The 57,070-nt window shown below is 73.4% G+C and carries 56 protein-coding genes (1 of these 56 cut by a window edge); 49 read left to right on the top strand and 7 right to left on the bottom strand.

Features of this window, described 5'->3' with window-relative positions; genetic code table 11:
• A protein-coding gene (locus BLW47_RS20625) for a multidrug effflux MFS transporter (RefSeq protein ID WP_091560635.1) crosses the window boundary here: on the bottom strand, positions 1-1,141 show its 5' portion. Its footprint begins 80 nt before the window's first position; only the first 1,141 of its 1,221 coding nucleotides appear in the window; the start codon lies at positions 1,139-1,141; the stop codon falls past the left edge of the window.
• A 210-nt stretch (positions 1,142-1,351) separates the two neighbouring features.
• On the opposite strand from BLW47_RS20625, the gene aroC reads away from it, so the two are divergent.
• From aroC to nusB, 7 genes are all read left to right on the top strand, one after another.
• A complete protein-coding gene (gene aroC, locus BLW47_RS20620; RefSeq protein WP_091560631.1) occupies positions 1,352-2,530 on the top strand; it encodes a chorismate synthase in 1,179 nt (392 codons plus the stop codon).
• A complete protein-coding gene (locus BLW47_RS20615; RefSeq protein WP_091560627.1) occupies positions 2,527-3,042 on the top strand; it encodes a shikimate kinase in 516 nt (171 codons plus the stop codon). Before aroC ends, BLW47_RS20615 begins: the two co-directional genes overlap by 4 nt.
• A gap of 143 nt (positions 3,043-3,185) precedes the next feature.
• A complete protein-coding gene (locus tag BLW47_RS20610) occupies positions 3,186-4,199 on the top strand; it encodes a helix-turn-helix transcriptional regulator (RefSeq protein ID WP_091560624.1) in 1,014 nt (337 codons plus the stop codon).
• Between the two features lie 11 nt (positions 4,200-4,210).
• Positions 4,211-5,290 (top strand): 3-dehydroquinate synthase, encoded by a 1,080-nt coding sequence (gene aroB / locus BLW47_RS20605; protein ID WP_091560620.1) that lies wholly within the window; start codon positions 4,211-4,213, stop codon positions 5,288-5,290.
• Entirely contained in the window at positions 5,287-5,727 is a 441-nt protein-coding gene (aroQ, locus tag BLW47_RS20600; RefSeq protein WP_091560616.1) for a type II 3-dehydroquinate dehydratase, read from the top strand. Before aroB ends, aroQ begins: the two co-directional genes overlap by 4 nt.
• 78 nt (positions 5,728-5,805) lie before the next feature.
• Entirely contained in the window at positions 5,806-6,363 is a 558-nt protein-coding gene (gene efp, locus BLW47_RS20595; RefSeq protein WP_091560613.1) for an elongation factor P, read from the top strand.
• 23 nt (positions 6,364-6,386) lie between these two features.
• Positions 6,387-6,797, top strand: coding sequence for a transcription antitermination factor NusB (gene nusB / locus BLW47_RS20590; protein ID WP_175543735.1), 411 nt, complete (start codon positions 6,387-6,389; stop codon positions 6,795-6,797).
• A gap of 56 nt (positions 6,798-6,853) precedes the next feature.
• Here nusB and bldD read toward each other — a convergent pair whose 3' ends face one another.
• Entirely contained in the window at positions 6,854-7,342 is a 489-nt protein-coding gene (bldD, locus tag BLW47_RS20585) for a transcriptional regulator BldD (protein WP_091560606.1), read from the bottom strand.
• Between the two features lie 291 nt (positions 7,343-7,633).
• On the opposite strand from bldD, the gene pyrR reads away from it, so the two are divergent.
• From pyrR to BLW47_RS20500, 17 genes are all read left to right on the top strand, one after another.
• Positions 7,634-8,218: a bifunctional pyr operon transcriptional regulator/uracil phosphoribosyltransferase PyrR gene (gene pyrR, locus BLW47_RS20580; RefSeq protein WP_091560604.1), complete on the top strand. Its 585-nt coding sequence runs from the start codon at positions 7,634-7,636 to the stop codon at positions 8,216-8,218.
• Complete coding sequence (locus tag BLW47_RS20575) at positions 8,215-9,153, top strand: aspartate carbamoyltransferase catalytic subunit (protein WP_091560601.1); 939 nt, start codon at positions 8,215-8,217, stop codon at positions 9,151-9,153. Before pyrR ends, BLW47_RS20575 begins: the two co-directional genes overlap by 4 nt.
• A 20-nt stretch (positions 9,154-9,173) precedes the next feature.
• A complete protein-coding gene (locus tag BLW47_RS20570; RefSeq protein WP_091560598.1) occupies positions 9,174-10,469 on the top strand; it encodes a dihydroorotase in 1,296 nt (431 codons plus the stop codon).
• Positions 10,466-11,584: a glutamine-hydrolyzing carbamoyl-phosphate synthase small subunit gene (gene carA, locus BLW47_RS20565; RefSeq protein ID WP_091560595.1), complete on the top strand. Its 1,119-nt coding sequence runs from the start codon at positions 10,466-10,468 to the stop codon at positions 11,582-11,584. The genes BLW47_RS20570 and carA overlap by 4 nt, the downstream gene beginning before the upstream one ends.
• The gene (gene carB / locus BLW47_RS20560; protein ID WP_091560591.1) at positions 11,584-14,907 is read left to right on the top strand and encodes a carbamoyl-phosphate synthase large subunit; all 3,324 of its coding nucleotides are present in this window, start codon (positions 11,584-11,586) and stop codon (positions 14,905-14,907) included. Before carA ends, carB begins: the two co-directional genes overlap by 1 nt.
• 82 nt (positions 14,908-14,989) lie before the next feature.
• Positions 14,990-16,027, top strand: a complete 1,038-nt coding sequence (locus BLW47_RS20555; RefSeq protein ID WP_091560914.1) for a quinone-dependent dihydroorotate dehydrogenase — start codon at positions 14,990-14,992, stop codon at positions 16,025-16,027.
• A 100-nt stretch (positions 16,028-16,127) separates the two neighbouring features.
• On the top strand, positions 16,128-17,456 hold the full coding sequence (locus BLW47_RS20550; RefSeq protein WP_175543734.1) for an adenosylmethionine--8-amino-7-oxononanoate transaminase: 1,329 nt from the start codon (positions 16,128-16,130) through the stop codon (positions 17,454-17,456).
• An 18-nt stretch (positions 17,457-17,474) separates the two neighbouring features.
• A complete protein-coding gene (pyrF, locus tag BLW47_RS20545) occupies positions 17,475-18,317 on the top strand; it encodes an orotidine-5'-phosphate decarboxylase (protein ID WP_091560584.1) in 843 nt (280 codons plus the stop codon).
• Positions 18,318-18,488: 171 nt separating this feature from the next.
• On the top strand, positions 18,489-18,806 hold the full coding sequence (gene mihF, locus BLW47_RS20540; protein ID WP_091560581.1) for an integration host factor, actinobacterial type: 318 nt from the start codon (positions 18,489-18,491) through the stop codon (positions 18,804-18,806).
• 26 nt (positions 18,807-18,832) lie between these two features.
• Positions 18,833-19,441 carry a guanylate kinase gene (gene gmk / locus BLW47_RS20535; protein ID WP_425435423.1) on the top strand — a complete coding sequence of 203 codons (609 nt, stop codon included), beginning with the start codon at positions 18,833-18,835 and terminating at the stop codon, positions 19,439-19,441.
• 39 nt (positions 19,442-19,480) lie between these two features.
• Positions 19,481-19,744, top strand: a complete 264-nt coding sequence (gene rpoZ / locus BLW47_RS20530) for a DNA-directed RNA polymerase subunit omega (RefSeq protein ID WP_091560573.1) — start codon at positions 19,481-19,483, stop codon at positions 19,742-19,744.
• The gene (gene coaBC / locus BLW47_RS20525) at positions 19,731-20,972 is read left to right on the top strand and encodes a bifunctional phosphopantothenoylcysteine decarboxylase/phosphopantothenate--cysteine ligase CoaBC (RefSeq protein WP_091560570.1); all 1,242 of its coding nucleotides are present in this window, start codon (positions 19,731-19,733) and stop codon (positions 20,970-20,972) included. Before rpoZ ends, coaBC begins: the two co-directional genes overlap by 14 nt.
• A gap of 90 nt (positions 20,973-21,062) precedes the next feature.
• Positions 21,063-22,256 (top strand): methionine adenosyltransferase, encoded by a 1,194-nt coding sequence (metK, locus tag BLW47_RS20520; protein ID WP_091560567.1) that lies wholly within the window; start codon positions 21,063-21,065, stop codon positions 22,254-22,256.
• A 230-nt stretch (positions 22,257-22,486) separates the two neighbouring features.
• Positions 22,487-24,514: a primosomal protein N' gene (locus BLW47_RS20515; RefSeq protein WP_245736863.1), complete on the top strand. Its 2,028-nt coding sequence runs from the start codon at positions 22,487-22,489 to the stop codon at positions 24,512-24,514.
• Between the two features lie 119 nt (positions 24,515-24,633).
• Entirely contained in the window at positions 24,634-25,194 is a 561-nt protein-coding gene (gene def / locus BLW47_RS20510; protein ID WP_091560559.1) for a peptide deformylase, read from the top strand.
• Positions 25,195-25,198: 4 nt separating this feature from the next.
• Entirely contained in the window at positions 25,199-26,125 is a 927-nt protein-coding gene (gene fmt, locus BLW47_RS20505; protein ID WP_091560908.1) for a methionyl-tRNA formyltransferase, read from the top strand.
• A complete protein-coding gene (locus BLW47_RS20500; RefSeq protein WP_091560910.1) occupies positions 26,080-27,573 on the top strand; it encodes an RsmB/NOP family class I SAM-dependent RNA methyltransferase in 1,494 nt (497 codons plus the stop codon). Before fmt ends, BLW47_RS20500 begins: the two co-directional genes overlap by 46 nt.
• Positions 27,574-27,612: 39 nt before the next feature.
• Here BLW47_RS20500 and BLW47_RS20495 read toward each other — a convergent pair whose 3' ends face one another.
• Positions 27,613-28,503 (bottom strand): septum formation family protein, encoded by an 891-nt coding sequence (locus tag BLW47_RS20495; RefSeq protein WP_091560556.1) that lies wholly within the window; start codon positions 28,501-28,503, stop codon positions 27,613-27,615.
• A 195-nt stretch (positions 28,504-28,698) separates the two neighbouring features.
• Here BLW47_RS20495 and rpe point away from each other — a divergent pair, with 195 nt between their 5' ends.
• The 6 genes from rpe to ribH all read left to right on the top strand — a co-directional run bounded on the left by rpe (position 28,699) and on the right by ribH (position 34,186).
• A complete protein-coding gene (rpe, locus tag BLW47_RS20490) occupies positions 28,699-29,376 on the top strand; it encodes a ribulose-phosphate 3-epimerase (RefSeq protein ID WP_091560551.1) in 678 nt (225 codons plus the stop codon).
• Positions 29,376-30,338: a GGDEF domain-containing response regulator gene (locus BLW47_RS20485; RefSeq protein ID WP_091560547.1), complete on the top strand. Its 963-nt coding sequence runs from the start codon at positions 29,376-29,378 to the stop codon at positions 30,336-30,338. Before rpe ends, BLW47_RS20485 begins: the two co-directional genes overlap by 1 nt.
• A 432-nt stretch (positions 30,339-30,770) precedes the next feature.
• Positions 30,771-31,832 (top strand): bifunctional diaminohydroxyphosphoribosylaminopyrimidine deaminase/5-amino-6-(5-phosphoribosylamino)uracil reductase RibD, encoded by a 1,062-nt coding sequence (ribD, locus tag BLW47_RS20480; protein ID WP_091560543.1) that lies wholly within the window; start codon positions 30,771-30,773, stop codon positions 31,830-31,832.
• A 4-nt stretch (positions 31,833-31,836) separates the two neighbouring features.
• The gene (locus BLW47_RS20475; protein ID WP_091560540.1) at positions 31,837-32,442 is read left to right on the top strand and encodes a riboflavin synthase; all 606 of its coding nucleotides are present in this window, start codon (positions 31,837-31,839) and stop codon (positions 32,440-32,442) included.
• Entirely contained in the window at positions 32,439-33,710 is a 1,272-nt protein-coding gene (locus tag BLW47_RS20470) for a bifunctional 3,4-dihydroxy-2-butanone-4-phosphate synthase/GTP cyclohydrolase II (protein ID WP_091560536.1), read from the top strand. Before BLW47_RS20475 ends, BLW47_RS20470 begins: the two co-directional genes overlap by 4 nt.
• Complete coding sequence (ribH, locus tag BLW47_RS20465; protein ID WP_091560533.1) at positions 33,710-34,186, top strand: 6,7-dimethyl-8-ribityllumazine synthase; 477 nt, start codon at positions 33,710-33,712, stop codon at positions 34,184-34,186. Before BLW47_RS20470 ends, ribH begins: the two co-directional genes overlap by 1 nt.
• An 83-nt stretch (positions 34,187-34,269) precedes the next feature.
• Here the strand turns inward: ribH and BLW47_RS20460 are convergent, their stop codons facing one another.
• Genes BLW47_RS20460 through BLW47_RS20450 form a run of 3 tightly spaced genes read right to left on the bottom strand, consistent with a single transcriptional unit; the run spans position 34,270 to position 36,719 of the window.
• On the bottom strand, positions 34,270-35,013 hold the full coding sequence (locus BLW47_RS20460) for an amino acid ABC transporter ATP-binding protein (RefSeq protein ID WP_091560529.1): 744 nt from the start codon (positions 35,011-35,013) through the stop codon (positions 34,270-34,272).
• A complete protein-coding gene (locus tag BLW47_RS20455) occupies positions 35,014-35,859 on the bottom strand; it encodes an amino acid ABC transporter permease (RefSeq protein ID WP_245736818.1) in 846 nt (281 codons plus the stop codon). It lies immediately after the preceding gene.
• Positions 35,856-36,719, bottom strand: a complete 864-nt coding sequence (locus BLW47_RS20450; RefSeq protein ID WP_091560905.1) for an ABC transporter substrate-binding protein — start codon at positions 36,717-36,719, stop codon at positions 35,856-35,858. The genes BLW47_RS20455 and BLW47_RS20450 overlap by 4 nt, the downstream gene beginning before the upstream one ends.
• Positions 36,720-36,899: 180 nt before the next feature.
• Between BLW47_RS20450 and BLW47_RS20445 the strand changes: the two genes are divergently transcribed.
• The 18 genes from BLW47_RS20445 (at position 36,900) to argH (ending at position 54,421) form a co-directional block, all read left to right on the top strand.
• A complete protein-coding gene (locus BLW47_RS20445) occupies positions 36,900-37,163 on the top strand; it encodes a phosphoribosyl-ATP diphosphatase (RefSeq protein WP_091560522.1) in 264 nt (87 codons plus the stop codon).
• Between the two features lie 44 nt (positions 37,164-37,207).
• A complete protein-coding gene (hisG, locus tag BLW47_RS20440; protein ID WP_091560517.1) occupies positions 37,208-38,056 on the top strand; it encodes an ATP phosphoribosyltransferase in 849 nt (282 codons plus the stop codon).
• 34 nt (positions 38,057-38,090) lie between these two features.
• Positions 38,091-39,020, top strand: a complete 930-nt coding sequence (locus BLW47_RS20435) for a DMT family transporter (protein WP_091560514.1) — start codon at positions 38,091-38,093, stop codon at positions 39,018-39,020.
• A 37-nt stretch (positions 39,021-39,057) separates the two neighbouring features.
• A complete protein-coding gene (locus BLW47_RS20430; protein WP_091560510.1) occupies positions 39,058-39,519 on the top strand; it encodes a PH domain-containing protein in 462 nt (153 codons plus the stop codon).
• Positions 39,520-39,867: 348 nt separating this feature from the next.
• The gene (gene infC / locus BLW47_RS20425; protein ID WP_091560507.1) at positions 39,868-40,473 is read left to right on the top strand and encodes a translation initiation factor IF-3; all 606 of its coding nucleotides are present in this window, start codon (positions 39,868-39,870) and stop codon (positions 40,471-40,473) included.
• Between the two features lie 19 nt (positions 40,474-40,492).
• Positions 40,493-40,687: a 50S ribosomal protein L35 gene (rpmI, locus tag BLW47_RS20420; RefSeq protein WP_091560503.1), complete on the top strand. Its 195-nt coding sequence runs from the start codon at positions 40,493-40,495 to the stop codon at positions 40,685-40,687.
• A 32-nt stretch (positions 40,688-40,719) separates the two neighbouring features.
• Complete coding sequence (gene rplT, locus BLW47_RS20415) at positions 40,720-41,112, top strand: 50S ribosomal protein L20 (RefSeq protein WP_091560501.1); 393 nt, start codon at positions 40,720-40,722, stop codon at positions 41,110-41,112.
• Between the two features lie 27 nt (positions 41,113-41,139).
• Entirely contained in the window at positions 41,140-42,009 is an 870-nt protein-coding gene (locus BLW47_RS20410; protein WP_091560496.1) for a TrmH family RNA methyltransferase, read from the top strand.
• A gap of 171 nt (positions 42,010-42,180) precedes the next feature.
• On the top strand, positions 42,181-43,242 hold the full coding sequence (gene pheS, locus BLW47_RS20405; RefSeq protein WP_091560491.1) for a phenylalanine--tRNA ligase subunit alpha: 1,062 nt from the start codon (positions 42,181-42,183) through the stop codon (positions 43,240-43,242).
• Between the two features lie 39 nt (positions 43,243-43,281).
• Complete coding sequence (gene pheT, locus BLW47_RS20400) at positions 43,282-45,777, top strand: phenylalanine--tRNA ligase subunit beta (RefSeq protein ID WP_091560487.1); 2,496 nt, start codon at positions 43,282-43,284, stop codon at positions 45,775-45,777.
• A gap of 154 nt (positions 45,778-45,931) precedes the next feature.
• Positions 45,932-46,942 carry an N-acetyl-gamma-glutamyl-phosphate reductase gene (gene argC, locus BLW47_RS20395; RefSeq protein ID WP_091560483.1) on the top strand — a complete coding sequence of 337 codons (1,011 nt, stop codon included), beginning with the start codon at positions 45,932-45,934 and terminating at the stop codon, positions 46,940-46,942.
• Complete coding sequence (gene argJ, locus BLW47_RS20390; protein ID WP_091560480.1) at positions 46,939-48,111, top strand: bifunctional glutamate N-acetyltransferase/amino-acid acetyltransferase ArgJ; 1,173 nt, start codon at positions 46,939-46,941, stop codon at positions 48,109-48,111. Before argC ends, argJ begins: the two co-directional genes overlap by 4 nt.
• Positions 48,108-49,010, top strand: coding sequence for an acetylglutamate kinase (gene argB, locus BLW47_RS20385; protein WP_091560478.1), 903 nt, complete (start codon positions 48,108-48,110; stop codon positions 49,008-49,010). The genes argJ and argB overlap by 4 nt, the downstream gene beginning before the upstream one ends.
• Complete coding sequence (locus BLW47_RS20380) at positions 49,007-50,206, top strand: acetylornithine transaminase (RefSeq protein WP_091560475.1); 1,200 nt, start codon at positions 49,007-49,009, stop codon at positions 50,204-50,206. The genes argB and BLW47_RS20380 overlap by 4 nt, the downstream gene beginning before the upstream one ends.
• The gene (argF, locus tag BLW47_RS20375; protein WP_091560472.1) at positions 50,203-51,144 is read left to right on the top strand and encodes an ornithine carbamoyltransferase; all 942 of its coding nucleotides are present in this window, start codon (positions 50,203-50,205) and stop codon (positions 51,142-51,144) included. The genes BLW47_RS20380 and argF overlap by 4 nt, the downstream gene beginning before the upstream one ends.
• Positions 51,141-51,635, top strand: coding sequence for an arginine repressor (locus BLW47_RS20370; RefSeq protein WP_091560468.1), 495 nt, complete (start codon positions 51,141-51,143; stop codon positions 51,633-51,635). Before argF ends, BLW47_RS20370 begins: the two co-directional genes overlap by 4 nt.
• Positions 51,636-51,689: 54 nt before the next feature.
• Positions 51,690-52,898: an argininosuccinate synthase gene (locus BLW47_RS20365; protein ID WP_091560464.1), complete on the top strand. Its 1,209-nt coding sequence runs from the start codon at positions 51,690-51,692 to the stop codon at positions 52,896-52,898.
• Between the two features lie 59 nt (positions 52,899-52,957).
• Positions 52,958-54,421 carry an argininosuccinate lyase gene (gene argH, locus BLW47_RS20360; protein WP_091560460.1) on the top strand — a complete coding sequence of 488 codons (1,464 nt, stop codon included), beginning with the start codon at positions 52,958-52,960 and terminating at the stop codon, positions 54,419-54,421.
• 103 nt (positions 54,422-54,524) lie between these two features.
• Here the strand turns inward: argH and BLW47_RS20355 are convergent, their stop codons facing one another.
• Entirely contained in the window at positions 54,525-55,430 is a 906-nt protein-coding gene (locus BLW47_RS20355) for an NAD(P)-dependent oxidoreductase (RefSeq protein WP_245736815.1), read from the bottom strand.
• Positions 55,431-55,629: 199 nt separating this feature from the next.
• Here BLW47_RS20355 and BLW47_RS20350 point away from each other — a divergent pair, with 199 nt between their 5' ends.
• The gene (locus BLW47_RS20350; protein WP_091560452.1) at positions 55,630-56,259 is read left to right on the top strand and encodes a DNA-3-methyladenine glycosylase; all 630 of its coding nucleotides are present in this window, start codon (positions 55,630-55,632) and stop codon (positions 56,257-56,259) included.
• The last annotated feature ends 811 nt before the right edge of the window (positions 56,260-57,070 follow it).

Below are 57,070 nucleotides of genomic sequence, written 5' to 3'. Positions count from 1 at the left end.
CGTCGTCCTGGCCGCCGAGCCCGACCAGCGGGGCGGCGAGCGCGCCGATCGTCGACTGGACCGCGCCCATCACGGCCGACGCGGTGCCGGCGCGTTCGGGGTGGGGGTCGAGGGCGAGCGCGACCGCGTTGGGCTGGGCCATGCCGACGCTCGCGACGAAATAGAACAACGCCACGGCGACCACCGCGAGGTTGCCGTGGACGGCACCGGCGAGCAGCGTCAACGCCGCGGCGAGCCCGGCGGCGAGCGCGACCAGCAGCAGCGTACGGGGGCGGTGTCGGCCGACCAGCGCGCCGTTGAGCCGGCCCAGCGCGGCCTGGCCGAGCGCGTTGCCGGCGAAGATGAGCCCGAACGCGGTCGCCGAGAGGCCGAACACGTCCTGGTAGACGAACGACGACCCGGCGATGTACGCGAAGAGGCCGGCGAAGGCGAACCCCTGGGCGAGGCTGTAGCCGACGAAGACGCGGTCGCCGAGCAGCACCCGCATCGCGCGCAGGGTGTGCCCGACGCCGCCGACGCTGCGCCGGGCGGGCGGCAGGGTCTCCGGCAGCCGCAGCGCGACGAGCACGGCGAGCAGCGCGCCGATGGCGGCGAGGACGACGAAGACCCCGCGCCACGTGGTGTGCCGCAGGACGAGGCTGCCGAGGACCGGCGCGGCGATCGGGGCCAGCCCGAACACGAGGGCGAGCCGGGAGAAGTAGCGGGCGGCCGCCGCCCCGGCGAACAGGTCCCGCACGACCGCCCGGGCCACCACCACGCCCATGCCCCCGGCGAAGCCCTGCGCCAGGCGCAGTCCCGCCAGCGCCTCGGCCGTCGGGGCGGACGCGCAGAGCAGCGACAGCGTCGCGTACCCGGCGGCCCCGACGATCACCGGCCGGCGCCGCCCCCACCGGTCGCTGAGCGGCCCGGTGAGGAACTGCCCGAGCGCCATTCCGATCAGGCAGGTGGTGAGGGAGAGCTGCACCCGTGCGGGCGGCGCTGACAGATCGTCGGCCATTTCGGGCAGCGCCGGCAGGTACATGTCCATCGAGAGCGGGCCCGCGGCGGTGAGGGCGCCGAGGATCACGAGCAGGGTGGTGCCGGGCGGACGCGACGCGGACGCGGTCGGTCGCGCGGACGCCGGGGCGGCGATGGTGGGCACGTCCGTCTTCTTCCCCTGGTCGTGACTTCCGGCACAGGCACGATAGTCACCGGAGCCCGGTTCGTGATCACGGGCCGGCCGCCGCCGTCGGCGCCCGTTGTCCGGAACGCGGGACACCCCGTCCGGCGTGCGGTCGCGGGCACGCCGCGTGACAAACTGGGCCCGTCGCCCCGCCGGTGAGTGGGCGCCGACCGACAGAAAGGCTGTCACGTGTTGCGTTGGCTGACCGCGGGGGAATCGCACGGGCCCGCCCTCGTCGCCGTGTTGGAGGGCGTGCCGGCGGGGATCGAGGTGACGACCGCCGAGATCGGGCGCGAGCTCGCCCGGCGCCGGCTCGGTTACGGCCGCGGCGCGCGGATGTCGTTCGAGCAGGACGAGGTCGACGTGATCGGCGGCATCCGGCACGGCCGGACGCTCGGCAGCCCGGTGGCGATCCGGGTGGGCAACTCCGAGTGGCCGAAGTGGCAGACCGTGATGGCCGCGGACCCGGTGGACCCGGCGGAGCTGGCCAACCAGGCGCGCAACGCGCCGCTGACCCGGCCCCGGCCCGGCCACGCCGACCTCGCCGGCATGCAGAAGTACGGCCACACCGACGCCCGGCCGATCCTCGAACGCGCCAGCGCCCGGGAGACCGCCGCCCGGGTGGCCGTCGGCACGGTCGCCAAGGCGCTGGTCCGGCAGGCGCTGGGCATCGAGATCGTCTCGCACGTGATCGAGCTCGGCTCGGTCGCGGCCAAGCCCGGCCTGCTGCCCCGGCCCGAGGACGCCGAGCGGATCGACGCCGACCCGCTGCGCTGCCTGGACCCGGAGGCGAGCGCGCGGATGGTCGCCGAGGTCGACGCCGCCAAGAAGGACGCCGACACCCTGGGCGGCATCGTCGAGGTGCTGGCGTACGGTGTGCCGCCGGGTCTGGGCAGCCACGTGCAGTGGGACCGCAAGCTCGACGCGCGGCTGGCGACCGCGCTGATGTCGATCCAGGCCATCAAGGGTGTGGAGATCGGCGACGCGTTCACCCAGGCCCGTTCCCGGGGCTCGGTCGCGCACGACGAGATCATCCCCACCGCCTCCGGCGTGAAGCGGGTGACGGACCGCGCCGGCGGGCTGGAGGGCGGCATCACCACCGGCGAGCCGCTGCGGGTCCGTGCCGCGATGAAGCCGATCTCCTCGCTGAACCGTGCACTCTCGACGATCGACGTCACGACCGGCGAGCCGGCCACAGCGATCAACCAGCGTTCGGACGTCTGCGCGGTGCCGGCGGCGGCGGTCGTCGCCGAGGCGATGGTGGCGCTGGTGCTCGCCGAGGCCGCGACCGAGAAGTTCGGCGGCGACTCGGTGACGGAGATCCGGCGCAACCTCGCCGGTTACCTCGACAACCTCGTCATCCGATGACCCGTCCGGTCTGCGTGCTGGTCGGGCCGCCGGGCGCCGGTAAGACCACCATCGGCGAGGGTCTGGCCGACGCGCTCGGTCTGCCGTTCCGGGACACCGACAGCGACATCTCCACGGCGGCCGGCAAGCCGATCTCGGAGATCTTCGTCGACGAGGGGGAGGAGCACTTCCGGGCGTTGGAGCGGGCGGCGGTCGCGACCGCGCTCGATTCCTTCGACGGGGTGCTCGCGCTCGGCGGCGGCGCGATCCTGGCGGAGCAGACCCGGGCGGCGCTCGCCGGTCACACGGTCGTCTACCTCTCCGTCGAGTTGACCGACGCGGTCAGGCGTGTCGGGCTGGGCGGGGGTCGCCCGCTGCTGGCGGTGAACCCCCGCGCCACCCTGAAGTACCTGCTCGACCAGCGCCGCCCCCTCTACGAGGCGGTCGCCACGACGACGGTGGTCACCGACGGCCGCACGCCCGAAGAGGTCGTCGGAGAGATCCTCGGCATCATCGGCCCCGACCCGCGCTGATCTCGTACGTGTGGTGCCTGTTCCGTCGTCGGCGGGACGGACTTGACGAACACCACATCTGCAAGATCAACGAGCGCGGGGCGCGCCGGGCCGTAAGATCTTTTCGGACAAGATCCGTCCGGATGGCTGGCGAGAGGTCTCCTGTGTCACACCCGGCGTCGCGCGTGCTCGGCATGCTCGAGCTGCTCCAGGCCTACCCCCGACTCACCGGCGCCGACCTCGGCCAGCGCCTCGGGGTCGACGAGCGGACGGTACGGCGCTACGCCGCCACCCTGATCGAGCTGGGCCTTCCGGTCGTGGCGACGCGGGGGCGGCGGGGCGGCTACCGTCTCGGCCCCGGGCGGAAGCTGCCCCCGCTGATGCTCACCGACGACGAGGCGTTCGCCGTGCTGCTCGGGCTGGTCGCCGCCGAGCAGCTCGGCCTCGACGCCGACGCGCCGGGCACCGCGCCCGCCCTCGCGAAGATCGGCCGGATGGTCCCGGCGGGGCTGGCCGAGCGGCTCGCCGGCGCGCGCCAGAGCCTCGGCCTCACCCGCGAGCGCCGCGAGGGCGAGGCCCGTCCGGCGGGCACGACCCTGCTCACCCTCGGCGCGGCGACCCGCGCGCGGCGCCGGGTCAGCGTCACCTACCGGTCCCCGCGCGGCGGGGTCTCGCTGCGCGAGCTGGACCCGTACGGGACGGTCTTCCACGGTGGGCGCTGGTACGTCGTCGGGCACGACCACCGGCGCGACGAGATCCGCACCTTCGAGGTCGACCGGATCAGCGCGGTGGACGTCGAGGACGGGAGCTGCGACGGCGGGAGTTTCGACGGCGGGAGCTTCACCGTGCCGGAGGGGTTCGATCCGGTCCGGCACGTGACGCGGGCGCGGGCCGGCGGGACGTACGCCTGGGAGGTGGAGGTGTTGCTGGAGACCGACCTCGGCCAGGCGCGGCGGCGGGTGCCGACGACGATGGCCGAGCTGACCGAGTCCGCCGACGGGGTGCTGCTGCGCGCCCGGGTGCAGGATCTGGACGCGATGGCGCTGCTGCTGGCGGGCCTCGGCTGCCCCTTCACGATCCTGCGCCCGACCGAGCTGCGCGCCGCGGTCACCGCGCACGCGTCACGACTGACCGCGTTGGCCGCGCGGGAACCCGTCCCAGCCGGTGGTAGGGGTTAGGCTCGGCGTCGATGGACGAGCTGACCCGGATCCCCGTTGCTGGCGATCATCCCTACGACGTTCTCGTCGGACGCGACCTGTTCGGCGCGCTGCCCACGCTGATCGAGGGGGCGGAGCGCGCCGCCGTGCTGTACGCGCCGCCGCTGAAGGAGCAGGCCGACGCGATCGCCGAGCTGCTCGGCGCGCGCGGGGTGCGGGCGCTGCCGATCGAGGTGCCGGACGCCGAAGCGGGCAAGACCGCCGAGGTCGCGGCGCGCTGCTGGGAGCAGCTGGGGGCGGCCGGCTTCACCCGCACCGATGTTGTCGTCGGGGTGGGTGGCGGCGCGGTGACCGACCTGGCCGGCTTCGTCGCGGCCTGCTGGCTGCGCGGGGTGCGCTGGGTGCCGGTCTCCACCTCGTTGCTCGGCATGGTCGACGCGGCCGTGGGCGGCAAGACCGGCATCAACACCGCGGCGGGCAAGAACCTCGTCGGGGCGTTCCACCCGCCGGCCGGGGTGCTCTGCGATCTGGCCCTGCTCGACACCCTGCCCGCCCCGGAGCTGGTGGCCGGCCTCGCCGAGGTCGTCAAGTGCGGGTTCATCGCCGACCCGGTCATCCTCGAGCTGCTGGAGGCCCACCCGCTCGGCCCCGTGTACCGGGACCGCGGCGTGCTGCGGGAGCTGGTCGAGCGGGCGGTGCGGGTGAAGGCCGACGTGGTCTCCTCGGACCTGCGCGAGTCGGGTCTGCGGGAGATCCTCAACTACGGGCACACGCTCGGGCACGCGATCGAGAAGGTCGAGGGCTACCGCTGGCGGCACGGTCACGCGGTCTCGGTGGGGTTGGTGTACGCCGCGGCGCTGGCCCGGTGCGCCGGCCGGCTCGACCCGTTGACGGCGGGGCGCCACCGCGCGGTGCTGGCGTTGCTGGGCCTGCCGACGAGCTACCGGGCCGACGCCTGGCCGGAGCTGCTGGCCGCGATGCGGGTGGACAAGAAGGCGCGCGGCAGCCGGCTGCGGTTCGTGGTGCTCGACGGGCTGGGCCGGCCGTCGATCCTGGACGGGCCGGACGACGCGCTGCTGCGCGCCGCGTACCAGGAGGTCAGCGGCGCGTGAAGGTACTCGTGCTCAACGGGCCCAACCTCGGGCGGCTCGGCACCCGCCAGCCCGACGTCTACGGGGTCACCACGTACGCCGACCTGGTGGCGCTCTGCGAGCGCACCGGCGCCGAGCTGGGGCTCGATGTCGAGGTGCGGCAGACCGACGCCGAGCACGAGATGCTGGCCTGGCTCCACGCGGCGGCCGACGAGGCCGCGGCCGTGGTGCTCAACCCCGGCGCCTGGTCGCACTACTCGTACGCGGTGCGCGACGCCTGCGCGATGCTGCGGGGCCCGCTGGTCGAGGTGCACATCTCGAACATCCACGCCCGGGAGTCGTTCCGGCACCACTCGGTCGTCTCGGCGGTCGCCCGCGGGGTGATCGCCGGCCTCGGCGTCGACGGCTACCGGCTGGCGCTGCACCACCTGGCGACGGGGCGGGAACCGGCGGCGTAGCGCACCCGCGCCCGCGCGGGGGCGCGCTGGCCAGTAGACTTGACGGGTCTGTCCGCCAATTGAAGATCAAGGCAGGAAATGGCCACCACCAACGACCTGAAGAACGGCATGGTTCTCAACCTCGACGGCGAGCTCTGGGCCGTCGTGGAGTTCCAGCACGTCAAGCCCGGCAAGGGTGGCGCGTTCGTGCGTACGACGCTGAAGAACGTGCTCTCCGGCAAGGTGGTCGACAAGACCTTCAACGCGGGCACCAAGGTCGACACCGCCACGGTCGACAAGCGGACCATGCAGTACCTCTACGCCGACGGCGAAGACTTCGTCTTCATGGACCTGGAGACCTTCGACCAGATCCACGTGCCGGGCGGCACGGTCGGCGAGGCGTCGAACTACCTGCTCCCCGAGGCCGAGGCGATCGTCGCGACCCACGAGGGCGTGCCGCTCTACATCGAGCTGCCCACCAGCGTGGTGCTCGAGGTGACGTACACCGAGCCCGGGCTGCAGGGGGACCGCTCGACCGGCGGCAACAAGCCGGCCACCGTCGAGACCGGGGCGACCGTCCAGGTGCCGCTCTTCATCACCACCGGTGAGAAGATCAAGGTCGACACCCGCGACGGCCGTTACCTCGGCCGCGCCTGATGGCCGAGGGCCCGAAGACGCAGATGCCCGCTCGCCGCAAGGCGCGCAAGCGGGCACTCGACGTGCTCTACGAGGCCGACGTGCGGAGCCTTCCGCCGGTCGAGGTGCTGGCCAACTACCTGGAGCGGATCGCCGCGCCGAGGCCGGAGCACCTGCCGTACGCGGTGAGTCTGGTGGAGGGCGTGGCCGGCCACAAGGACCGGATCGACGAGCTGATCGCCAGCTACGCCGAGGGCTGGACACTGGAGCGGATGCCGGTGATCGACCGGAATCTCGCCCGGATCGCGGTGCACGAGCTGCTCTACGTTGACGAGATCGACGACGCGGTGGCCATCTCGGAGGCGGTGGAGCTCGCCAAGCAGATGTCCACGGACGACTCGCCGCGCTTTCTCAACGGCGTGCTCGGCCGGATCGCCGAGTACGCCACCCGCTGAGCGCCGAATAACGCGAAGGGGCCCACGCCGACGGCGTGGGCCCCTTCGCGTGGGGCTCAGGACGCGAAGAACGCGCGCGGGTCGGCGACGAGCACGCCGTGCTCGTTGAGGCGCTCGATCAGGCCGGACGGCGAGATGTCGTACACGATCGCCAGCGCGCGCAGGTCGTCGGCGCGGATGGAGAGCACCCGGCCGTTGTAGTCGCCGCGCTGCTGCTGGATCGCCCGCGCGTAGCGCGCGACGTACGCCAGGTCCTCGGAGGCCTCGTCGTAGAGCCGCTCCAGGTCCAGGACGATCTTGTTGGTCGGCTCGTGCCGGACGCCACTGCCGTCGGGCAGCAGCTCCGAGACGGGCACCCGGTAGAAGTCGGCCAGCTCGGCCAGGCGCGAGACCGTGACGGCGCGGTCGCCGCGCTCGTACGAGCCGACGACGACGGCCTTCCAGCGCCCGTTCGACTTCTCTTCCACCCCCTGCAGGGAGAGACCCTGCTGCTGACGGATAGAGCGCAGGCGGGCGCCCAACGACTTGGCGTACTCAGAGGGCATGCGGACACTCCCAGTGGCTGGCCCGGGGGGTTTCCCCGGCGATCGCTACGGAGCGTGACGGTACGGGGGTTCCGAGATGTGGTCAAGTGGTCAACGGTGACCGGTTGCGAAAATCGTGTGCAGTTCCGCGATTTTTCGGCTCCTCAGTGTGGCGTCGAGCGCATCGCAGCGTGTTCGGCCCAAGGTCACTGGTAACGTAGCGTGCAGCCAACAGCCCGACCGGACGACTGGTCGGGCCGCAATTGACGTCCTTTAACGACCCGTCCCGTGAGGCGGGGAAGGAGGTCCGCCGTGGCCTATCCGCAGGCCGCCCAACCCGCGGTGGCGTCGCCACCGCCCGCGAAGGTCATCCTGACCAGCGCCGATCTGCATCGGGTGGTCGACCGCATCGCCCATCAGATCCTCGAGAAGACCCAGGGCGCCGACCGCACCGTCCTGCTGGGCATCCCGACCCGGGGCGTGCCGCTGGCCCGCCGCCTCGCCGACCGGATCCGCACCTTCGAAGGCGTCGAGGTCCCGGTGGGTGTGCTCGATATCACTCTCTACCGGGATGATCTCCGGCTGAGGGCGACCCGCGCGGTCGGGCACACGGAGGTGCCGTCCGGCGGCATCGACGGCCAGCGCGTGGTCCTCGTGGACGACGTGCTCTTCTCCGGCCGCACGGTGCGCGCCGCGCTGGACGCGCTGAGCGACCTCGGCCGGCCGAGCTCCGTCCAGCTCGCCGTGCTGGTCGATCGCGGCCACCGGGAGTTGCCGATCCGCGCCGACTACGTGGGCAAGAACATCCCGACGTCGCTCACCGAGAGCGTCAAGGTCACCCTCGCGGAGAGCGACGGTGCCGACGAGGTGAAGCTGATCGGGGGCGCGGCCCAATGATCAAGCATCTGCTCTCCGGCGCCGACCTCGACGCCGAGACCGCGACCCTGATCCTCGACACCGCCGCCGAGATGGCCACCCTCGCCGGCCGCGAGGTCAAGAAGCTGCCGACGCTGCGCGGCCGCACCGTGGTCAACCTCTTCTACGAGGACTCCACCCGGACCCGGATCTCGTTCGAGGCGGCGGCCAAGCGGCTCTCCGCCGACGTCATCAACTTCTCCGCCAAAGGCTCCAGCGTCTCCAAGGGCGAGAGCCTCAAGGACACGGCGCTGACGCTGCAGGCGATGGGGGCCGACGCCGTGGTCATCCGGCACCCCGCCTCCGGCGCGCCGCACCGGCTGGCGAACTGGATCGACGGCTCGGTCGTCAACGCCGGCGACGGCACCCACGAGCACCCGACGCAGGCGCTGCTGGACGCGTACACGATGCGGTCCCGGCTGGGACGCCTCGCCGGGCTGCACGTCGCGGTCGTCGGCGACGTGCTGCACAGCCGGGTCGCCCGCTCCAATGTGCTGCTGCTGTCCACGTTGGGCGCCAAGGTCACGCTGGTCGGCCCGCCGACGCTGATCCCGGTCGACATCGCCACGGCGCTCGCCCCCGGCGTGCAGGTCTCCTACGACCTCGACGCGGTGCTGCCCACCGCGGACGTGGTGATGATGCTGCGGGTCCAGCGCGAGCGGATGGCCGACTCGTACTTCCCGTCGGCCCGCGAGTACGCCCGCCGCTACGGCCTGGACGCGCCCCGGATGCGCCGGCTGGCCGAGCACGCGATCGTCATGCACCCCGGCCCGATGAACCGCGGCATGGAGATCGCCGCGGAGGTCGCCGACTCGCCCCGCTCGACCATCGTCGAGCAGGTCGCCAACGGCGTCAGCGTCCGGATGGCGGTGCTCTACCTGCTGCTCGGCGGCCGCGGCGCCGGGGCCGCCCAGTGAACCGCCGGAATGGAGATCCTGTGAGCTCGTACCTGATCAGGGGCGTGCGCGTCCTCGGCCGGGAGTGGACCGACCTGCTGCTGCGCGACGGCGTGGTCGCCGAGACCGGCCCCGGCCTGGACCCGAGCGGCGCGCAGGTGATCGAGGCCGACGGCCTGGTGGCGCTGCCCGGCCTGGTGGACCTGCACACCCACCTGCGCGAGCCGGGGCGCGAGGACGCGGAGACCGTGGAGACGGGCTCGCGCGCCGCGGCCCTGGGCGGCTACACCGCGGTCTGCGCGATGGCCAACACCTCGCCGGTCGCCGACACCGCCGGCGTCGTGGAGCAGGTGTGGCGGCTCGGCCGGGAGGCCGGGCTGGTCGACGTGCAGCCGATCGGGGCGGTCACCGTCGGGCTGGCCGGCGAGCGCCTCGCCGAGCTGGGCGCGATGGCGGCCTCCGCGGCCGCGGTGCGGATCTTCTCGGACGACGGGTTCTGCGTGGCCGACCCGCGGCTGATGCGCCGGGCCCTGGAGTACGTCAAGGCGTTCGACGGGATCATCGCCCAGCACGCGGAGGAGCCGCGGCTGACCGAGGGCGCCCAGATGCACGAGGGCGAGGTGTCGACCCGGCTGGGGCTCACCGGCTGGCCGGCGGTCGCCGAGGAGGCGATCATCGCCCGCGACGTGCTGCTGGCCGAGCACGTCGGCAGCCGGGTTCACGTCTGCCACCTCTCCACCGCGGGCAGCGTCGACATCGTGCGCCAGGCGAAGGCGCGCGGCGTGCGGGTCACCGCCGAGGTCACCCCGCACCACCTGCTGCTCACCGACGAGCTGGCCGCCAGCTACGACCCGGTCTTCAAGGTCAACCCGCCGCTGCGGACCGCCGCCGACGTGACGGCGCTGCGCGCCGCGCTGGCCGAGGGCGTCATCGACATCGTCGCCACCGACCACGCGCCGCACGCGGTGGAGGACAAGGAGTGCGAGTGGGCGTACGCCCGCCCGGGCATGGTCGGGCTGGAAACGGCGCTGTCGGTGGTCCTCTCCACCGGCGCGCTGCACCGCGACGGCGAGCCCGACTGGGACCTGATCGCCGAGCGGATGTCGCGGGCGCCGGCCCGGATAGCCGGCCTGGCGGCGCACGGGCACGACCCGGCGCCCGGCGCCCCGGCCAACCTGACCCTGGTCGACCCGGCGGCGCGGCGCGTCGTCGACCCCGGCGAGCTGGCCAGCCGGAGCCGCAACACCCCCTACGCCGGCACGGAGCTGCCGGGCCGGATCGTCGCCACGTTCCTGCACGGGCGGCCGACGGTCCTCGACGGAAAGGCTGTGAAGTGAGCAAGCGCAGGCAGGCGATCCTGGTGCTGGAGGACGGGCGCGTTTTCCACGGCGAGGCGTACGGCAGCGTCGGGGAGACCTTCGGCGAGGCCGTCTTCACCACCGGCATGACCGGTTACCAGGAGACGCTGACCGACCCGTCCTACCACCGGCAGGTGGTGGTGCAGACCGCGCCGCACATCGGCAACACCGGGGTCAACCACGAGGACGACGAGTCGTCGCGGATCTGGGTGGCCGGCTACGTGGTGCGCGACCCGGCCCGGGTCGGCTCCAACTGGCGCGCCACCGGTGGGCTGGAGGACCGGCTCGCCGCCGAGGGCGTGGTCGGCATCTCCGGTGTGGACACCCGCGCGCTGACCCGGCACCTGCGCGAGCGCGGCGCCATGCGAGTCGGCGTGTCGAGTGTGGAGGACGACCCGCAGGCGCTGCTGCGCCGGGTGCGCGAGGCGCCGCCGATGGTCGGCGCCGACCTGTCGGCCGAGGTGAGCACGCCCGAGCCGTACACGGTCGCGGCGGAGGGAGAGCACCGGTTCACGGTGGCCGCGCTGGATCTGGGGATCAAGCGCAACGTCCCCCGCCGGCTCGCCGCGCGCGGGGTGACCACGCACGTCATGCCCGCCGCGTCGACCATCGACGACCTGCTGACCACCGGCGCCGACGCGGTCTTCTTCTCGCCCGGCCCGGGCGACCCGGCGACCGCCGACCACGCCGTCGGGCTCGCCCGCGAGGTGATGCGCCGGCAGGTGCCGCTCTTCGGCATCTGCTTCGGCAGCCAGATCCTCGGCCGGGCGCTCGGCTTCGGCACCTACAAGCTCGGGTACGGCCACCGCGGCATCAACCAGCCCGTGCTGGACCGGGCGACCGGCAAGGTCGAGGTGACCAGCCACAATCACGGCTTCGCGGTCGACGCGCCGCTCAACCAGGTGATCGACACGGACTTCGGTGCCGTCGAGGTCAGCCATGTGTGCCTCAACGACAACGTGGTCGAGGGGCTGCGGGCCAAGGACGTGCCCGCCTTCACCGTCCAGTACCACCCGGAGGCGGCCGCGGGCCCGCACGACGCGGACTACCTGTTCGACCGCTTCGCGGAGCTCATTGAGAAGAAGGGCCGCTGATGCCCAAGCGCGAGGATCTCAAGCACGTCCTGGTGATCGGCTCGGGGCCGATCGTGATCGGTCAGGCCTGCGAGTTCGACTACTCCGGCACCCAGGCGTGCCGGGTGCTGCGCGCCGAGGGGCTGCGCGTCTCGCTGGTCAACTCCAACCCGGCGACGATCATGACGGACCCGGAGTTCGCCGACGCCACCTACGTCGAGCCGATCACCCCGGACTTCGTCGAGCTGGTCATCGCCAAGGAGCGCCCGGACGCGATCCTGGCGACCCTCGGCGGGCAGACCGCGCTCAACACCGCGGTCGCGCTGCACGAGTCCGGGGTGCTGGAGAAGTACGGCGTCGAGCTGATCGGCGCCGACATCGAGGCGATCCGGCGTGGCGAGGACCGGCAGCTGTTCAAGGACATCGTGGCGCGCGCCGGCGGGGAGACCCCGCGCAGCCGCGTCTGCCACTCGATGGACGAGGTGTACGCCACCGTCGAGGAGCTCGGGCTGCCGGTGGTGATCCGGCCGTCGTTCACGATGGGTGGGCTCGGCTCCGGAATGGCGCACACCCGTGAGGATCTGGAGCGGATCGCCGGCACCGGCCTGGCCGCCAGCCCGGTGCACGAGGTGCTGATCGAGGAGAGCGTGCTCGGCTGGAAGGAGTACGAGCTCGAGCTGATGCGCGACAAGCACGACAACGTCGTGGTCGTCTGCTCGATCGAGAACCTCGACCCGATGGGCGTGCACACCGGCGACAGCGTCACCGTCGCCCCGGCGATGACCCTGACGGACCGGGAGTACCAGCGGCTGCGCGACCTCGGCATCGCCGTGCTGCGCGAGGTCGGCGTCGACACCGGCGGCTGCAACATCCAGTTCGCGGTCAACCCGCGCGACGGCCGGCTGGTCGTCATCGAGATGAACCCGCGGGTGTCCCGCTCGTCCGCGCTGGCCTCCAAGGCGACCGGCTTCCCGATCGCGAAGATCGCCGCGAAGCTGGCGATCGGCTACACCCTGGACGAGATCCCCAACGACATCACCCTGCAGACCCCGGCGGCGTTCGAGCCCACCCTCGACTACGTGGTGGTCAAGATCCCGCGGTTCGCGTTCGAGAAGTTCCCCGGCGCGGACCCGGAGCTGACCACGACGATGAAGTCGGTCGGCGAGGCGATGAGCATGGGCCGCAACTTCACCGAGGCGCTGAACAAGGCGATGCGCTCGATGGAGACCAAGGCGGCCGGTTTCTGGACCCAGCCCGACCCGGCCGGGGCGACGCTGGAATCGACCCTGGAGGCGCTGCGCACCCCGCACGACGCCCGGCTCTACACCGTGGAGCGCGCGCTGCGGCTGGGCGGCACCATCGCCCAGGTCTCCGAGGCGTCCGGGGGGATCGACCCGTGGTTCCTCGACCAGATCGTCGCGCTCATCGAGCTGCGCGCCGAGATCATCGCGGCGCCCGTACTGGACGAGGGGCTGCTGCGGCGCGCCAAGCGCGCCGGGCTCTCCGACCGGCAGCTGGCGGCGCTGCGCCCGGAGCTGGCCGGCGAGGACGGGGTCCGCAGGCTGCGGCACCGCCTCGGCCTCCGCCCGGTCTACAAGACGGTCGACACCTGCGCCGCCGAGTTCGCCGCGAAGACGCCCTACCACTACTCGTCGTACGACGACGAGACCGAGGTCGTGCCGTCGGACCGGCCGAAGGTGCTGATCCTCGGCTCGGGCCCGAACCGGATCGGCCAGGGCATCGAGTTCGACTACTCGTGTGTGCACGCCGTGATGGCGCTGCGCGCGGCGGGTTACGAGACCGTCATGGTCAACTGCAACCCGGAGACCGTCTCCACCGACTACGACACCGCCGACCGGCTCTACTTCGAGCCGCTGACCTTCGAGGACGTGCTGGAGGTCTGGCACGCGGAGGACAGCTCGGGCAGGGCGGCCGGCGGACCGGGCGTGGTGGGCATGGTGGTGCAGCTCGGCGGGCAGACCCCGCTCGGCCTGGCGCGCCGGCTCAAGGCCGCCGGGGTGCCGATCGTCGGCACCTCGCCGGAGTCGATCCACCTCGCCGAGGAGCGTGGCGCGTTCGGCGCGGTGCTGGCCAAGGCCGGCCTGCTCGCCCCGGCGCACGGCACCGCCACCTCGTTCGAGGAGGCGAAGGAGATCGCCGACGGCATCGGCTACCCGGTGCTGGTCCGCCCCTCGTACGTGCTGGGCGGGCGCGGCATGGAGATCGTCTACGACGAGCCGACGCTGCGCGACTACATCGGCCGGGCCACGGACGTGTCGCCGGAGCACCCGGTGCTCGTGGACCGCTTCCTGGACGACGCGATCGAGATCGACGTCGACGCGCTCTGCGACGCGACCGGCGAGGTCTACCTCGGCGGCGTGATGGAGCACATCGAGGAGGCCGGCATCCACTCGGGCGACTCGTCCTGCACGCTGCCGCCGATCACCCTCGCGGGCTCGCACCTGGCCGCGGTCCGCAGCTACACCGAGAAGATCGCCCGCGGCGTCGGGGTGCGCGGGTTGCTCAACGTGCAGTACGCGCTCAAGGACGACACCCTGTACGTGCTGGAGGCCAACCCCCGCGCGTCCCGGACGGTGCCGTTCGTCTCCAAGGCGACCGCGGTGCCGCTGGCCAAGGCCGCCGCCCGGATCATGCTCGGCGCGACGATCGCCGAGCTGCGGGCCGAGGGGCTGCTGCCGGGCTCCGGCGACGGCGGCGCTCCCGTGGACGGCGCGCCGATCGCGGTGAAGGAGGCGGTGCTGCCGTTCAAGCGGTTCCGCACGCCGGCCGGCAAGGGCGTCGACTCGCTGCTCGGGCCGGAGATGAAGTCGACCGGCGAGGTGATGGGGATCGACACCGGCTTCGGGCACGCCTTCGCCAAGTCGCAGTCGGCGGCGTACGGCTCGCTGCCCACCGGCGGGAAGATCTTCGTGTCGGTGGCGAACCGCGACAAGCGCAGCATGATTTTCCCGGTGAAGCGCCTGGCCGACCTGGGCTTCCAGATCGTGGCCACCGCCGGCACCGCCGAGGTGCTGCGCCGGCACGGGATCGCCTGCGAGGTGATCCGCAAGCACTGGGAGGAGGCCGGCGACGGCCCGAACGCGGTCTCGCTGATCGCGGCCGGGGAGGTCGCACTGGTGATCAACACGCCGCAGGGCTCCGGCGCGAGCGCCCGCTCCGACGGGTACGAGATCCGCAGCGCCGCGGTCACCGCCGACATCCCGTGCATCACCACGGTGCCGGGCGCGGCGGCCGCGGTGATGGGCATCGAGGCGCTGATGCGCGGCGACATGTCGGTCCGCCCCCTCCAGGAGCTGCACGCGGCCCTCCGGGCCGCCCAGTGACGCCGGGCTCGCCCACCCCCGTCGATCAGGGCAGGGGCCGCCCCTGCCCTGATCGGTCGGTGTGGCGGGGGACCGCCCGGTGATCGACGGGTACGGGCTGGCGCGGTCGGCGCTGTTCCGGATCGGCGGCGGGGACGCCGAGGCCGCCCACGAGTGGACGCTGCGTCGGCTCGCCGCCGTCTCCCGGAACCGGGTGGCGCTGGCCGCGCTGCGGGCCCGCTACGGCGTGACGGCGCCCCGCCGGGTGTTCGGGGTGGAGTTCCCGAACCCGGTGGGGCTCGCCGCCGGCATGGACAAGAACGGCGTCGCGCTGCCGGCCTGGCCGGCGCTCGGCTTCGGCTTCGTCGAGGTCGGCACGGTCACCGCGCACGCACAGCCCGGCAACCCGCGGCCCCGGCTGTTCCGGCTCCGGGACAGCGAGGCAGTGATCAACCGGATGGGCTTCAACAACGCCGGCGCGGCGGCGCTGGCCGCCCGGCTGGCGGCGCTCGGGCCGCTCGCCAGCGGGCGGACCCCGGTGCCGCTCGGCATCTCGCTCGGCAAGTCGAAGATCACGCCGCTGGACGAGGCGGTCGACGACTACCTGGCCTCGTACAAGGCGCTCAGCGGGCACGGCGACTACTTCGCGGTCAACGTCTCCTCGCCGAACACGCCGGGGCTGCGCTCGCTGCAGGACCGCGATCAGCTCGACGCGATCCTGTCGGCGCTGGTGGGGGAGAAGCCGATCCTGGTGAAGATCGCGCCGGACCTGACCGAGCCGGCGATCGCCGAGGTGCTGGAGGTCTGCCTGGCCCGCGGCGCCGCCGGGGTGATCGCCACCAACACCACGCTCGGCCGCGACGGGCTGGCCGCCGCGGACGCGCCGCGCGCCGCCGAGGCCGGAGGCCTCTCCGGCCGCCCGCTGACCGAGCGCGCCCGGTCGGTCGTCTCCTTCGTGCACCGCCAGACCGGCGGGGCGCTGCCGGTGATCGGCGTCGGCGGCCTCCTCGACCCGGACGACGCGGCGCGGATGTTCGACGCCGGTGCGGCCCTGGTCCAGCTCTACACGGGTTTCATCTACCGCGGGCCGGCGCTGGTGCGCGCCATCGCCCGGCAGTGCCGGGCCGCCCCCTCTCGTTGATCATGAGATGTACCGCGCGATTCGCCGTGCCGTGCGCGGCAAACCTCATGATCAACGCAGGGCGGCGGGGCGCTGGGCCGCGCAGAGAGGGGAGCAGCGCGTGAGGGCGGAGGAGATCGCCGGGTACGACCGGGCGCACGTCTGGCACCCGTACGCCCCGATGCCGGCCGGCGTGCCGCCGTACGTCGTGGAGAGCGCGACCGGCGTGCGGCTGCGGCTGGCCGACGGCCGGGAGCTGGTCGACGGCATGTCGTCGTGGTGGTCGGCGATCCACGGCTACCGGCACCCGGTGCTGGACGCGGCCGTCACCGACCAGCTCGGCCGGATGAGCCACGTGATGTTCGGCGGACTCACCCACGAGCCCGCGGTCACGCTGGCACGTACCCTCGTCGCACTCACCCCGCCCGGCCTGGAGCACGTCTTCCTCTGCGACTCCGGCTCGGTCAGCGTCGAGGTCGCGATCAAGATGGCCCTGCAGTACCAGCGCGGCCGCGGACGGCCGGACAAGCGCCGACTGGCCACCTGGCGCGGCGGCTACCACGGCGACACCTTCCACCCGATGAGCGTCTGCGATCCCGAGGGCGGGATGCACCATCTCTGGACCGGCGTGCTGCCCCGGCAGATCTTCGCGCCGGCGCCGCCGGACGGGTTCGACGCCCCGCTCGACGACGCGTACGTCGCGACGCTCACCGACGCGGTCGCGCGGCACGCCGACGAGCTGGCCGCCGTGATCGTGGAGCCGGTCGTGCAGGGCGCCGGCGGGATGCGGTTCCACAACCCCGGCTACCTGCGCGTGCTGCGCGAGGTGACCGCGGCGCACGACGTGCTGCTGATCTTCGACGAGATCGCGACCGGCTTCGGGCGTACCGGCGCGCTCTTCGCCGCCGACCACGCCGGGGTCACGCCCGACGTGATGTGTCTGGGCAAGGCCCTGACCGGCGGGTACCTGACGCTGGCCGCGGCGCTGTGCACGCCCGAGGTGGCGCGGGGGATCTCCGCGCAGGGCGTGCTCGCGCACGGCCCCACCTTCATGGGCAACCCGCTGGCGTGCGCCGTCGCCAACGCCTCCATCGGGCTGCTCGGCGCGGCGACGACGCCGGCGGCCGCGTCGGGGCCCGGTGCGGACCGCGACGCCGCAGCGGGCGGCTGGGCGGCCGCGGTGGACCGCATCGAGGCGGGGCTGCGCGCCGGGCTGGCGCCGTTGGCGGGGGCGCCCGGGGTGGTCGACGTCCGGGTGCTCGGCGCGATCGGGGTCGTGCAGCTCGACCGCGAGGTCGACATGGCGGCCGCGACCGCCGCCGCGGTGGCCGAGGGCGTGTGGCTGCGCCCGTTCCGGGATCTGATCTACACGATGCCGCCGTACGTGGCGGCCGACGAGGACGTCGCGCGGATCACCCGCGCGATCGGCGCGGCCGCCCTGGCGGCCTGACACGACAGGGGTACCCAGATGGAGACCTTCGGCGTACGGCTGCACCGGGCGACGGCGGAGCGGGGGCCGCTCTGTGTCGGCATCGACCCGCACCCGTCGCTGCTGGCGCGGTGGGGGCTCTCGGACGACCTCGCGGGCCTGACCCGCTTCTCCGAGACGGTCGTCGCGGCGCTCGCCGACCGGGTCGCCGTGGTGAAGCCGCAGTCGGCCTTCTTCGAGCGTTTCGGCTCCCGAGGAGTGGCCGTGCTTGAGTCAACTATCCGACAGTTGCGCGAGGCCGGCGCGCTCGTGCTGCTCGACGTGAAGCGCGGCGACATCGGCTCGACGGTCGCCGCGTACGCCGCCGCCTACCTCGATCCGTCGAGCCCGCTGGCCGCCGACGCGATCACCGCCAGCCCCTATCTGGGTGTCGGCGCGCTCGCCCCGATGTTCGACGCGGCGGCGGCCCACGGCGGCGGCGTCTTCGTGCTGGCGCTGACCTCGAATCCGGAGGGGCCGGCGGTGCAGCACGCGCGCGGCGCCGACGGCCGGACCGTCGCCCAGACGGTCATCGATGAGATTTCCCAGCTCAACGCGGGTGCGCAGCCACTGGGCAGCATCGGGCTCGTGGTCGGCGCGACCATCGGTGACACAGGTCACGATCTGTCCACCGTGAACGGTCCGCTGCTCGCGCCGGGCCTCGGCGCGCAGGGCGGGACCGCCGCTGACCTGCGAACGGTCTTCGGTTCCGCGATCCGTTCCGTGCTGCCGTCGTACTCCCGGGAGGTTCTCGGCGCGGGGCCGGAGATCGCCGATCTGCGCGCCGCGACCGCCCGCGTGCTGGTCGAATGCCGGTCCGCGCTCGACGTCGCGGCTCTGTGACGGGGCTGTGCCGTTTTAGTGATCATGGCGTGCCCACGTTGCCGAAAACGTCGCTGGCGGCTAGTTTTCCCCGCGCTGGGAACCACATGCCCCTTTGGTTCACGGCCACACCACGTTTCACAGATGCGGCGGTGCGTCCCGCCCGTCGCAATAGGGACCTGAGGAGAACTGGTGCCGCTCCCGTCACTGACCCCCGAACAGCGCGCAGCAGCGCTGGAGAAGGCCGCGGAGATCCGCAAGGCCCGTGCTGAGCTGAAGGATCAGCTCAAGCAGGGCAAGACCACGCTCGCCGACGTGCTCGACCGGGCGGAGGCGGACGACGTCGTCGGCAAGCTCAAGGTCTCGGCCGTCCTGCAGGCGATGCCGGGCATCGGCAAGATCCGGGCGACGCAGATCATGGAAAAGCTCAAGATTGCCGACAGCCGCCGCCTCCGCGGCCTCGGCGAGCAGCAGCGCAAGGCACTGCTTGGGGAGTTCTCCGCGAACTGATTCGCGGGCTCGTGTAGAAACAAGCAGTGAGCATGGATGACGACGCGCGCCCGGCAGCTCGGCTCACGGTGCTTTCCGGCCCCTCGGGGGTCGGCAAGGACAGCGTGATCGAGTTGATCCGGGCGCGCTCGCCGTGGGTCTGGCTGTCGGTGTCAGTCACCACGCGAAAGATGCGCGACTACGAGGTCGACGGGGTGCACTACTACTTCGTCGACCGACCCGAGTTCGAGCGGATGATCGCCGATGGCGACCTGCTCGAGTGGGCCGAGTTCGCCGGCAACCTCTACGGCACGCCCCGCAAGGCGGTCGAGGCGAGGCTGCACAACGGCGAGCCGGTCCTGTTGAAGATCGACCTCCAGGGCGCCCGGCAGGTCCGGGCGGCGATGCCGGAGGCGCAGCTGGTGTTCCTGGCGCCGCCCAGCGTCGAGGAGCTCAAGCGGCGGCTGATCGGGCGCGGCACGGACGACGAGGAGACGATCCGTCGTCGCCTGGTCCACGCCGACGAGGAGCTCGCCGCCGAGAACGAGTTCGACGTGACGGTCGTCAACGACCAGGTCGAGCGGGCCGCCGAAGAGCTGGTAGGATTGCTCGGTTCATCATTTCTGACTCCGGCCCAACCGCAGAGCTCCGCCTGACGACTCGGGAGCTCACGCAGACACAGAGGTTGCACACTCGTGGGATCCATCGCGAATCCGGAAGGCATCACCAACCCGCCGATCGACGAGTTGCTCGAGAAGACGACGTCGAAGTACGCGCTGGTGATCTTCGCCGCCAAGCGCGCGCGGCAGGTCAACGCCTACTACAGCCAACTCGGCGAGGGCCTGCTCGAGTACGTCGGCCCGCTGGTGGAGACCACGCCGCAGGAGAAGCCGCTCTCCATCGCCATGCGCGAGATCAACGCCGGTCTGCTCACCGCTGAGCCGATTGAGCAGTCCTGATCACACCGTCGCCGACGCCTCGGGTCCACGCGTAGTTCTCGGCGTCGGCGGCGGCATCGCCGCGTACAAGGCGTGCGAGCTGCTGCGGCTCTTCACCGAGAGCGGCCACCGCGTCCGCGTGGTCCCGACCGCGGCGGCGCTGCGCTTCGTCGGGGCGCCGACCTGGGCGGCGCTCTCCGGCCATCCCGTCGCCGACGACGTCTGGTCCGACGTGCACGAGGTTCCGCACGTCCGGCTCGGTCAGCAGGCCGATCTCGTGGTCGTCGCCCCCGCCACCGCCGACCTGCTCGGCAAGGCCGCGCACGGGCTCGCCGACGACCTGCTCACCAACACGCTGCTGACGGCCCGGTGTCCGGTCGTGCTGGCGCCCGCCATGCACACCGAGATGTGGGAGCACCCCGCCACCGTCGACAACGTCGCGACCCTGCGCCGCCGCGGCGTGCTCGTCATCGAGCCCGCCGTCGGCCGGCTCACCGGGGTCGACACCGGCAAGGGGCGGCTGCCCGACCCCGCCGAGATCTTCGCGATCGCCCGCCGGGTGCTGGCCCGCGGGGCGACCGCGCCGCGGGACCTGACCGGCCGGCACGTGGTCGTCACCGCCGGCGGCACCCGCGAGCCGCTCGACCCGGTCCGCTTCCTGGGCAACCGGTCGTCGGGCAAGCAGGGGTACGCGTTCGCCCGCGCCGCCGCCGCGCGCGGCGCCCGTGTGACGCTCGTCTCGGCGAACGTGTCCCTGCCCGACCCGGCCGGGGTGGAGCTGGTGTCCGTCGGCACCACCGAACAGCTGCGCGCGGCGACCCTGGCGGCCGCGGAGACGGCCGACGTGGTGGTGATGGCCGCGGCGCCCGCCGACTTCCGGCCCGCCCACTACGCCGAGTCCAAAATCAAGAAGTCGGACGACGGCGTCGCGCCCGTGATCGAGCTGGTCACCAACCCCGACATCGCCGCTGAGCTGGGGATGCGCAAGCGTCCCGGCCAGGTGCTCGTGGCGTTCGCCGCCGAGACCGGCGACGCGCTGGCCAACGCCCGGGCGAAGCTCGCGCGCAAGCGGGCCGACCTGATCGTCGTCAACGAGGTCGGTGTCGACAAGGTCTTCGGCGCCGAGACCAACGCGGCCACCGTGCTCGGCGCGGACGGCTCGACCGAGGTGCTCCCGGAGCGGCCGAAGGAGGACCTGGCCGACGCCGTCTGGGACCTGGTGGTCGCTCGTCTCGCCGCGTCGTCCTGATTTGTACGCAAGCCCTCGGCTTCACCTTCGCCGTCCGTGCGACCGTGACTAGACTGCCGCGGGAACTACTCGTTGAGATTGAGGAGCACCGTGGCACGCCGCCTATTCACCTCCGAGTCGGTCACGGAAGGCCACCCCGACAAGATCGCCGACCAGATCAGCGACGGCGTCCTCGATGCGCTGCTCGCCCAGGACCCGCGCAGCCGGGTCGCCGTCGAGACGCTGATCACGACCGGTCAGGTGCACGTCGCCGGTGAGGTGACCACGCAGGCGTACGCCGACATTCCGACCATCGTCCGGGAGACGATTCTCGGTATCGGCTACGACTCGTCGAAGAAGGGCTTCGACGGCGCCTCCTGTGGGGTGAGCGTGTCGATCGGGTCCCAGTCGCCCGACATCGCGCAGGGCGTCGACAGCGCGTTCGAGCTGCGCGCCGGCGAGAGCGGCGACGCGCTCGACGCCCAGGGCGCCGGCGACCAGGGCATGATGTTCGGTTTCGCCTGCTCCGAGACGCCCGAGCTGATGCCGTTGCCGATCGCGCTGGCGCACCGGCTGGCCCGCCGGCTCTCCGCGGCGCGCAAGGACGGCACGATCCCGTACCTGCGGCCGGACGGCAAGACGCAGGTGACGATCGAGTACGACGGGCTGCGTCCGGTGCGGCTGGACACCGTCGTGGTGTCGAGCCAGCACGCGGCCGACATCTCGCTGGAGTCGCTGCTGACCCCCGACGTGCGCGAGCACGTCATCGCCCCCGAGCTGGAGGGGCTGGGGCTGGACACCGAGGGCTACCGGCTGCTGGTGAACCCGACCGGCCGCTTCGAGATCGGCGGGCCGATGGGTGACGCCGGCCTGACCGGCCGGAAGATCATCGTCGATACGTACGGCGGCTATGCGCGGCACGGTGGCGGCGCGTTCTCCGGCAAGGACCCGTCGAAGGTCGACCGCTCGGCGGCGTACGCGATGCGCTGGGTGGCCAAGAACGTGGTCGCCGCCGGGCTCGCGGAGCGCTGTGAGGTCCAGGTGGCGTACGCGATCGGTAAGGCGCACCCGGTGAGCCTGTTCGTCGAGACGTTCGGCACCGAGAACGTGCCGGTGGAGCGGATCGAGAGGGCGATCGGCGACGTTTTCGACCTGCGGCCGGCCGCGATCATCCGCGACCTCGACCTGCTGCGCCCGATCTACCAGCAGACCGCGTCCTACGGTCACTTCGGCCGTGAGCTGCCGGACCTGACCTGGGAGAACACCGACCGGGCCGCAGATCTGAAGTCGGCCGCCGGAGCCTGACGGGCCGCCGCCGGCTCCCCGCCGGCGGCGTTCCCGCACCGCTCGCGTGCGACAGCCACGCGGCGCGGCCCGCGGCCTCGCGCGAGAAGGCGGACTCCGCCGGTCCCGGCTCGAACATGTGACACGCCTACCGCGCGGACCCGGCGGAACGACAGGTCGTCGCCGGGGCAGGGCAAGATGGCGCGGTGACGACGACGCGCAAGCGCAGCGACCGGCAGCCGGCGCAACGGCTGCCGGTCGCGCGCGTCTGCGTCGACGTGCCGCTGGCCCACCTGGACCGGCCGTTCGACTACCTCGTGCCGGCCGAGCTCGCCGACGACGCCCAGCCCGGCACGCGGGTACGGGTCCGCTTCGCCGGGCAACTCGTCGACGGCTGGCTTCTGGACCGGGTCGAGTCGTCGGAGCACGGCGGGCGGCTGGCGTACCTGGAACGGCTGGTCTCGCCCGAGCCGGTGCTGAGCCCCGAGATCGCCCGACTCGCCCGCGCGGTGGCCGACCGGTACGGGGGCAACCTCGCCGACGTGCTGCGGCTCGCCGTGCCGCCCCGGCACGCCCGCGCCGAACAGGCGGCCACCACGCCCGCCGCCCCCGATCCCGCCGCCCCGGATCTCGCGGCCTCCGATCCCGGCATCCCCGATCCCGCCGCCGTTGATCCCGACGTCGCGGCGGGCGGGCCCGGGGGCGACACCGAGAAGCTGCTGGCGGAGCTGGACCAGGGGTGGCGCGACTATCCGACCGGGGCGGGCTTCCTGCGCGCGCTGGCGCACGGACGGGCCCCGCGGGCGGTCTGGTCCGCGCTGCCTGGCGAGGACTGGCCGGCCCGACTGGCCGAGGCCGCGGCCGCGACCGTCGCCGGCGGCCGGGGCGCGGTGATCGTGGTCGCCGACGCGCGCGACCTGGAGCGGCTCGACGCCGCGCTGACCGCGGTGCTCGGGCCCGACCGGCACGTGGCGCTCTCCGCCGCGCTCGGCCCGGCCAAGCGCTACCGCGCCTTCCTGACCGCGAGCCGCGGCGCCGTGCCGGTGGTCGCCGGCACCCGGGCCGCGATGTTCGCGCCGGTCGGGCGGCTGGGGCTGGTGGCGATCTGGGACGACGGCGACGACCTGCACGCCGAACCGCGCGCGCCGTACCCGCACGCCCGCGACGTCCTGCTGACCCGGGCGCAGCTCGCCGACGCGGCCACCCTGGTCGCCGGGCACACCCGCTCCGGCGAGGCGCAGTTGCTGATCGAGACGGGCTGGGCGCGCGAGATCGTCGCGGACCGCGAGACGCTGCGGCGGCGTACCCCGCGCATCGCCCCGACCGGCGACGACCCGCAACTGGCGCGCGATCCCGCGGCGGCGACGGCCCGGCTGCCGAGCCTGGCGTGGGAGGCGGCGCGCACGGCGCTCAAGGCGGACACCCCGGTGCTGGTACAGGTGCCGCGCCGCGGTTACCTGCCGGCGGTGTCGTGTGTGGACTGTCGTACCCCGGCCCGCTGCCCGCACTGCGCCGGCCCGCTCGCGCTGCGCTCGGCGTCCTCGCCGCCGGCCTGCCAGTGGTGCGGCCGGATCGCCGCCGCGTACGCCTGCCCGCACTGCGGCGGACGTCGGCTCCGCGCCGCGGTGGTGGGCGCGCGTCGCACCGCCGAGGAATTGGGGCGGGCGTTTCCGGGCGTGCCGGTGCGCACCTCCGGCCGCGACGAGGTGCTCACCGCGGTGCCCGGCGGGGCCGCCGTGGTCGTCGCCACGCCCGGCGCGGAGCCGGTCGCCGACGGCGGGTACGGCGCGGTGCTGCTGCTGGACACCTGGGCGCTGCTGACCCGCGCCGACCTGCGCGCCGGCGAGGAGGCGCTGCGGCGCTGGCTGAGCGCCGCGGCGCTGGCCCGGCCGGGCGCGGCCGGCGGCCGGGTCGTCGTCGTCGCCGACGGCGGGCTGGCCCCGGTGCAGGCGCTGCTGCGCTGGGATCCGGGCTGGTTCGCCACGCGGGAGCTGGCCGAGCGGCGGGAGCTGGGCTTTCCGCCGGCGGCCCGAATGGCCAGCCTCACCGGAACGCCCGAGGCCGTGGCCGACCTGCTGGCCGCGGCGCGGCTGCCCGACGGGGCGGAGCTGCTCGGTCCGGTGCCGGCCGCCGACGACCAGGAGCGGATGCTCGTCCGGGTGGCCCGGTCCCGCGCCGCGGCGCTGGCCCGCGCGCTGCACGAGGCCGCCGCGGTACGGACCGCGCGCAAGGCGGCCCAACCGGTCCGGATCCAGATCGACCCGCTCGACCTGTTCTGATCCGCGTGCCCCGGCCACCGCGCCGCCGCCTGCCGGCCCGCATCCGGTCAAGCGCGGATCCGGCCACACCCTAGACTGATACGGCACGAAATCCGCCATTCACGAAGGAGCCACCACGCGTGACCGTCCAGCCCATCCGTCTGTTCGGGGATCCGGTGCTGCGCACGCCGGCCGAGCCGGTGGTCGACTTCGACGCCGAGCTGCGCAAACTGATCGCCGACCTCACCGACACGATGCGGGAGCAGGGCGGGGCGGGACTCGCCGCGCCGCAGCTCGGTGTGGGGCTGCGGGTCTTCACGTTCGACGTCGATGACGTCGTCGGGCACCTGGTCAACCCGGTGCTGGAGTTCCCCGACTCCGAGGAGCAGGACGGCCCGGAGGGCTGCCTCTCCATCCCCGGGCTCTACTTCGACACCAAGCGGCGGCTCAACGTGGTGGCGAAGGGTTTCAACGAGTACGGCGACCCGATGCAGATCGTCGGGACCGGCCTGATGGCGCGCTGCGTGCAGCACGAGACCGACCACCTCGACGGTGTGCTCTTCCTCGACCGCCTCGACCCGAAGGGGCGCAAGGAGGCGATGAAGGCGATCCGGCAGGCCGAGTGGTACGACCCGGGCGCCCCGCCGGTGGTCAAGGTCAGCCCGCACGCCGCCGCCAGCCCGTTCGGCCTGGGTGGGTGAGCGGATGCGTCTGATCTTCGCCGGCACCCCCGCCGTCGCCCTGCCGTCCCTGGACGCCATCGCCGCCTCCGGACACGAGTTGGTCGCCGTGGTGACCCGCCCCGACGCCCCCGCCGGCCGCGGCCGGCGGCTGGTTCGCTCGCCCGCCGCGGCCTGGGCCGACGAGCGCGGCATCGAGGTGCTCACCCCGCAGCGTCCCCGCGAGCCCGAGTTCCAGGAGCGGCTGCGCGCGCTCGCCCCGGACTGCGTGCCCGTGGTCGCCTACGGCGCCCTGGTCCCGCCGTCGGCGCTGGAGATCCCCACCCACGGCTGGGTCAACCTGCACTTCTCGCTGCTGCCCGCATGGCGCGGCGCCGCCCCCGTGCAGCACGCGGTGCTGCACGGCGACGCGGTGACCGGGGCGAGCGTCTTCCAGCTGGAGGCCGGCCTGGACACCGGTCCGGTCTTCGGCACCCTGACCGACGAGATCCGCCCCACCGACACCTCCGGCGACCTGCTGGAGCGGCTCGCGATCTCCGGGTCGCAGCTGCTGGTGGCGGTCCTCGACGCGATCGACGCCGGCACCGCGCGCGCCGAGCCGCAGCCGGCCGACGGCATCTCGCTGGCCCCGAAGCTGACCGTGGAGGACGCCCAGGTGCGCTGGTCGGAGCCGGCGTTCGCGGTCGACCGGCGGATCCGGGCCTGCACCCCGGCGCCGGGCGCCTGGACGTCGTTCCGGGACGAGCGGGTCAAGCTGGGGCCGGTGCGGCCGGCCGGGGACGCCCCGGAGCTCAAGCCGGGCGACGTGCTCGTGGAGCGCAACCGGGTGCTGGTCGGCACGGCCACCGCGCCGGTGGTGCTCGGCGAGGTCCGAGCGGCCGGCAAGAAGGCGATGCCGGCGGCCGACTGGGCCCGCGGCGCGCGGGTGCAGACCGGGGAGCGGTTCGCGTGACGGACCATGCGCGGCGGCCGGGCCGGCCCGGCGAGGAGCGGGGCGACCGGGGACGCGACCGCGGCGGTCGGCCCGCGCGCCCGAACCGGGCCGCCGACGTCCCGCGGCAGGCCGCGTACGAGGCGATCGCGGCGGTGCACCGCGACGACGCGTACGCGAACCTGGTGCTGCCGGCGATCCTGACCGACCTGCGGCTGTACGGCCGCGACGCGGCCTTCGCCACGGAGCTGACCTACGGCTCGCTGCGCGCCACCGGCACCCTCGACGCGATCATCGAGGCCGCCGCCAACCGGGCCGTCGACCGGATCGACCCGCCGGCCCGCGACGCGCTGCGGCTCGGCGTCTACCAGCTGCTACACACCCGGGTGCCCGCGCACGCGGCGGTCTCGGCCACCGTCGACCTGGTACGCGGGGTCGCGCCCGGCGCGGCGGGCTTCGCCAACGCGGTACTCCGCGAGGTCGCCACCCGCGACCTGGACGCCTGGGTGGAGCGCGTGGCCCCGAGCTACGACGAGGACCCGATCGGGCACCTGGCGCTGGCGTACCAGCACCCCCAGTGGATCGTCCGGTCGTTCGCCGAGGCGCTCGGCGGCGATCTCGGCGAGACCACCCGGCTGCTGATCGAGGACAACGAGCGCCCCTCGGTGCACCTGTGCGCGCGGCCGGGCCGGGCGGACGCGGCGGAACTCGCCGACGAGGTCGGCGGGGCGCCGGGCGCGTTCTCGCCGTACGCGGTGTATCTGCCGGGTGGGGCGCCGGGGGAGCTGGCGGCGCTGCGCGACGGCCGGGCGCACGTCCAGGACGAGGGCTCGCAGCTGGTGGCCGCGGCGCTGGTCGGGGCGGAGCTGGAGGGCGCCGACGAGCGCTGGCTGGACCTGTGCGCCGGACCGGGTGGCAAGGCCGGGCTGCTCGGCGCGCTGGCGGCGCCGCGGGGCGCGACCGTCACCGCGGTCGAGATCGCCGAGCACCGGGCGCGGCTGGTGTCGCAGGCGACCCGGGGGCTGCCGGTGACGGTGCTGAACACCGACGGGCGCACGGTGGGCTCCGACCGAGACCTGCCGGCCGGGGGCTTCGACCGGGTGCTGGTGGACGCGCCGTGCACCGGGCTCGGCGCGTTGCGCCGGCGGCCCGAGTCGCGCTGGCGTCGGCAGCCGTCGGATCTGCCGCCGCTGACGCGGCTGCAGCGCGAACTGCTCGGCGCGGCGCTGCGGGCGGTGCGCCCCGGCGGGGTGGTCGCGTACGTGACCTGCTCCCCGCACACGGTGGAGACGCACGTGACGGTCACGGAGGCGGCGCGCCGGTCCGGGGCGGGCGTGGACTTCGTGGACGCCCGGCCGCTGCTGCCGGCGGGGATGCCCGGCCTGGGGGAGGGCCCGACGGTGCAGTTGTGGCCGCACCGGCACGGCACCGACGCGATGTTCCTGGCGGTGCTGCGCCGCGCGCAGTGACGGTGCGTCGCCCGCCGCGCCGTACCGGCGGCGGGCGCACTACCGGACCGGCAGCCCCTTGTCGCCCACGCCCTTGATCGACCGGGTCAGCGTGCGGTCGCTCAGGTACGCGAAGCAGTGGACGCCCCGGTCCCCGTCGGCCCACGCCTCCCTCGACGGGACGTAGAAGAAGGTGCCGGCGCGGAAGCGGATCCGCTCGTCGTTGGGGACCTTCGCGTACGCGGCGAGCACGTCGCGGCAGCCCTCGTGCGTCCGCTCCCGATTGCTGTTGAAGCTGTCGTACGTGGTGTCCGGGGCCGTGTGGACGCCGACGTACTCGCTGCGGTGCGGTGTGCGGCAGCCGACCGGCTCCATCCCCTCGACTTTCTTCTTGACGATCCTCGGGTTGAAGCAGCCGAAACGTAGCGGGGAGGTGGCGGTCAGCGCGGCGGCGAGACTCGCCGTCCGCGTCGTTTCGTGCCAGCTGTCGAGGGCGACCATTTCGGTCACGTCGCAGCGGAACCACCGGCCGCCGGCCGCCCAGGCACGGCCGGGGGCGTACCGGATCGCGAGCCCCAGCCGGCCGTCGCGCCATTCCCCGCCCACGTACTCCGTGGTCTTCCTGTCGCACTCGGCGAACGCGGCGCGGGCGGCGGGGGAGCCGGCCGGTGGCGGCGTGAGCCGCTGGGCGTGCTCGCCGGTGAACACGCCCACGTGCACCGTCTCGAACAGGTGCGGTCGGGCGCAGTCCACGGGGTTGTAGACGCTGACCAGGGCGGTTTGCTCGTCGGCCGGGTGGCACACCCCGGCCGCCGGCACGAACACCTTCGGCTCGCTGATCGCCGGCCAGTCGTCGGTGAGGTTCCCGTCGACCCCGGCGGGCGCGCCGCAGCCGGTCAGCGCCAGCGCCGCGGCGCCACCGATCGCCACCGCGGTCAACCACCGTCGCATCGCAGGCCCTCCCCAGCCGGATCCGATCATTCCGGCCGACGCCGGGACGAGTGACCATCGGCGCAGGAGCATATGCGACGCGGCCCGCGTGCGGGTGCCGGTACCGGCGGCGCGACCGGTCGAGCAATTCGGCGGGGATCGCCGCGGGGGCGGTGGGGCGTGTCACGCGTCGGCGGTGATTCGTACACTGGCGCGGTGACCGCACCATCGCCGATCGTCGCGCCCAGCATCCTCGCCGCCGATTTTGCCCGCCTGGCGGAGGAGGCGCGCGCGGTGGAGGGGGCCGCGGACTGGTTGCACGTCGACGTGATGGACAACCACTTCGTGCCGAACCTGACCATCGGCCTGCCCGTGGTGCAGAGCCTGTTGGCCGCGACGAGCCTGCCGTTCGACGTGCACCTCATGATCGAGGACCCGCGGCGGTGGGCGCCGGCCTACGCCGACGCCGGGGCGTACAACGTCACGTTCCACGCGGAGGCCTGCGACGATCCGGTCGCGCTGGCGAAGGAGCTGCGGTCGGCGGGAGCCAGGGCCGGGCTGGCGATCGACCGGGACACGCCGATCGAGCCGTACCTGGAGCTGCTGCCCAGCTTCGACACGCTGCTGATCATGACCATCAAGGCCGGGTTCGGTGGCCAGCGCTTCATTCCGGAGCTGCTCGACAAGGTCCGCGCGGCCCGGCGGCACGTCGCGGGCGGCCATCTGGAGCTGCGGATCGAGGTCGACGGCGGGATCGCGGCCGACACGATCGAGCAGGCCGCCGCGGCCGGCGCGGACGCCTTCGTCGCCGGCACCGCGGTCTACGGGGCCGCCGACCCGGCCGAGGCCGTCCGGCGGCTGAAGCGCCTCGCCGAGCAGACGCAACGACCGTGATGACCGTCGACCCCGCCGAGGAGCGGCCGGACCTGATCCTCGTCGTCGACGACGATCCGGACATCGCGCGCTTCGTCGAGGTCAACCTCCGGCTGCACGGCTTCGACGTGGTACGGGCCAAGGACGGCCAGGAGGCGCTGGAGTTGATCGAGCGTCAGCGCCCCGACCTGGCGGTGGTCGACCTGATGATGCCGCGCGTCGACGGCCTGGAGCTCACCCGCCGGCTGCGCGCCGACCCGATGACCGCGGTGCTGCCGATCATCATGCTCACCGCGAAGGGGATGACCGTCGACAAGGTGGTCGGGTTGACGGCGGGGGCCGACGACTACCTGGTGAAGCCCTTCGACACCGCCGAGCTGGTCGCCCGGGTCGCCACCACGCTGCGCCGCACCCGCGAGTTCCGCGAGGTCTCCCCGCTGACCGGGCTGCCGGGCAACGCCCGGGTCGGCCGGGAGATCACCGATCGGGTGCGCAGCGGCGCCGACTACGCGATCGCGTACATCGACATCGACCGGTTCAAGAGCGTCAACGACGTCTACGGCTTCGTCCGCGGTGACGAGTTCATCAGCGCGCTGGCGCGGAGCCTGCACCGCGCGGTCGTCTCGGTCGGCCTGCCGCCGGCCTTCCTCGGGCACATCGGCGGCGACGACTTCGTGGTGGTGTGCGCGCCCGAGCAGATGCGCCCGCTGATGGAGCGGGCGATCCCCGATTTCGAGCGGTCCGCCGACGACCTCTACGACCCCTCGGACGCCGAGCGGGGCTACGTTGAGGTGAAGGACCGGCGGGGCAACGTCCAGAAGGCGGCGCTGGTGACGCTCTCGGTCGGGGTCGCCTTCTCTACCGGCGAGCGGCGCTTCAGCGATCCGCGGGAGATCATCGCGGTGGCGAACGAGATGAAGTCCGTCGCCAAGGCGCAATGGGGATCGTTCATCGCGACCGATCGACGCCTGTCGGGCGGTTGACCGCTGTGAGGTAGGTCGCCTCCGCCTCGGCACACGCCGGTCGGTGTGTAAGACTCATGGGGTACCCACCACGCGCTGGCGGGACTCGGTGTAATTCCGAACCGGCGGTGATCCGCGGCGGCAGCCGCGGTAAGCCCGCGACCCGGTCGTCACCAACGGCCGGTGGACCTGGTGTGAATCCGGGGCCGACGGTTGGGGGCAGGGCTGGCCTGACGGCCGGCTGGGCGCCCAGACAGTCCGGATGGGAGACAGCGCGCGGGACGGACGGGCCGATCGGTCGCCGGTGCCTCAACGGGCGCCGTCACCGCCGGCCCACCGGGGTCGGCCGTGCCGTCCCCCGCTCCGCCGCCGCTACCGTCGGCCCGGCTTCCACCGCCGCCGATGGTTCCCCCCGCCCGCGCGCCCGAACGGCACGCGAGGAGAAGAGGGGCCATGGCGAGCGTCTCCATCGACGAGGCGATGCGCCGCGCCATCGAGCTGGCCGGGCGCGGTCTCGGCTCGACCAGCCCCAACCCGGTCGTCGGCTGCGTGCTGCTCGACGCGGCGGGCGACGTCGTCGGCGAGGGCTTCCACGCCTACGCCGGTGGTCCGCACGCCGAGATCGTCGCGCTGGCCCAGGCGGGTGAACGCGCCCGCGGCGGAACCGCGGTGGTCACCCTCGAGCCCTGCAACCACACCGGCCGCACCGGCCCCTGCGCCCAGGCGCTCGTGCAGGCCGGCGTCGCCCGGGTCGTGATCGCGGTGAGCGACCCGAACCCGGTCGCCGCCGGCGGCATGGAGACGTTGCGCGCCGCCGGGGTCGAGGTGCGGACCGGGGTGCGCGAGGCCGAGGCGGCCACCGGCAACATCGCGTGGCTGACCGCGGTGCGCCGCGACCGGCCGTACGTGATCTGGAAGTACGCCGCCACCCTCGACGGGCGCTCCGCCGCCGCCGACGGCACCAGCATGTGGATCACCTCGGAGGCCGCCCGCATCGACGTGCACGCGCTGCGCGGCACGGTCGACGCGATCATGGTCGGGGTCGGCACCGTGCTCGCCGACGACCCGCGGCTGACCGCCCGCAACCTGCGCGACGGCAGCCTCGCCATCCGGCAGCCGCTGCGCGTCGTGGTCGACAGCGCCGGCCGAACCCCGGCGGACGCGCGGGTCCGCGACGGCGCCGCGCGCACCTGGATCGCGACCGGCGCGGAGGTCGGGACGGGGCCGGACGGCCGCGTGGACCTGACGCGGCTGCTCGCGCTGCTGTACCAGCGTGGCGTGCGTTCGGTGCTGCTGGAGGGGGGCCCGGCGCTCGCCGGGGCGTTCCTCGCCGCCGGCCTGGTCGACAAGGTCGTCGGGTACGTCGCCCCCAAGCTGCTCGGCGCCGGGGCGCCGGCCCTGGCCGATGCCGGCGTGCGCACGATCACCGAGATCATCGATCTGACGTTCACGGAGCTCACGCAGGTCGGCCCCGACCTGCGCTTCACCGCGGTGCCGCGGCAGAGAGAAGGCTGAGCAGATGTTCACCGGGATCATCGAGGAACTGGGTGAGGCGGTCCGGCTGGACTGGCACGGCGAGGCCGCCGTGCTCGCCATCCGGGGTCCGCTGGTCGCCGCTGACGCCCGACACGGCGACTCGATCGCCGTCAACGGCGTCTGTCTCACGGTTGTGTCGGTCGACGGCGACACCTTCACCGTCGACGTGATGAAGGAGACGTTCGACCGCAGCGCGCTCGGCGGGCTGGCGCCGGGCGACCGGGTCAATCTCGAACGGGCGGCGACGCTCGCCACGCGGCTCGGCGGCCACCTCGTGCAGGGGCACGTCGACGGGGTCGGGGTGATCCTGCGGCGCACCCCGGGCGAGCGCTGGGAAGAGGTCGAGATCGAGCTGCCGCCGCCACTGAGCCGGTACGTGGTGGAGAAGGGGTCGATCACGGTCGACGGGGTGTCGTTGACGGTCGCGGCGGTGACCGACGCGCCGCAGCACCGGTTCACGGTCAGCCTGATCCCCACCACGCTCGAACTGACCACGCTCGGCCACAAGGGCGTCGGCACGGTGGTCAACCTGGAAGTCGACGTGATCGCGAAGTACGTGGAGAAGATGGTGACGGGGGTGCGGTCATGACTCAGATCGTCGAGCAGGGCGCGACGGCCGCGGACGGGCCGACCGGCTTCGGCAGCATCGAGCAGGCGCTCGCCGACATCGCCGCGGGGCGGCCCGTGGTGGTGGTCGACGACGCCGACCGGGAGAACGAGGGCGACCTGATCTTCGCCGCCGAGCTGGCGACGCCGGAGCTGCTCGCGTTCACGGTCCGCTACACGTCGGGCTACATCTGCGCGCCGATCACGGAGGCCGACGCCGACCGGCTCGAGCTGCCGCCGATGTACCACACGAACCAGGACCCGCGGGGCACCGCGTACACGGTCACGGTGGACGCCCGCGAGGGGGTCAGCACCGGGATCTCGGCCGCCGACCGCGCCCACACGATCCGGTTGCTGGCCGACCCGGCTACCCGCCCGGTCGACCTGGCCCGTCCCGGGCACGTGGTGCCGCTGCGCGCCAAGCCCGGCGGGGTGCTGCGCCGACCGGGTCACACGGAGGCCGCGATCGACCTGGCCGTGCTGGCCGGGCTGCGCCCGGCCGGCGTGCTCTGCGAGCTGGTCAACGACGACGGCACCATGATGCGCCTGCCGGACCTGGAGAAGTTCTCCGCCGAGCACGGCCTGACGTTGATCAGCATCGCGGACCTGATCGCCCACCGGCGGCGCACGGAGGCGCTGGTGGACCGGGTCGTCGAGACCCGGATTCCGACCGAGCACGGCGTGTTCCGGGCGATCGGCTACCGGGCCGAGCACGACGCCGCCGAGCACGTGGCGATGGTCTACGGCGAGGTCGGCGACGGGCAGGACGTGCTGGTGCGGGTGCACTCCGAGTGCCTGACCGGCGACGTGTTCGGGTCGCTGCGCTGCGACTGCGGGCCGCAGCTCAACGCCGCGCTGGCCCGGATCGCCGAGGAGGGGCGCGGCGTGGTGCTCTACATGCGCGGGCACGAGGGCCGGGGCATCGGCCTGCTGCACAAGCTGCAGGCGTACCAGCTGCAGGACCTCGGGCGCGACACCGTCGACGCCAACCTGGAGCTGGGGTTGCCGGCCGACGCCCGCGATTACGGCACGGGCGCGCAGATCCTCTACGACCTGGGGGTGCGGTCGATGCGGCTGCTCACCAACAACCCGGCCAAGCGCGCCGGGCTGGAGGGGTACGGCCTGACGATCGTCGGCCGGGAGGGGATGCCGGTGCGGCCGCACCCGGAGAACGTCCGCTACCTGCGGACGAAGCGGGACCGGATGGGGCACCTGCTGGAGCTGGACGACATCGCGGAAGGGCTTGCGTAGTGGCTGGTTTCGGGGAGCCGGCGCTGGAGGCCGTGGACGCCCACGGCCTGACCGTCGGGGTGGTCGCCACGCGGTGGCACGCCGAGCTGGTCGACACCATGCTCGACCGGGCGGTGGCGGCGGCGAAGGCGTGCGGCGTGGCCGACGTGGTGGTGGCGCGGGTCGCCGGCTCGGTGGAGCTGCCGGTGGTGGCGCAGGCGCTGGCGCGGCGTTGCGACGCGGTGGTGGCGCTCGGCGTGGTGGTGCGGGGACAGACGCCGCACTTCGAGTACGTCTGCCAGTCGGTGACCGACGGGCTGACCCGGATCGCGCTCGACGAGTCGACGCCGGTCGGCAACGGGGTGCTCACGGTCAACACGATCGAGCAGGCCCGCGACCGCGCCGGCCTGCCGGGCTCCGCCGAGGACAAGGGCTGGGCGGCGACGGTCGCCGCCCTCGACGCCGTCCTCGCCATCCGCACCCTCCACACCGCCTGACCCCCGCTTCCTGCGGTTGATCAAGGGATCCGCAGCGGTCCGGCCGGCCCGTGCCGCCGCGGATCCCTTGATCACGCGGGGGGTCAGAGCCGGCCGGCCTCGATGATGCGGTGGAGGAACTGTCTCGTGCGGGGGTGGGTGGGGGTGGCGAAGACCTGCTCGGGCGGGCCCTGTTCGATGACCTTCCCGCCGTCGAGGAAGCAGACCCGGTCCGCGACCTGACGTGCGAAGCCCATCTCGTGCGTGGCCAGCACCATTGTCATGCCCTGCGCCTTGAGGTCCCGGATCATCGTCAGCACCTCGCCGACCAGCTCCGGGTCCAGCGCCGAGGTGACCTCGTCGAGCAGCATCAGCCGCGGCGAGTTCACCAGCGCGCGCACGATCGCGACCCGCTGCTGCTGCCCGCCGGAGAGCCGGTCCGGGTACGCCCCGGCCTTCTCCGCCAGCCCGACCCGCGCGAGCAGCTCGCGCGCCTGCGCCTCGGCCGCGGCCCGCTCCCGCCGGTGCACCCGGCGCGGCGCGAGCGTGACGTTGTCCAGCACGGTCATGTGCGGGAACAGGTTGTAGGACTGGAACACGATCCCGATGCGCTGCCGTACCCGGTCCGGGTTCACCCGCGGGTCGGTGATGTGCTCGCCGTCGAGGTGGATCGTGCCGTCGTCGATCTCCTCGAGCAGGTTCACGCAGCGCAGCAGCGTCGACTTGCCGGAACCGGAGGCGCCGATCAGCGCGACCACCTCGTGTTCGGCGACGTCCAGGTCGAGGCCGTCGAGCACCACGTGGCCGGAGAACTCCTTGCGCAGCCCCCGGCAGGAGAGCACCGACATCTATCCTCCCGCCTGCCGGCGCGCCGCCCGCAGCGTCACCCAGTCGGTCACCGCGATCAGCGGGATCGCGAGCAGCACGAAGAGCACCCCGGCCACGATGTACGGCGTGTAGTTGAACGTGTCCGCGGTGGCGATCTGCGCGGCCCGGACCGCGTCGATCGGCCCGGCCAGCGAGACCAGCCCGACGTCCTTCTGCAGCGCGACCGTGTCGTTGAGCAGCGGCGGCGCCACCCGGCGGACGGCCTGGGGGAGCACCACGTGCCGCATCGTCTGCCGGTACGTCAGCCCCAGCGACCGGGCGGCGGCCCACTGGCTCGGGTGCACCGACTCGATGCCGGCGCGGAACACCTCGGCCAGGTAGCCGCTGTAGGTGATCACCAGCGCGATCCCGCCCAGCACCAGCACGGACGGCATGCCCTGCAACCGCAGGCCGGGCACGCCGAGGGTCAGCACGTACAGCACGATGATCAGCGGCAGACCGCGGAACGTGTACGTGTAGCCGGTGGCCAGGGCCCGGACCGGGAAGAACACGGGTCCGCGCAGGGTGCGCAGCAGCGCCACGACCAGCCCCAGGGCCAGCGCGCCGAACGCGCAGAAGAACAGCAGCCGCACGTTCAGCCAGAGCCCGGCGAGGATCTCGGGCAGCGCCGCGCGGGCGATGCCCGGGTCGAAGAAGGACGCCCTCACCCGATCCCAGCCGGGCGCGCCGGTGACGGCGACGACGAGCAGCGTGCCGAGCACGCCGGTGGACCCGGCGGCGATCAGCACCGAGCGGACCGTCTGCCGTCGCCGGTGGACGGTCCGCTCGCGGGCTGCCTCGGAGCGGGGTTGCTGCGCGGTCCTCACGTGAGCTCGGGCGCGCCCGCCGTCTGGGCGAGCCACTGCTTCTCCAGCTCGGTGAGCTTGCCGTCGTTGCGCAGCGCGTCCACGGCCTGGGTCACGCACCCGGTCAGCGGCGAGTCCTTGTCCAGCACCAGGCCGAACTGCTCGGGCACGCCGACCTGCGGCAGCTGCCCGACGATCGTCGCGTCGGTGATCTCGGCGCCGGTGATGTAGAACGCGGTCGGCAGGTCGACGACGAGCCCGTCGATCTGCCCGTTCTGCAGCGCCTTCTTGGCGTCGTCGTTGGAGTTGTAGACCTGCGGCTTGCCGCTGGGCTTGATCACGTCGGTGATTGCCTGGTAGCTGGTCGTGCCGACCTGCGCGCCGAGCGTGGCGCCCTTGAGGTCGGCCAGCGACTTCGCGCCGGCGATCTTCGAGCCCTTCAGCGCGATGACGGTCTGCCGCACGAGGTAGTACGGCGACGAGAAGTCGACCGCCTTCCTGCGCTCCTCCGTCACGGAGAACTGGTTGATGTCGAAGTCGAACGGCTTCGGGCCCGGGGCGATCGCGTTGTTGAACGTGACCCGCGTCCAGACCACGTCCGCCCGGGCGTAACCGAGCTTCTCCGCCACCGCGTACGCGACCGCGGACTCGAAGCCCTTGCCGTTCTCCGGCTTGTTCTCGGTGAACCACGGCTCGTACGCCGGGTCGTCCGTGCCGATCGTCAGCTTGCCGCCGGTCCGGGTCTTCAGCGCGTCCTTGCCGCACGCGAGCCCGCTGGCGCTGGGGGTGGACGGGGTCGACTCCTGCGGGGCGCAGCCGGCGACGGCGGCGAGGAGCACGCTCGCGCCCGCGAGCGCGACGGGGATGGATCGGCTAGGCATGGCCGACAGCATAGGGGTGTACGGCGCGCCGGCCGATCCGCGTCCCAGCAGGGAAAACGTCAGGTTGGCCACAATTTCGTCGCGGCCCGGCGTCGCCTCGTCCGCCGCCGGTCCACCTGGTGGGCGGCACGACGACCCGGCCGGCGGGCCGCCCGTGGCCGGCTGCGAGAATCGGCAGCCGTGAAGACGTTCGAGGAGCTGTTCGCCGAGCTGCAGGCCAAGGCCGCCGCCCGCACGCCGGGGTCGGGGACCGTGGCGGCGTTGGAGGCCGGCGTGCACGCGATCGGCAAGAAGGTCGTCGAGGAGGCGGCCGAGGCGTGGATGGCGGCCGAGCACGAGGGGCCGGAACGGGCGGCGGAGGAGATCTCGCAGCTGCTCTACCAGGCCCAGGTGCTGATGCTGGCCACCGGACTCGACCTCAAGGACGTCTACCGACATCTCTGACGTGCCCCGTCGCGACAACCGTTTCGATCGAAGGAGCACCTGAGATGCTGCGCATCGCCATCCCGAACAAGGGCACCCTCTCCGGGCCCGCGACCCGCATGCTGCGCGAGGCGGGCTACGCCCAGCGCACCGACGACCGGGATCTCGTCTGCCGGGACGAGGCCAACGAGGTCGAGTTCTTCTACCTGCGCCCCCGCGACATCGCCACCTACGTCGGCTCCGGCGATCTCGATCTCGGCATCACCGGGCGGGACCTGCTGGTCGACGCCGCCATCCCCGCCGAGGAGGTCCTCGACCTGGACTTCGGCGCAGCGACGTTCCGGTTCGCCGCCCCGGCGGGGACCATCTCGAAGGTCGAGGAGATCGACGGCCGGCGCGTGGCGACCGCCTACCCCGGCGTCGTCGCCCGCTACCTCGACGAGCACGGGCTCACCGCCTCTGTTGTCCGGCTCGACGGCGCCGTGGAGAACGCGGTCCGGCTCGGCGTCGCCGACATCGTGGCCGACGTCGTCTCCACCGGCGCCACGCTGCGGCAGGCCGGGCTGGCCATCGTCGGCGAGCCGATCCTGCGCTCCTCGGCGGTGCTGATCCGCCGGGTCGACGCCCCGGCCGGCGGCCACCAGGTCGACCAGCTGATCCGGCGGCTGCAGGGCGTGCTGGTCGCCCGCAAGTACGTGATGCTCGCCTACGACGTCCGCGCCGACCTGCTCGAGCGGGCCACCGCGCTGACCCCCGGCATCGAGTCGCCGACGATCTCCCCGCTGCACCGCGAGGGCTGGGTGGCGGTGCAGGCGATGGTGACGCGCGCCGAGATGCACCGGATCATGGACGAGCTGTACGACCTCGGGGCCCGCGCGATCCTGGTCACGGACATCCACGCGTGCCGGCTGTGACGCCGGTGGGGGCGCCGGCCGGGACGGGCCGGCGGTGAAGGCGCTGCCCCCCTGGGCGGCGCTCTGCCTCGCCGGGCTCGGCGGCGTCGCGTCGGCGGCGCAGAGCGCGGCCAACGCCGAGCTGGGCGTCCGGGTCGGCAGCGCCGTGCTCGGCGCGGTCGTGAACAACCTCGGCGGCTGCCTGATCGTGCTCGCCGGGCTGTTCCTGATGCCCTCGATGCGCAGCGGCCTGCGCGCGCTGCGGCACGCCCGGCTGCCGTGGTGGGCGTACCTCGGCGGGGCGGGCGGGGCGTTCCTGGTCACGGCCGCCACCTACGCCGTGCCGGTGCTCGGCGTCGCGGTCTTCACGATCGCCCAGGTGGCGGGGAACAGTCTCGGCGGGCTCGCGGTGGACCGCACCGGGCTCGCCCCGGCCGGTCGGCTCGCGTTGACGGGCCCGCGGGTCGCCGGGGCGCTGCTGGGCATCGGCGCGGTGGCGCTGTCCCAGCTCGGCCGCCCGGTCGGCGAGTTCGCCGTCGGCGTGGTCCTGCTCGCCGTCGCGGCCGGGCTCGCCGTGGCGCTGCAGTCGGCGCTCAACGGGCGGGTCTCGGCCGCCAGCACCACCGCGGCCGGCACGGCGGTGAACTTCGCGGTCGGCACCCCGCTGATCCTGGCGGTGGCGGCGGCGGTCGGGGCGTTCGGCGCCGCCGCCCACGCGCGATGGCCGTCGCAGTGGTACCTCTACTGCGGAGGGCTGCTCGGCGTCTGCATCGTGGTGATCCTGCTGCTCAGCGTCCGCTCGGTGGGCGTGCTGCGGACCGGGTTGAGCGTGGTGGGCGGGCAGCTGGCCGGGGCGATGCTGCTCGACGTGCTACTGCCGGGCAAGCCCGCCGTCACGCCGGCGTTGCTGGCCGGCGCGGTGCTCACGCTGCTCGCGGTGGTCGTCTCCGGCCGTGCCGTGCGTCCGGTCGCCACCGGCACCTGACGGCGGCGCGACCGGGGGCTGGTGGCACACTCGGTACGTGACCTCCTCCGACGTCCTCCGTCTGCGGCCGCACCGGATCAGGGTGACGTGCTGGCTGCTCGCCGCCGCGCTGCTGATCACCTTCACCCTGGTCGGCACGGCGTTGCGCGGGGCCACCGGCGGGGGGATGGGGGCGTTCCAGCGCGGCGACCAGCTCGCCATGGTCGGGCTCGGCCTGTTCGGCGCGGCGATCATCCTGCTCTTCACCCGTCCGAGGGTGGAGGCCGACGCGCGCGGCGTCCGGGTCCGCAACGTGATCGGCTCGTACGAGCTGCCCTGGGAGGTCGTGCGGGCGGTGCGCTTCGATCGGGGCGCCGCGTGGGCGAGTCTGGAGCTGCACGACGACGATCTGATCCCGATGGTGGCGCTGCAGGTGGTCGACCGGGAGCGCGCCGTGGAGGGCGTCCGGGCGCTGCGCGCGCTGCACGCCGCCCACCAGCAGCAGGTGCCCGTCCGGTAGCGGCGCCCCGCGGGGACGTCGCATCGGCGAACGCGAACCCCCGGTTCGCCGATGGCGCGCCGACCTGCTAGCCTTGCTGCGTCGACCGCGCTGTCACCACGCGTGACAGCCGCAAAGCGGAGCGCCTGCTCCCACCCGAGTCGCCCATCTGGTGGCCGGGTCCGGTCACCCGGGTCGGAGCAGTCCGGCTCGGGTCACGCGTCGTTACGACGCCGTTGACCGGTCGAGTGGGCCCTGGCATGTGCCGGGGCCTTCTGCTTTCCCGGGTCGGTTCCCAACCGGGGGGCCGACGGGGGTCGGCACCGAGGAGAACGGACTCGAGGAGGCCCCATCAGCGTCGAGCCACGCGTGAACGAACAGATCCGGGCACGTGAGGTCCGACTGGTCGGCCCTGAGGGTGAGCAGGTGGGCATCGTCCCGCTGGAGCGCGCCCTGCAGCTGGCCGCGGACGTCGACCTGGACCTGGTCGAGGTTGCGCCGATGGCGCGCCCGCCGGTGTGCAAGCTCATGGACTTCGGCAAGTTCAAGTACGAGAGTGCACTCAAGGCGCGCGAAGCCAGGCGGAACCAGCAGCAGACCGTCATCAAGGAGATGAAGCTCCGGCCGAAGATCGACCCGCACGACTACGAGACCAAAAAGGGTCACGTGGTGCGGTTCCTCAAGGCCGGTGACAAGGTCAAGGTGACGATCATGTTCCGCGGTCGGGAGCAGAGCCGCCCGGAGCTGGGTTACCGGCTCCTGCGCCGGCTCGAGTCCGAGATTTCGGAGCTGGGCTACGTCGAGGCCGCTCCGAAGCAGGACGGCCGTAACATGATCATGGTTTTGGCTCCGCACCGAGCCGTCAAGGCGTCCGCCACGGCCGCCAAGGCGGGCTCGCCGCGCGAGCGGGAGGCCGGTGCCGAGACGGCGCCGCCGGCCGAGGCGGCCGGACCCGCCGGGACCACCGGCGAGTAACAGGGGAGAGACGTTTCAGATGCCGAAGATGAAGTCCCACACCGGGATGGGCAAGCGGGTCAAGCGCACCGGCAGCGGCAAGATCGTCGCCGAGCAGGCCGGCAAGCGCCACCTGCTGGAGGGTAAGTCCTCCAAGCGGACCCGCCGGCTGACCGGCGTGGCCGAGGTCGCCAAGGCCGACGTCAAGCGAATCAAGAAGCTGCTCGGCCGCTGACGCGCGCCACCTGACCTGAAGGAGTACGTGAGATGGCACGCGTCAAGCGGGCTGTTAACGCCCAGAAGAAGCGCCGCGCCCTGCTGGAGACCGCGAGCGGTTACCGCGGTCAGCGCTCCCGCCTCTACCGCAAGGCCAAGGAGCAGGTGCTGCACTCGATGCAGTACGCCTACCGGGACCGTCGCGACCGCAAGGGCGACTTCCGGCAGCTGTGGATCACCCGGATCAACGCGGGTGCCCGCGCCAACGGGATGACCTACAACCGCCTGATCCAGGGCCTCAAGCTGGCCGGCGTCGAGGTCGACCGCAAGATCCTGGCCGACCTCGCCGTCAACGACGAGGTCGCGTTCAAGGGCATGGTCGAGATCGCCCGTGCCGCCGTCGCGGCCGAGGGCACCGGCGGCGCCGCCGCGCAGGCCGCCTGACCAGCACGCGTTATCGAGGCGTCTCTCATGTCGATGCATCCGCATGAGGGGCGCCTCGATCGCGTCTGGGACTCCGACGCGCCGCGCTTCACCGCCCGTACCCCGCGGATCGTGGCGGCCCGGCGCCTGCAGCGGCGCCGCGAACGCGACGAGACCGGCCGGTTCCTGGCCGAGGGACCACAGGCGGTCCGGGAGGCGCTCACCGTGCCGGGCGTGGTCCACGAGCTCTTCGGCACCGAAGCCGGCCTCGACCGCTATCCCGAACTGGCCGCCGCCGCGGCCGCGGCCGGGGTGCCGGTCTCGCCGGTGACCGACGACGGGCTCGCCGCGTTGACCGAGACCGTCGCCCCGCAGGGGGTCGTGGCGGTCTGCGCCCACCGCGACGTACCGCTGGCCGCGGCGCTGCGTGAGCCGCCCCGGCTGGCCGCGGTGCTCGCCGAGATCCGTGACCCCGGCAACGCCGGGACCGTGCTGCGCACCGCGGACGCGGCCGGGGCGGGCGCGGTGGTCTTCGCCGGCGACGCGGTGGACCCGTACAACGGCAAGTGTGTGCGCGCCACCGCCGGCAGCCTCTTCCACGTGGACGTGGTGCGCGCCGCCGACCCGGCCGCGGTGGTGGCGGCGCTGCGCGCGTCCGGCCTGGCCGTGCTGGCCGCCACCGGGTACGGCGAGACCGATCTCGACGATCTCGCCGACGCCGGCGGGCTGGCCCGCCCGACCGCCTGGCTCTTCGGCTCCGAGGCCCACGGCCTGCCAGCCGAGCTGGCCGCTGCGGCCGACGCCCGGGTCCGGGTGCCGCTGCACGGCCGCGCGGAGAGCCTGAACCTGGCTGCCGCCGCCGCCGTCTGCCTGTACGCTTCGGCCAGAGCATTGCGATCCAGGGAGTCGTCACGATGAGCGCCCGTCGGCACTCGTTTACCCGGCCCGCCGGTCCCGGCGGGCGGCAGGCCTGATCCCTTCCTGCTCTCCTCCCCGCACCGGTGGGCTACGGCGAAGCCGCGCGTCCGTAGACTCTGATGGCCATTGCGCCCGCGATGGCCGCACGCCGTGAGGGAGTGCCCGCTCGTCATGACCTATCGCAATGATCCGTACGACCCGAAGCAGGCGGCGCTGCTCGACCCCAGCGCGCTGAAGGAGGCCGTCACCTCCGCGGAGATGGCGTTCGCCCACGCCGCCGACCTCGACGCGCTCGCCGCGGTCCGCCACCTGCACCTCGGCGACCGCGCCCCCGTCTCGCTGGCCCGACGGGAGATCGGCGCGTTGCCGCCGGCCGCCAAGTCCGACGCCGGCAAGCGCGTCAACGAGGCCCGTCGCCTGATCGAGGCCGCGTTCGCGGCGCAACAGGTCGAGCTGGAGCGTCAGCAGGCGGAAAGGGTGCTCGCCGAGGAGCGGGTCGACGTCACGCTGCCCTGGGACCGCCGTCCGCGCGGGGCCCGGCACCCGTTGACCACGCTGATGGAGCGCATCGGCGACCTCTTCGTCGGCATGGGGTACGAGATCGCCGAGGGCCCCGAGGTCGAGCTGGAGTGGACCAACTTCGACGCCCTCAACATCCCCGCCGACCACCCGGCCCGCGGCCTGATGGACACGTTCCACCTGGACCTGCCCGGCCTGGTGCTGCGCACCCACACGTCGCCGGTGCAGGCGCGCACGATGCTGCTGCGGGAGCCGCCGATCTACGTGGTCTGCCCGGGCCGGGTCTACCGCACCGACGAGCTCGACGCGACCCACACCCCGGTCTTCCACCAGGTCGAGGGCCTGGTCGTGGACAAGGGCATCACGATGGCGCACCTGAAGGGCACGCTCGACCACTTCGCCCGCGCCATGTTCGGTGCCGACGCCAGAACCCGCTGGCGCCCGCACTACTTCCCGTTCACCGAGCCGTCCGCGGAGTTCGACGTGTGGTTCCCGGGGCACCGGGACGGCCCGCGCTGGGTCGAGTGGGGCGGCTGCGGCATGGTCAACCCCCGGGTGCTGCGCGCCTGCGGCATCGACCCGGAGGTCTACTCCGGCTTCGCGTTCGGGATGGGCATCGAGCGGACCCTGATGTTCCGGCACGGGGTGAGCGACATGCGCGACATGGTCGAGGGCGACGTGCGGTTCACCCGCGCGTTCGGGGTCGAGGTGTAGCCGATGCGGAACCGAGCTTTGGAAACGGCGGTCTGAGTCATGCGAGTTTCTCTGTCCTGGCTGCGCGAGCACGTCGACCTGCCCGCCGATCTCACCGTCGAGCAGCTCGAACGCGCGCTGGTCGGTCTCGGGCTGGAGCCGGAGGCGATCGTCGACCAGGGTGCCACGATCACCGGGTCCCTGGTGGTCGGCGAGGTGCGGCAGATCGAGGAGCTGACCGGCTTCAAGAAGCCGATCCGCCACTGCCTGGTCGACGTCGGCGCCGCGAACGGCACCGGCGAGCCGCAGGAGATCGTCTGCGGCGCGACGAACTTCTCGGTCGGGGACCGGGTCGTCGTGATCCTCCCCGGCGGCGTGCTGCCCGGCGGCTTCGCCATCGGCGCGCGCAAGACGTACGGGCGGATGTCGAAGGGCATGATCTGCTCGGCCCGCGAGCTGGGCATCAGCGACGAGCACGCCGGCATCCTGGTGCTGCCGCCGGACGTGTCCGCCGAGCCGGGCGACGACGCCCGCCCGGTGATCGGGCTCAACGACGTGGTGATCGAGCTGGAGATCACCCCGGACCGCGGCTACGCGATGTCGGTGCGCGGTATCGCCCGCGAGCTGTCGCACGCGCTGGACGTGCCGTTCCGGGACCCGGGCGCGGTGGCGGCGCCGGGCGCGACGCCGACCCCGGCGTACCCGGTGGAGGTGCGCGACCCGGTCGGCTGCGACCGGTTCAGCGCCCGCGTCGTGCGGGGGATCGACCCCGCCGCGCCGTCGCCGGACTGGATGGTGCGACGCCTGACCGTGGCCGGCATCCGCAGCATCAGCCTCGCGGTCGACATCACCAACTACGTGATGCTCGAGCTCGGTCAGCCGATGCACGCCTTCGACCTGGACCGGCTGCGCGGGCCGCTGGTCGTGCGGCGGGCGACGGCGGGGGAGAAGCTCACCACCCTGGACGGGGTGGCGCGGGTGCTCGACGCCGAGGACATGGTGATCCTCGACGACACCGGCCCGATCTCGCTCGCGGCGGTGATGGGCGGCGAGACCAGCGAGGTCGTGCCGGGCGCCACCGTCAACGTGCTCTTCGAGGCGGCGCACTGGGACCCGGTGATGGTCGGGCGCACCGCCCGACGGCACAAGCTGTTCAGCGAGGCCGCCAAGCGCTGGGAGCGCGGGGTCGACCCGGCGCTCACGTTGGTCGCGGTGGACCGGGCGGTCGCGCTGCTGACCGAGTACGGCGGCGGCACGGTCGGCGACGAGATCCTCGACGTCGATCACGTGCGCCCGCTCGCCCCGGTCGTGATCGACGCCGACCTGCCGGCGCGCCGGATCGGCGTGCCCTACCCCGCCGCGCGGGTGACCGAGCTGTTGGAACGGATCGGTTGCGTGGTGGCCGCCGACGGCGACCGGCTCACGGTGACCCCGCCGAGCTGGCGGCCGGACCTGACCGACCCGGCGGACCTGGTCGAGGAGGTGGCGCGGCTCGACGGGTACGACAACGTGCCCGGCGCGCTGCCGTTGGCCCCGGCCGGCCGCGGCCTGACCGACGAGCAGCGGCGCCGCCGTTCGGTGGCGCGGGCGCTGGCCGAGAACGGCTACGTCGAGGTGCTGTCGTACCCGTTCGTGTCGACGGAGTTCGGCGAGGCGCTCGGGCTGCCGGCCGACGATCCGCGGCGCGCGGCGGTGCGGTTGGCCAACCCGCTGTCGGACACCGAGCCGCTGCTGCGTACCACGCTGTTGCCGCCGCTGCTGGCGACGCTGCGCCGCAACGTCGGGCGGGGGCAGCGCGACCTCGCGCTCTACGAGATCGGGGTGGTGTTCCATCCGCGCGCGGGGGCCGCTGCGCCGTCGGCGATGGGCGTGCACGACCGGCCGTCGGAGGCGGAGTTCGCCGCGGCCGACGCGGCGGTGCCGCACCAGCCGTGGCACGTCGCGGCGGTGCTCGCCGGTGAGGTCGAGCCCGGCGGATGGTGGGGCGCGGGCCGGCCGGCGAGCTGGGCGGACGCGGTCGAGGCGGCCCGGATCGTGCTCGACACGGCGGGGCTGCGCGGCGAGCGGGTGGTGGTACGCCAGGGCGAGCGCGCCCCGTGGCACCCCGGCCGCTGCGCCGAGCTGGTGGTGGACGGCACGGTGGTCGGGTACGCCGGTGAGCTGCACCCGGCGGTGGTCTCCGCGTTGGAGCTCCCGCGGCGTACCTGCGCGATGGAGCTCGACCTCGACGCGCTGCCGGCGCTGCCGGTCGCGCCGGCGCCGCGGATCTCCGGTTTCCCGCCGGCGCTGATCGACGTGGCGCTGGTGGTGGACGCCGGGGTGCCGTCGGCCGACGTGCAGCGGGCGCTGCGCGACGGCGCGGGCGAGCTGCTGGAGTCGGTGCGGCTCTTCGACGTGTACGTCTCGGAGCAGCTCGGCGAGGGGCGCAAGTCGTTGGCGTACAAGCTGACGTTCCGGGCCCCGGACCGCACCCTCACCGTCGAGGAGGCGGTGGTCGCCCGCGACGCCGCCGTCGCCGAGGCCGCCTCCCGGGTCGGAGCCGCCCTGCGCGCCTGACGGTCTCTCCGCCCTGATCGACGGGCCCCTCCCGCTGCCGCGCGCCGTGGGACGGGGCCCGTCGTCATATGCGTCGCCATGCAGCAGCGTGCATGACCTTGCAGCCGCCCTCGCATCCTGATACCGTTGCCTGCATAGCAATACGGAGGTGCGTATGGGGATCCGAGTCGCGGTGGCAGGGGCGAGTGGGTACGCCGGGGGCGAGCTGCTGCGTCTGATCGCCGGGCACCCCGAGCTGGACCTCGTCGCGGCCACCGCGCACAGCCGGGCCGGCGCGCCCGTCGCCGCCGTCCACCCGCAGCTCGTCGGGCTGGACCTGGTGCTCGGCGCGACCGAGCCGGCCGCGTTCGCCGACGCGGATCTGGTCTTCCTGGCGCTGCCGCACGGCGAGTCGGCGGCGCTGGCCGCCGCGTTGCCGGCCGGCACCAAGGTCGTCGACCTCGGCGCGGACCACCGGCTGCGCGACGCCGATGCCTGGACGCGCTACTACGGCGGCGCGCACGCCGGCGCCTGGACGTACGGCCTGCCGGAGCTGCCCGGCCAGCGCGCGGCGATCGCCGGTGCGCAGCGGGTCGCCGCCACCGGCTGCTACGCGGTCGCGACGATCCTGGCGCTGGCGCCGTTGATCGCCGCCGGCGTGGTCGAGCCCGACGACGTGGTGGTCGTGGCCGCCTCCGGCACCTCGGGCGCCGGCAGGTCGCCGAAGGTGAACCTGCTCGGCAGCGAGGTGATGGGGGACCTGTCGCCGTACAAGGTCGGGGCGCACCAGCACGTGCCGGAGATCAAGCAGGCGAGCGGGGCGGCGACGCTGTCGTTCACCCCGGTGCTGGCGCCGATGCCGCGCGGCATCCTGGCCACGGTCACGGCGCGGCCGACCGGGTCGGCCCCCGCCGACGCCGCGCGGGCGGCGCTGACCGGGGCGTACGCGGACGCGCCCTTCGTGCACGTGCTGCCGGAGGGGGCGTGGCCGCACACCGCCGCCACCCTCGGCTCCAACGCCTGCCACCTGCAGGTCGCCACCGACGTCGACTCGGGCCGGGTGATCGTGGTCAGCGCGATCGACAACCTCGGCAAGGGCGCCGCGGGGCAGGCCGTGCAGTGCGCCAACATTATGCTTGGTTTGCCCGAAACTACTGGTTTGTCTGTCTACGGAGTCGCCCCGTGAGTGTCACCGCCCCGAAGGGGTTCCGGGCGGCGGGCGTCGCCGCCGGCCTCAAGAGCAGCGGCGCGCCCGACGTCGCGCTGGTCGTCAACGACGGCCCGGACGCGACCGCGGCCGGCGTCTTCACCGCCAACCGCGTCAAGGCCGCACCCGTGCTCTGGAGCCAGCAGGTGCTGCGCGCCGGCATCGTCCGCGCCGTGGTGCTCAACTCCGGCGGCGCCAACGCCTGCACCGGACCGCTGGGCTTCCAGGACACCCACGCCACCGCCGAGCACGCCGCGGCGACGCTCAGCGCGGCCAACCCCCGGCTGCTCGTCGGCGCCGGTGACGTCGCGGTCTGCTCGACCGGCCTGATCGGCGAGCGGCTGCCGATGGAGAAGCTGCTGCCGGGGGTGCGGTCGGCGGTGCGGGGGCTGTCCCGCGATGGTGGCCCGGCGGCCGCCGAGGCGATCATGACGACCGACACCCGGCCGAAGACCACGGTGGTGGCCGGCGCCGGCTGGAGCGTCGGCGGCATGGCCAAGGGCGCGGGCATGCTCGCGCCCGCGCTGGCCACCATGCTCTGCGTGCTCACCACCGACGCGGTCGCCGGCTCCGAGGCGCTCGACGCCGCGCTGCGCGAGGCGTGCCGGCTGACCTTCGACCGGGTCGACTCCGACGGCTGCATGTCGACCAACGACACGGTCCTGCTGCTGGCCAGCGGCGCCTCCGGCATCGAGCCGACCCAGCAGGAGCTGACCGCGGCGGTCACCGCCGCCGCCCACGACCTGGCGCAGCAGCTGGTCGCCGACGCCGAGGGCGCCACCAAGCAGATCGCCGTCGAGGTGGTCGGCGCGGCCAGCGAGGCCGACGCGGTGGAGGCCGGGCGGTCCGTGGCGCGCAACAACCTGGTCAAGACGGCGCTGTTCGGCAACGACCCGAACTGGGGACGCATTCTCGCCGCGGTCGGCACCACCGCCGCCGCGTTCGAGCCGGACGCGATCGACGTGGCCGTCAACGGCGTCTGGGTGTGCCGCGGCGGCGCGGCCGCCGAGGACCGCGCGAAGGTCGACCTGTCCGGGCGGGACGTGGCCATCCGGGTGAACCTGCACGCCGGCGACGCCGCGGCCACGATCTGGACCAACGACCTGTCACACGCGTACGTCCACGAGAACTCGGCGTACTCGACATGAGCGCGCCCAGCGGGCTGACCCGCGACCTGACCGTGGCGCAGGCGAAGGCGGCCACCCTGATCGAGGCGCTGCCCTGGCTGGCCCGGTTCCGCGGTGCCACCGTCGTCGTCAAGTACGGCGGCAACGCGATGATCGACCCCGAGCTGCAGCGGGCGTTCGCCTCGGACATGGTCTTCCTGCGCTACGCCGGCCTCAAGCCGGTCGTGGTGCACGGCGGCGGGCCGCAGATCTCGAAGATGCTCGGCCGGCTCGGCATCGAGAGCGAGTTCAAGGGCGGGCTGCGGGTCACCACGCCGGAGGCGATGGACGTCGTGCGGATGGTGCTGGTCGGGCAGGTCGGCCGCGAGCTGGTCGGGCTGATCAACGAGCACGGCCCGTACGCGGTGGGGCTCTCCGGCGAGGACGCGCAGCTGTTCACCGCGGTGCGCCGCCCGGCGTACGTCGACGGCGAGCCGGTCGACGTCGGCCAGGTCGGCGACGTGGACACGGTCAACCCCTCGGCGGTCTCCGACCTGATCGACGCCGGCCGGATCCCCGTGATCTCGACGGTGGCGCCGGACGCCGACGGGGTGCTGCACAACCTGAACGCCGACACCGCCGCCGCGGCGCTGGCCGTCGCGCTCGGGGCCCGCAAGCTGGTGGTGCTCACCGACGTGCCCGGGCTGTACGCGAACTGGCCCGACACCTCCAGCCTGGTCTCCCAGATCACCACCGATGAGCTGGCCGAGCTGCTGCCGACGTTGGAGTCGGGGATGGTGCCGAAGATGGAGGCCTGCCTGCGGGCGGTGCGCGGCGGGGTGCCGGCGGCGCACGTGGTCGACGGCCGGGTGGCGCACTCGACGCTGTTGGAAGTCTTCACGTCGGAAGGGTTCGGCACGATGGTGGTGAGCGGGTCATGACGTCGCTGGTCGAACGCTGGTCGCAGGCGTTGATGGACAACTACGGCACGCCGCCGCTGGCGCTGATGCGCGGCGAGGGCGCGGTGGTGGTCGACGAGGCCGGCCGCTCCTACGTGGACCTGCTCGGCGGGATCGCGGTCAACGCCCTCGGCCACGCCCACCCGGCGGTCGTCGAGGCGGTCAGCCGGCAGATCGCCACCCTGGGGCACGTCTCCAACCTGTACGTCGCCGAGCCGACGGTGGCGCTCGCCGAGCTGCTGCTGACCCTGACCGGCCGCCCCGGCGCCGTCTACTTCGGCAACTCGGGCGCGGAGGCCAACGAGGCCGCGTTCAAGCTCTCCCGCCGCACCGGGCGCACCCACGTGGTGTCGACGGTCGGCGGCTTCCACGGCCGGACGATGGGGGCGTTGGCGCTGACCGGCCAGCCCGCCAAGGCCGATCCGTTCCGGCCGCTGCCCGGCGACGTCACCCACGTGCCGTACGGCGACGTCGACGCGCTGGCCGCCGCCGTCACCGACCGCACCGCGATGGTGATCCTGGAGCCCATCCAGGGCGAGTCCGGTGTGATCGTCCCGCCGCCGGGCTACCTCGCCGCGGCGCGGGAGATCACCACCCGGCACGGGGCGCTGCTCGCCATCGACGAGGTGCAGACCGGCATCGGCCGCACCGGCCACTGGTTCGCCCACCAGGCCGAGGGCGTGGCGCCGGACATCATCACGTTGGCCAAGGGGCTCGGCGGCGGGCTGCCGATCGGCGCCTGCATCGCGTTCTCCGACTCCTCGGCGGTCGACCCGGCGAGCCTGTTCACGCCGGGCAGCCACGGCAGCACCTTCGGCGGTAACCCCGTCTGCTGCGCGGCGGCGCTCGCCGTGCTGCGCACGATCGCCGCCGAGGGGCTGCTCGACCACGTCAAGCGGGTCGGCGAGCAGCTGCGGCGCGGCGTCGAGGCGCTCGGCCACCCGCTGGTCGCCGGGGTGCGTGGCGCCGGGCTGCTGCTCGGCGTGGTGCTCAGCGCGCCCGCCTCGGGCGCGGTCGCCGGCCTGCTGCGCGACGCCGGCTTCCTGGTCAACCCGATCCAACCCGACGTGGTGCGGCTCGCCCCGCCGTTGGTGCTCACCGCCGAGCAGGCCGACGCGTTCCTCGCCGCCCTGCCCGCCGCCCTCGACGCGGCCGCATTCTCCGGAGACCCCGCATGATCCGTCACCTGTTGCGCGACGACGATCTTTCGCCGGCCGAGCAGTCGGCGGTGCTCGACCTCGCCGCGACGATGAAGGCCGATCCGTACGCGCACCGGCCGCTGTTCGGGCCGCAGTCGGTGGCGGTGCTGTTCGACAAGCCGAGCCTGCGCACGCGGGTCTCCTTCGACGTCGGCATCACCGCGCTCGGCGGCAGCCCGATCATCATCGACACCCAGGCGACCCATTTCGGCCGCGGCGAGACCCTCGCCGACGCCGCGCGGGTGCTGTCGCGCTACGTCTCGGCGATCGTGATGCGCACCCACGGCGACGAGCGGCTGGCCGAGGTGGCCTCCGGCTCGACGGTGCCGGTGGTCAACGCCCTGACCGACGGCTTCCACCCGTGTCAGATGCTCGCCGACCTGCTCACCATCCGCGAGCGCTGCGGCGGCACCGCTGGGCGGACGCTGGCGTACGTCGGGGACGCGGCCAACAACATGGCGCACTCGTACCTGCTGGCCGGGGTCACCGCCGGGATGCACGTGCGGGTCGCCGGCCCCTCCGGCTACGACCCGTCGCCCGGGGTGGTCAACCGGGCCGACGAGATCGCGGCCTGGACGGGCGGCTCGGTGCAGGTGCTGCGCGATCCGTGGGAGGCGGTCGACGGGGCCGACGTGGTCGCCACCGACACCTGGACGTCGATGGGTCAGGAGGGCGACGGCCGCGACCGGCTCACCCCGTTCTGGCCGTACCAGGTGAACGCGAAGCTGCTCGGGGCGGCCGCGCCCGAGGCGATCGTGCTGCACTGCCTGCCCGCGCACCGCGGCGAGGAGATCACCGACGAGGCGCTCGACGGTCCGCAGAGCGCGGTCTTCGACCAGGCGGAGAACCGGCTGCACGCGCAGAAGGCGCTGCTCGCCTGGTTGCTGGCCGCCAGCTCGCCGGGCGGCCCGCGGTGACCGCACCCGTCACCCGTACGGCCCGGCACGCCCGGATCGTCGAGCTGATCCGCGACAGGGCGATCCGCTCCCAGACCGAGCTGGCCGAGCTACTGGCCGATGAGGGGGTGCAGGTGACCCAGGCGACGCTGTCGCGGGACCTGGAGGAGCTGGGGGCGGTCAAGGTACGCGGCGGCGACGGCCCGGCGGTCTACCTGATCCCGGAGGACGGCAACCGGCCGCTGCGGCCGGCCGAGCAGGCGCCGGCCCGGCTGGTCCGGCTGCTGCACGAGCTGCTCACCGGGGTCGACTCCAGCGGCACCATCGCCGTGCTGCGCACCCCGCCCGGGGCGGCGCAGTTCCTGGCCAGCGCGCTCGACCGGTCGGGACTGCCGGAGATCGTCGGCACCATCGCCGGCGACGACACCATCCTCGTGGTGGCCCGCGAAGAGGTCGGCGGCGCCGCGCTGGCGGAGAAACTCTCCGGCTGGGCGGCGAGCCAAGCGGGGTAACCGCAACTGAGACGTTTTCCATGAACAAGACAATCCGGAAGGGAGTAATACATCGTGACTGAGCGGGTCGTACTGGCGTATTCGGGGGGTCTCGACACCTCGGTCGCCATTCCCTACCTGGCCGAGCAGATCGGCGCCGAGGTCATCGCCGTCGCCGTCGACGTGGGCCAGGGTGGCGAGGACATGAACGTCATCCGGCAGCGGGCGCTCGACTGCGGCGCCGTGGAGTCCGAGGTGATCGACGCGCGCGACGAGTTCGCCGCCGACTTCTGCCTGCCGGCGATGCGCGCCAACGCGCTCTACATGGACCGCTACCCGCTGGTGTCGGCGCTGAGCCGCCCGCTGATCGTCAAGCACCTGGTCGCCGCGGCCAAGAAGTACGGCGGCACGGTCGTGTCGCACGGCTGCACCGGCAAGGGCAACGACCAGGTCCGGTTCGAGGTCGGCATCGGCGCGCTCGCGCCCGACCTGAAGGTGATCGCGCCCGCCCGGGACTTCGCCTGGACCCGTGACAAGGCGATCGCGCTGGCCGAGGAGAAGGGGCTGCCGATCGACGTCACCCACAAGTCGCCGTACTCCATCGACCAGAACCTGTGGGGCCGCGCCGTCGAGACCGGCTTCCTCGAGGACATCTGGAACGCCCCGATCGAGGACCTCTACTCGTACACGTCCAACCCGGCGGAGCCGCGCGACGCCGACGAGGTCGTGATCACCTTCGACCGCGGCGTGCCGGTCGCGATCGACGGCGAGACCGTGACGCCGCTGCAGGCCGTGACCGAGCTCAACCGCCGGGCCGGGGCCCAGGGCGTGGGCCGGCTGGACATGGTCGAGGACCGGCTGGTCGGCATCAAGAGCCGCGAGGTGTACGAGGCGCCCGGCGCGATCGCGCTGATCACCGCGCACCAGGAGCTGGAGAACGTCACCGTCGAGCGTGACGTGGCCCGGTTCAAGAAGGGCGTGGACCAGCGCTGGGGCGAGCTGGTCTACGACGGCCTGTGGTTCTCGCCGCTCAAGGCCGCGCTCGACGCGTTCATCGACGAGACGCAGCAGCACGTCAGCGGCGAGGTGCGGCTGACGCTGCACGGTGGCCGTGCGGTGGTCACCGGCCGGCGCTCCGAGGCCAGCCTGTACGACTTCAACATGGCCACCTACGACACCGGCGACACGTTCGACCAGTCGCTGGCCAAGGGCTTCGTGCAGCTGTGGGGCCTGCCGAGCCGGATGGCGGCGGCGCGGGACGCCCGCCTCGGCGACCAGTCCTGACGGGGGAGCGGGGCGGGGCGGTGGCCCCGCGCTCGCAGGAAGGGATCTTCTCAGTGAGAATGGCCGACGTGGACGACAAGAGCTTGACCGAGAACAGCGCCGCGACCAACCGCACCAGCCTCTGGGGTGGCCGGTTCGCCGGGGGACCCGCCGAGGCGCTGGCCCGGCTGTCGGTCAGCGTCCAGTTCGACTGGCGGCTCGCCCCGTACGACCTGGCCGGGTCGCGCGCGCACGCCCGCGTGCTGGCCCGCGCCGGCCTGCTCGACGCCGAGGAGCTGGGCAGGATCCTGGCGGCGCTGGACGACCTGGAGGCGGCCTGCGCCTCCGGGTCGTTCCGCCCCACCGTCGACGACGAGGACGTGCACACCGCCCTGGAGCGGGGGCTGCTGGAGCGGCTCGGCACGCTCGGCGGCAAGCTGCGCGCGGGGCGCTCCCGCAACGACCAGGTCGCTACCGACCTGCGGCTCTACCTGCGCGACCACGCCCGCGGCGTGGCCGCCCGGCTGATCGAGCTCGCCGAGGCGCTGGTCGAGCAGGCGTCGCGGCACGTGGAGACGCCGGCGCCCGGCATGACCCACGTCCAGCACGCCCAGCCGGTCACGTTCGGGCACTGGCTGCTGGCACACGTCCAGCCGCTGCTGCGGGACCTCGACCGGCTGCGCGACTGGGACGCCCGTACCGCGATCTCGCCGCTCGGCGCGGGTGCGCTCGCCGGCTCGTCGCTGCCGCTCGACCCGGTCCGGGTCGCCAAGGAGCTGGGCTTCACCGCGCCGGCGGCCAACTCGATGGACGCCGTCGCCGACCGGGACTTCGTCGCGGAGTTCCTGTTCATCACCGCGATGGCCGGGGTGCACCTGTCCCGCCTCGGCGAGGAGGTGGTGATGTGGACGTCGCAGGAGTTCGGCTGGGTCGAACTCGACGACGCGTTCGCCACCGGGTCGTCGATCATGCCGCAGAAGAAGAACGCCGACATCGCCGAGCTGGCGCGGGGCAAGTCGGGTCGGCTGGTCGGCGGGCTGGTCACCGTGCTGACCATGCTCAAGGGCCTGCCGCTGACGTACGACCGGGACATGCAGGAGGACAAGGAGCCGGTCTTCGACGCGGTCGACACGCTGGAGCTGCTGCTGCCGGCGCTGGCCGGCATGATCTCCACGATGACGGTCCGGGTGGACCGGCTCGCCGCGGCCGCCCCGGTCGGCTACACCCTGGCCACCGAGGTTGCCGACTGGTTGGTCCGCAAGGGCGTGCCGTTCCGCGAGGCGCACGAGGTGACCGGACGGCTGGTCGCGCTCTGCGTCGCCCGCGACTGCGCGCTCGACGAGGTCTCGGACGAGGACCTGCGCCTGGTCAGCGAGCACCTCGACCCCGGCGTGCGCGACGTCCTCTCGGTGCGCTCCGCGCTGGCGGCCCGCACCACCCCCGGCTCGACCGGCCCCGGCCCGGTCGCCGACCAACTCGCCGCCGCCGCGGATCAGCTGGCCACCTGGCGCACCTGGGCCGCCGCCCAAGTCGTCCCCCGCTAACCCCTCAAGATCCGCGTGATCAGGGACCGACTCGCGCGCGTCGTCGGCGTGCCGTGAGAGGAACCGCCTGATCACGCGGATCATGATCGGCCCGGGGCCGGGGTCAGGGTGATCGTCGGGGTGCGTCGGAACGGGCCTCGATCGCGCGGAGCACCGCGACCATGTCGGCCTCGCCGTGACCGAGCGACAGCGTGTCGCCGTACAGGGCGTGGCAGACGTCGAGCAGCGGCGATGCCAGCCCGGCCGCGCGGGCGGCCTCGGCCACGAGCCGGTTGTTCTCCAGGACGTTGGCGATCGAGGCCTGTACGTCGAAGTCGCGGTCCACGAGTTTCACCGCCTTCACCCGCGACACGCTGCTCGCCATCGGCCCGGCGTCGAGCACCGTCAGGAACTGCCCCATGTCCAGACCGTGCCGGTCGGCGAAGTGGACGGCTTCGGCGAGCCCGGTGACCATCGTGATCAGGAACAGGTTGACCGCGAGCTTCATCAGCAGCGCGTTCGGAACCGGTCCGCAGATGATCGTCTCGTGGCACATGGGTCGCAGCAGCGGGCGCACGGTCTCCGTCGCGGCCGGCTCGCCCGCCACCATCGCCACCAGTTGCCCGGCCTCGGCGGGCTTGCGGGAACCGGAGACCGGGGCCTCGACGTAGCTCCCACCGGCCGCCCGGATGTCGGCGTCGAGCAGTCGCGAGTAGCCGGGTGAGGTCGTACCCATGTGGACGATCGTGCGGCCCGCGACGTTCTGCGCGAACCGCGCGGTGCCGCGGGCCAGCGTGGCGTCGATCGCGGCGCCGTCGGCGAGCATGACGAACACGACGCGTGCCCGCCGGAGGACCTCCGTCGGGCTCGGCGCGACGGTGGCGCCGGCCGCGCGGAGCGCCTCGCTCCGGGCGGCGGTGCGGTTCCACACGATCAGCGACGTGGCGCGGGCCAGGTTGAGGGCCATGGGCTGCCCCATGACGCCGAGACCGATGAAGCCAATGTCCACCCGCGCCCCCACCGAACGCACGTCGGATCGTTCGGGACCGAGCGTCTCCGGTGGAGTGCGCCGGGGCCAGCGCCAATCGCGCGATCCTGGATATCGCCGGCGGTGCGGGCTGATCGATGCCCGGCCGCGCCGGCGCCGGCCCGCCGGGCGCGGACTCGTCGTGCGGCGTACCGGACCCGTGTGCTGTGCTTGCCGGCATGACGGAGAACGGCTTTCCGGTATGACGGACAACGCGACGTCGGAGCTGGCCGAGCTGCTCGCCGGGCCGGTCGTGCCGGCCGCGCGCGGGCTGCTCGGCTGCCACCTCGACGCGAACGGCGTCACGGTGCGGATCACCGAGGTCGAGGCGTACGCCGGCACCGCCGGGGACCCCGCCTCGCACGCCCATCGGGGCCGCACGGCACGCAACGCCGTCATGTTCGGCCCCTCCGGATACGCCTACGTGTACTTCACGTACGGGATGCACTGGTGCATGAACGTCGTGACCGGGCCCGAAGGGGAGGCCTCGGCGGTGCTGCTGCGCGCCGGCGAGGTGATCGACGGCCTCGAGGTCGCGCGGGCGCGGCGAACCGCCGTACGCCGGGATTTAGATCTTGCGCGTGGTCCCGCGCGGCTCTGCGCGGCGCTCGGCCTGGACGGCGCGGCATACGGCCGCTACCTGCTCGGCGACGGGCCGGTGCGGCTGACGCCGGCGCCGACGCCGGTCCCGCCGGACGAGATCGTGTCGGGTCCGCGGGTCGGGGTGACCGGCGCGCACGACCGGCCGTGGCGGTTCTGGCTCGACGGTGACCCGACGGTGAGCCAGTACCGCCGGCACGTGCCGCGGCGCCGACCCACCATCGCGCCCTAGTCGCGCCGGCTGCGGCCGATCGCGCCGCACCGCCTCCGGGGTACGCCCCACAGCGCCGACCCGTCGTCCACCAGCAGGATCGGACGCCGGCGTGCCACCGCCCGTCCGCGCGATCGCGCCGGGAATCCCCGGTCGGCGGGGGCGGTTACATCTTCGCGACACCCGAACCCGGATGGTCCGCGACGCGGGCCGGGCCGGGAGGGGGAATCGCCAGCGCGCCCCGGTGGTTGTGCTGGTGGCGGGGCTGAGGCTCCCGGAGACGATCGGTGACATCCGATCTCGCGGGGGAATGTCCCGGAGCGGTAGCCGGTTGTACTACCGGCGAGGGCGACTCCCGGTCGTCCGGTTCGCCGGACGGGTCGGGAATGGCCCAGGTTCGGAAGCGGTTACATCCGATACGGCCCCGCTGCGGCGCCGCCGATCGGGAGTGACCTGGCGAACAGGTCCGGCGATTTGGCGATGCCCAACCGGGTCGGTAATGTTTGACCCCGGCGGGGGAACGGACGCGGTAGCGGCCGGCCTGCTAAATCCCTTGAGTGCGCGTGGTGGGTGGCTGCTGTGTGTGTTCGGGGGGCTCGGTGGTGTAAAGCGTGATAATCCGGTGGATACCGGGTTGACATGGCGGAAGCGGCCGGGTAACGTAGTCGGAGTGCCTGGCGGTGCCGGGCGAAATAAACAAAGCCCCGATGGGTGTTCCACTTGGTGGTTCGCTTGTTGGTGTGTGTTTGTTCTTTGAGAACTCAACAGGGTGCTTGATAAGCCAGTGCCAAATTGATTTATACCCCGGCCGGCTTGGATCTTTATGGTTCTT

Source organism: Micromonospora pattaloongensis, assembly GCF_900107255.1.
In the GTDB taxonomy this organism is placed as follows: Bacteria; Actinomycetota; Actinomycetes; order Mycobacteriales; family Micromonosporaceae; genus Micromonospora_I; species Micromonospora_I pattaloongensis.
This window is presented reverse-complemented; position numbering and strand designations above follow the sequence as displayed.

What these genes read in the sequence shown, in the direction of transcription:
- argC (WP_091560483.1), top strand. Translation starts at nt 45,932, where the DNA reads ATGGGGATCCGAGTCGCGGTGGCAGGGGCGAGTGGGTACGCCGGGGGC.
- efp (WP_091560613.1), top strand. Translation starts at nt 5,806, where the DNA reads ATGGCCACCACCAACGACCTGAAGAACGGCATGGTTCTCAACCTCGAC.
- pyrF (WP_091560584.1), top strand. Translation starts at nt 17,475, where the DNA reads ATGGAGACCTTCGGCGTACGGCTGCACCGGGCGACGGCGGAGCGGGGG.
- BLW47_RS20350 (WP_091560452.1), top strand. Translation starts at nt 55,630, where the DNA reads ATGACGGACAACGCGACGTCGGAGCTGGCCGAGCTGCTCGCCGGGCCG.
- BLW47_RS20470 (WP_091560536.1), top strand. Translation starts at nt 32,439, where the DNA reads ATGACTCAGATCGTCGAGCAGGGCGCGACGGCCGCGGACGGGCCGACC.
- rplT (WP_091560501.1), top strand. Translation starts at nt 40,720, where the DNA reads ATGGCACGCGTCAAGCGGGCTGTTAACGCCCAGAAGAAGCGCCGCGCC.
- rpmI (WP_091560503.1), top strand. Translation starts at nt 40,493, where the DNA reads ATGCCGAAGATGAAGTCCCACACCGGGATGGGCAAGCGGGTCAAGCGC.
- hisG (WP_091560517.1), top strand. Translation starts at nt 37,208, where the DNA reads ATGCTGCGCATCGCCATCCCGAACAAGGGCACCCTCTCCGGGCCCGCG.
- BLW47_RS20475 (WP_091560540.1), top strand. Translation starts at nt 31,837, where the DNA reads ATGTTCACCGGGATCATCGAGGAACTGGGTGAGGCGGTCCGGCTGGAC.
- BLW47_RS20615 (WP_091560627.1), top strand. Translation starts at nt 2,527, where the DNA reads ATGACCCGTCCGGTCTGCGTGCTGGTCGGGCCGCCGGGCGCCGGTAAG.
- ribD (WP_091560543.1), top strand. Translation starts at nt 30,771, where the DNA reads ATGGCGAGCGTCTCCATCGACGAGGCGATGCGCCGCGCCATCGAGCTG.
- carB (WP_091560591.1), top strand. Translation starts at nt 11,584, where the DNA reads ATGCCCAAGCGCGAGGATCTCAAGCACGTCCTGGTGATCGGCTCGGGG.
- argF (WP_091560472.1), top strand. Translation starts at nt 50,203, where the DNA reads ATGATCCGTCACCTGTTGCGCGACGACGATCTTTCGCCGGCCGAGCAG.
- BLW47_RS20460 (WP_091560529.1), bottom strand. Translation starts at nt 35,013, where the DNA reads ATGTCGGTGCTCTCCTGCCGGGGGCTGCGCAAGGAGTTCTCCGGCCAC.
- BLW47_RS20410 (WP_091560496.1), top strand. Translation starts at nt 41,140, where the DNA reads ATGTCGATGCATCCGCATGAGGGGCGCCTCGATCGCGTCTGGGACTCC.
- BLW47_RS20495 (WP_091560556.1), bottom strand. Translation starts at nt 28,503, where the DNA reads ATGCGACGGTGGTTGACCGCGGTGGCGATCGGTGGCGCCGCGGCGCTG.
- nusB (WP_175543735.1), top strand. Translation starts at nt 6,387, where the DNA reads ATGCCCGCTCGCCGCAAGGCGCGCAAGCGGGCACTCGACGTGCTCTAC.
- aroB (WP_091560620.1), top strand. Translation starts at nt 4,211, where the DNA reads ATGGACGAGCTGACCCGGATCCCCGTTGCTGGCGATCATCCCTACGAC.
- fmt (WP_091560908.1), top strand. Translation starts at nt 25,199, where the DNA reads ATGCGTCTGATCTTCGCCGGCACCCCCGCCGTCGCCCTGCCGTCCCTG.
- argB (WP_091560478.1), top strand. Translation starts at nt 48,108, where the DNA reads ATGAGCGCGCCCAGCGGGCTGACCCGCGACCTGACCGTGGCGCAGGCG.
- pheS (WP_091560491.1), top strand. Translation starts at nt 42,181, where the DNA reads ATGACCTATCGCAATGATCCGTACGACCCGAAGCAGGCGGCGCTGCTC.
- argH (WP_091560460.1), top strand. Translation starts at nt 52,958, where the DNA reads ATGGCCGACGTGGACGACAAGAGCTTGACCGAGAACAGCGCCGCGACC.
- bldD (WP_091560606.1), bottom strand. Translation starts at nt 7,342, where the DNA reads ATGCCCTCTGAGTACGCCAAGTCGTTGGGCGCCCGCCTGCGCTCTATC.
- pheT (WP_091560487.1), top strand. Translation starts at nt 43,282, where the DNA reads ATGCGAGTTTCTCTGTCCTGGCTGCGCGAGCACGTCGACCTGCCCGCC.
- BLW47_RS20380 (WP_091560475.1), top strand. Translation starts at nt 49,007, where the DNA reads ATGACGTCGCTGGTCGAACGCTGGTCGCAGGCGTTGATGGACAACTAC.
- BLW47_RS20575 (WP_091560601.1), top strand. Translation starts at nt 8,215, where the DNA reads ATGATCAAGCATCTGCTCTCCGGCGCCGACCTCGACGCCGAGACCGCG.
- BLW47_RS20485 (WP_091560547.1), top strand. Translation starts at nt 29,376, where the DNA reads ATGACCGTCGACCCCGCCGAGGAGCGGCCGGACCTGATCCTCGTCGTC.
- BLW47_RS20450 (WP_091560905.1), bottom strand. Translation starts at nt 36,719, where the DNA reads ATGCCTAGCCGATCCATCCCCGTCGCGCTCGCGGGCGCGAGCGTGCTC.